This is a genomic window from Streptomyces sp. NPDC050658 (assembly GCF_044457025.1).
Classification (GTDB): Bacteria; Actinomycetota; Actinomycetes; order Streptomycetales; family Streptomycetaceae; genus Streptomyces.
This window is the reverse complement of the sequence record NZ_JBITGM010000004.1, coordinates 1-54,198: the sequence shown is the minus strand read 5'-3', so window position 1 is coordinate 54,198 and position 54,198 is coordinate 1. Positions and strand designations below refer to the sequence as shown.

General features: G+C 71.7%; 57 protein-coding genes and 1 pseudogene (1 of these 58 only partly in view). 32 read left to right on the top strand and 26 right to left on the bottom strand.

What is annotated here, in order from left to right:
• The 3 genes in view from ACIBKX_RS15845 to ACIBKX_RS15835 are tightly spaced (at most 52 nt apart) and all read right to left on the bottom strand, a layout consistent with a single transcriptional unit that may run on beyond the window.
• Positions 1-1,352, bottom strand: the 5' portion of a protein-coding gene (locus tag ACIBKX_RS15845; RefSeq protein WP_363274669.1) for an aldehyde dehydrogenase family protein. 181 nt of this gene lie to the left of the window's left edge; 1,352 of the gene's 1,533 nt are visible here — the first part of the coding sequence; the start codon lies at positions 1,350-1,352; the stop codon falls past the left edge of the window.
• 49 nt (positions 1,353-1,401) lie between these two features.
• Entirely contained in the window at positions 1,402-2,811 is a 1,410-nt protein-coding gene (locus ACIBKX_RS15840) for a VOC family protein (protein ID WP_363274671.1), read from the bottom strand.
• 52 nt (positions 2,812-2,863) lie between these two features.
• On the bottom strand, positions 2,864-4,024 hold the full coding sequence (locus tag ACIBKX_RS15835; RefSeq protein ID WP_363274747.1) for an FAD-binding oxidoreductase: 1,161 nt from the start codon (positions 4,022-4,024) through the stop codon (positions 2,864-2,866).
• A 327-nt stretch (positions 4,025-4,351) separates the two neighbouring features.
• On the opposite strand from ACIBKX_RS15835, the gene ACIBKX_RS15830 reads away from it, so the two are divergent.
• Positions 4,352-5,425: an LLM class flavin-dependent oxidoreductase gene (locus ACIBKX_RS15830; RefSeq protein WP_363274673.1), complete on the top strand. Its 1,074-nt coding sequence runs from the start codon at positions 4,352-4,354 to the stop codon at positions 5,423-5,425.
• 13 nt (positions 5,426-5,438) lie between these two features.
• On the opposite strand, the gene ACIBKX_RS15825 is transcribed toward ACIBKX_RS15830, so the two are convergent.
• Positions 5,439-6,491 (bottom strand): saccharopine dehydrogenase NADP-binding domain-containing protein, encoded by a 1,053-nt coding sequence (locus tag ACIBKX_RS15825; RefSeq protein WP_363274674.1) that lies wholly within the window; start codon positions 6,489-6,491, stop codon positions 5,439-5,441.
• 112 nt (positions 6,492-6,603) lie between these two features.
• Here ACIBKX_RS15825 and ACIBKX_RS15820 point away from each other — a divergent pair, with 112 nt between their 5' ends.
• The gene (locus ACIBKX_RS15820) at positions 6,604-7,569 is read left to right on the top strand and encodes a helix-turn-helix domain-containing protein (protein WP_363274675.1); all 966 of its coding nucleotides are present in this window, start codon (positions 6,604-6,606) and stop codon (positions 7,567-7,569) included.
• A 103-nt stretch (positions 7,570-7,672) separates the two neighbouring features.
• Here ACIBKX_RS15820 and ACIBKX_RS15815 read toward each other — a convergent pair whose 3' ends face one another.
• A complete protein-coding gene (locus ACIBKX_RS15815; protein ID WP_363274676.1) occupies positions 7,673-8,275 on the bottom strand; it encodes a TetR/AcrR family transcriptional regulator in 603 nt (200 codons plus the stop codon).
• A 109-nt stretch (positions 8,276-8,384) separates the two neighbouring features.
• Here ACIBKX_RS15815 and ACIBKX_RS15810 point away from each other — a divergent pair, with 109 nt between their 5' ends.
• From ACIBKX_RS15810 to ACIBKX_RS15795, 4 genes are all read left to right on the top strand, one after another.
• Positions 8,385-8,906, top strand: a complete 522-nt coding sequence (locus tag ACIBKX_RS15810; protein WP_363274677.1) for a hypothetical protein — start codon at positions 8,385-8,387, stop codon at positions 8,904-8,906.
• A gap of 171 nt (positions 8,907-9,077) precedes the next feature.
• Positions 9,078-9,470, top strand: a complete 393-nt coding sequence (locus tag ACIBKX_RS15805; RefSeq protein ID WP_363274678.1) for a metalloregulator ArsR/SmtB family transcription factor — start codon at positions 9,078-9,080, stop codon at positions 9,468-9,470.
• Between the two features lie 55 nt (positions 9,471-9,525).
• The gene (locus tag ACIBKX_RS15800) at positions 9,526-9,954 is read left to right on the top strand and encodes an ATP-binding protein (protein ID WP_363274680.1); all 429 of its coding nucleotides are present in this window, start codon (positions 9,526-9,528) and stop codon (positions 9,952-9,954) included.
• Between the two features lie 195 nt (positions 9,955-10,149).
• A complete protein-coding gene (locus ACIBKX_RS15795; protein WP_363274681.1) occupies positions 10,150-10,500 on the top strand; it encodes a metalloregulator ArsR/SmtB family transcription factor in 351 nt (116 codons plus the stop codon).
• A 7-nt stretch (positions 10,501-10,507) separates the two neighbouring features.
• On the opposite strand, the gene ACIBKX_RS15790 is transcribed toward ACIBKX_RS15795, so the two are convergent.
• Both ACIBKX_RS15790 and argG read right to left on the bottom strand, forming a co-directional pair.
• The gene (locus ACIBKX_RS15790) at positions 10,508-12,505 is read right to left on the bottom strand and encodes an AAA family ATPase (protein ID WP_363274682.1); all 1,998 of its coding nucleotides are present in this window, start codon (positions 12,503-12,505) and stop codon (positions 10,508-10,510) included.
• Positions 12,506-12,806: 301 nt separating this feature from the next.
• Positions 12,807-14,252 (bottom strand): argininosuccinate synthase, encoded by a 1,446-nt coding sequence (argG, locus tag ACIBKX_RS15785; RefSeq protein ID WP_363274683.1) that lies wholly within the window; start codon positions 14,250-14,252, stop codon positions 12,807-12,809.
• A 268-nt stretch (positions 14,253-14,520) separates the two neighbouring features.
• Between argG and ACIBKX_RS15780 the strand changes: the two genes are divergently transcribed.
• From ACIBKX_RS15780 to ACIBKX_RS15765, 4 genes and pseudogenes are all read left to right on the top strand, one after another.
• Positions 14,521-14,994 carry a hypothetical protein gene (locus tag ACIBKX_RS15780; RefSeq protein ID WP_363274684.1) on the top strand — a complete coding sequence of 158 codons (474 nt, stop codon included), beginning with the start codon at positions 14,521-14,523 and terminating at the stop codon, positions 14,992-14,994.
• A 79-nt stretch (positions 14,995-15,073) separates the two neighbouring features.
• Positions 15,074-16,789, top strand: a complete 1,716-nt coding sequence (locus tag ACIBKX_RS15775) for a helix-turn-helix domain-containing protein (RefSeq protein ID WP_363274685.1) — start codon at positions 15,074-15,076, stop codon at positions 16,787-16,789.
• A gap of 138 nt (positions 16,790-16,927) precedes the next feature.
• Positions 16,928-17,998, top strand: a pseudogene (locus tag ACIBKX_RS15770) (alpha/beta hydrolase family esterase); the annotation flags it as partial.
• Positions 17,999-18,015: 17 nt separating this feature from the next.
• On the top strand, positions 18,016-19,461 hold the full coding sequence (locus tag ACIBKX_RS15765) for a 3-hydroxybutyrate oligomer hydrolase family protein (RefSeq protein WP_363274687.1): 1,446 nt from the start codon (positions 18,016-18,018) through the stop codon (positions 19,459-19,461).
• A gap of 27 nt (positions 19,462-19,488) precedes the next feature.
• On the opposite strand, the gene ACIBKX_RS15760 is transcribed toward ACIBKX_RS15765, so the two are convergent.
• The gene (locus ACIBKX_RS15760) at positions 19,489-20,637 is read right to left on the bottom strand and encodes a serine hydrolase domain-containing protein (RefSeq protein ID WP_363274688.1); all 1,149 of its coding nucleotides are present in this window, start codon (positions 20,635-20,637) and stop codon (positions 19,489-19,491) included.
• A 142-nt stretch (positions 20,638-20,779) separates the two neighbouring features.
• Between ACIBKX_RS15760 and ACIBKX_RS15755 the strand changes: the two genes are divergently transcribed.
• The 3 genes from ACIBKX_RS15755 (at position 20,780) to map (ending at position 22,838) form a co-directional block, all read left to right on the top strand.
• Complete coding sequence (locus ACIBKX_RS15755; protein ID WP_363274690.1) at positions 20,780-21,220, top strand: OsmC family protein; 441 nt, start codon at positions 20,780-20,782, stop codon at positions 21,218-21,220.
• 441 nt (positions 21,221-21,661) lie between these two features.
• Positions 21,662-21,952, top strand: a complete 291-nt coding sequence (locus ACIBKX_RS15750) for a hypothetical protein (protein WP_363274691.1) — start codon at positions 21,662-21,664, stop codon at positions 21,950-21,952.
• Positions 21,953-22,055: 103 nt separating this feature from the next.
• On the top strand, positions 22,056-22,838 hold the full coding sequence (gene map, locus ACIBKX_RS15745; RefSeq protein WP_363274692.1) for a type I methionyl aminopeptidase: 783 nt from the start codon (positions 22,056-22,058) through the stop codon (positions 22,836-22,838).
• A 139-nt stretch (positions 22,839-22,977) separates the two neighbouring features.
• Here the strand turns inward: map and ACIBKX_RS15740 are convergent, their stop codons facing one another.
• From ACIBKX_RS15740 to ACIBKX_RS15725, 4 genes are all read right to left on the bottom strand, one after another.
• Complete coding sequence (locus tag ACIBKX_RS15740; RefSeq protein WP_363274693.1) at positions 22,978-23,493, bottom strand: lytic polysaccharide monooxygenase auxiliary activity family 9 protein; 516 nt, start codon at positions 23,491-23,493, stop codon at positions 22,978-22,980.
• A gap of 116 nt (positions 23,494-23,609) precedes the next feature.
• Positions 23,610-24,602, bottom strand: coding sequence for an MsnO8 family LLM class oxidoreductase (locus ACIBKX_RS15735; RefSeq protein WP_363274694.1), 993 nt, complete (start codon positions 24,600-24,602; stop codon positions 23,610-23,612).
• A 40-nt stretch (positions 24,603-24,642) separates the two neighbouring features.
• Positions 24,643-25,407 carry a DUF2071 domain-containing protein gene (locus ACIBKX_RS15730; RefSeq protein ID WP_363274748.1) on the bottom strand — a complete coding sequence of 255 codons (765 nt, stop codon included), beginning with the start codon at positions 25,405-25,407 and terminating at the stop codon, positions 24,643-24,645.
• A 220-nt stretch (positions 25,408-25,627) separates the two neighbouring features.
• Positions 25,628-26,044, bottom strand: coding sequence for a DUF5997 family protein (locus ACIBKX_RS15725; protein WP_363274695.1), 417 nt, complete (start codon positions 26,042-26,044; stop codon positions 25,628-25,630).
• Positions 26,045-26,102: 58 nt separating this feature from the next.
• On the opposite strand from ACIBKX_RS15725, the gene ACIBKX_RS15720 reads away from it, so the two are divergent.
• The 3 genes from ACIBKX_RS15720 (at position 26,103) to ACIBKX_RS15710 (ending at position 29,855) form a co-directional block, all read left to right on the top strand.
• Positions 26,103-26,855, top strand: a complete 753-nt coding sequence (locus tag ACIBKX_RS15720; RefSeq protein ID WP_363274696.1) for a LysR substrate-binding domain-containing protein — start codon at positions 26,103-26,105, stop codon at positions 26,853-26,855.
• A gap of 203 nt (positions 26,856-27,058) precedes the next feature.
• The gene (locus ACIBKX_RS15715) at positions 27,059-28,561 is read left to right on the top strand and encodes a hypothetical protein (protein WP_363274697.1); all 1,503 of its coding nucleotides are present in this window, start codon (positions 27,059-27,061) and stop codon (positions 28,559-28,561) included.
• A 142-nt stretch (positions 28,562-28,703) separates the two neighbouring features.
• Entirely contained in the window at positions 28,704-29,855 is a 1,152-nt protein-coding gene (locus ACIBKX_RS15710) for a hypothetical protein (protein ID WP_363274698.1), read from the top strand.
• Here the strand turns inward: ACIBKX_RS15710 and ACIBKX_RS15705 are convergent.
• From ACIBKX_RS15705 to ACIBKX_RS15695, 3 genes are read right to left on the bottom strand one after another with little or no spacing between them, the layout of a single operon-like run.
• A complete protein-coding gene (locus tag ACIBKX_RS15705; protein WP_363274699.1) occupies positions 29,815-30,438 on the bottom strand; it encodes a hypothetical protein in 624 nt (207 codons plus the stop codon). The two genes, ACIBKX_RS15710 and ACIBKX_RS15705, sit on opposite strands and share 41 nt — an antisense overlap.
• A complete protein-coding gene (locus ACIBKX_RS15700; protein WP_363274700.1) occupies positions 30,438-31,247 on the bottom strand; it encodes a PIG-L family deacetylase in 810 nt (269 codons plus the stop codon). Before ACIBKX_RS15700 ends, ACIBKX_RS15705 begins: the two co-directional genes overlap by 1 nt.
• 9 nt (positions 31,248-31,256) lie before the next feature.
• Positions 31,257-31,835, bottom strand: coding sequence for a TetR/AcrR family transcriptional regulator (locus ACIBKX_RS15695; RefSeq protein WP_363274702.1), 579 nt, complete (start codon positions 31,833-31,835; stop codon positions 31,257-31,259).
• Between the two features lie 167 nt (positions 31,836-32,002).
• Between ACIBKX_RS15695 and ACIBKX_RS15690 the strand changes: the two genes are divergently transcribed.
• On the top strand, positions 32,003-33,283 hold the full coding sequence (locus tag ACIBKX_RS15690; protein WP_363274703.1) for an erythromycin esterase family protein: 1,281 nt from the start codon (positions 32,003-32,005) through the stop codon (positions 33,281-33,283).
• Positions 33,280-33,702 (top strand): VOC family protein, encoded by a 423-nt coding sequence (locus ACIBKX_RS15685; RefSeq protein ID WP_363274704.1) that lies wholly within the window; start codon positions 33,280-33,282, stop codon positions 33,700-33,702. The genes ACIBKX_RS15690 and ACIBKX_RS15685 overlap by 4 nt, the downstream gene beginning before the upstream one ends.
• 76 nt (positions 33,703-33,778) lie before the next feature.
• Here ACIBKX_RS15685 and ACIBKX_RS15680 read toward each other — a convergent pair whose 3' ends face one another.
• Complete coding sequence (locus ACIBKX_RS15680) at positions 33,779-34,186, bottom strand: RidA family protein (RefSeq protein ID WP_363274705.1); 408 nt, start codon at positions 34,184-34,186, stop codon at positions 33,779-33,781.
• Between the two features lie 151 nt (positions 34,187-34,337).
• Between ACIBKX_RS15680 and ACIBKX_RS15675 the strand changes: the two genes are divergently transcribed.
• Both ACIBKX_RS15675 and ACIBKX_RS15670 read left to right on the top strand, forming a co-directional pair.
• Positions 34,338-34,718, top strand: a complete 381-nt coding sequence (locus ACIBKX_RS15675; protein ID WP_363274706.1) for a helix-turn-helix domain-containing protein — start codon at positions 34,338-34,340, stop codon at positions 34,716-34,718.
• A gap of 138 nt (positions 34,719-34,856) precedes the next feature.
• A complete protein-coding gene (locus tag ACIBKX_RS15670) occupies positions 34,857-35,543 on the top strand; it encodes a DUF899 family protein (RefSeq protein ID WP_363274707.1) in 687 nt (228 codons plus the stop codon).
• A gap of 20 nt (positions 35,544-35,563) precedes the next feature.
• Here ACIBKX_RS15670 and ACIBKX_RS15665 read toward each other — a convergent pair whose 3' ends face one another.
• Positions 35,564-36,478: an SDR family NAD(P)-dependent oxidoreductase gene (locus tag ACIBKX_RS15665; protein ID WP_363274709.1), complete on the bottom strand. Its 915-nt coding sequence runs from the start codon at positions 36,476-36,478 to the stop codon at positions 35,564-35,566.
• Positions 36,479-36,548: 70 nt separating this feature from the next.
• Positions 36,549-37,316 (bottom strand): SDR family oxidoreductase, encoded by a 768-nt coding sequence (locus tag ACIBKX_RS15660; protein WP_363274710.1) that lies wholly within the window; start codon positions 37,314-37,316, stop codon positions 36,549-36,551.
• 193 nt (positions 37,317-37,509) lie between these two features.
• Between ACIBKX_RS15660 and ACIBKX_RS15655 the strand changes: the two genes are divergently transcribed.
• Positions 37,510-38,079 carry an HAD domain-containing protein gene (locus tag ACIBKX_RS15655; RefSeq protein WP_363274712.1) on the top strand — a complete coding sequence of 190 codons (570 nt, stop codon included), beginning with the start codon at positions 37,510-37,512 and terminating at the stop codon, positions 38,077-38,079.
• A gap of 36 nt (positions 38,080-38,115) precedes the next feature.
• Here ACIBKX_RS15655 and sigJ read toward each other — a convergent pair whose 3' ends face one another.
• On the bottom strand, positions 38,116-39,051 hold the full coding sequence (gene sigJ / locus ACIBKX_RS15650; protein ID WP_363274713.1) for an RNA polymerase sigma factor SigJ: 936 nt from the start codon (positions 39,049-39,051) through the stop codon (positions 38,116-38,118).
• Positions 39,052-39,261: 210 nt separating this feature from the next.
• Between sigJ and ACIBKX_RS15645 the strand changes: the two genes are divergently transcribed.
• Complete coding sequence (locus ACIBKX_RS15645; RefSeq protein WP_363274714.1) at positions 39,262-39,735, top strand: carboxymuconolactone decarboxylase family protein; 474 nt, start codon at positions 39,262-39,264, stop codon at positions 39,733-39,735.
• A gap of 102 nt (positions 39,736-39,837) precedes the next feature.
• On the opposite strand, the gene ACIBKX_RS15640 is transcribed toward ACIBKX_RS15645, so the two are convergent.
• Together ACIBKX_RS15640 and ACIBKX_RS15635 are read right to left on the bottom strand one after the other, a co-directional pair.
• On the bottom strand, positions 39,838-40,383 hold the full coding sequence (locus tag ACIBKX_RS15640) for a dihydrofolate reductase family protein (RefSeq protein ID WP_399375793.1): 546 nt from the start codon (positions 40,381-40,383) through the stop codon (positions 39,838-39,840).
• On the bottom strand, positions 40,383-41,747 hold the full coding sequence (locus ACIBKX_RS15635; protein ID WP_399375827.1) for an MFS transporter: 1,365 nt from the start codon (positions 41,745-41,747) through the stop codon (positions 40,383-40,385). Before ACIBKX_RS15635 ends, ACIBKX_RS15640 begins: the two co-directional genes overlap by 1 nt.
• 184 nt (positions 41,748-41,931) lie before the next feature.
• On the opposite strand from ACIBKX_RS15635, the gene ACIBKX_RS15630 reads away from it, so the two are divergent.
• The 8 genes from ACIBKX_RS15630 to ACIBKX_RS15595 all read left to right on the top strand — a co-directional run bounded on the left by ACIBKX_RS15630 (position 41,932) and on the right by ACIBKX_RS15595 (position 50,380).
• Complete coding sequence (locus ACIBKX_RS15630) at positions 41,932-42,528, top strand: TetR/AcrR family transcriptional regulator (protein ID WP_363274717.1); 597 nt, start codon at positions 41,932-41,934, stop codon at positions 42,526-42,528.
• A complete protein-coding gene (locus ACIBKX_RS15625; RefSeq protein WP_363274718.1) occupies positions 42,525-42,992 on the top strand; it encodes a GNAT family N-acetyltransferase in 468 nt (155 codons plus the stop codon). The genes ACIBKX_RS15630 and ACIBKX_RS15625 overlap by 4 nt, the downstream gene beginning before the upstream one ends.
• Before the next feature lie 97 nt (positions 42,993-43,089).
• Entirely contained in the window at positions 43,090-43,701 is a 612-nt protein-coding gene (locus tag ACIBKX_RS15620; protein WP_363274719.1) for a dihydrofolate reductase family protein, read from the top strand.
• Between the two features lie 123 nt (positions 43,702-43,824).
• Positions 43,825-44,238 (top strand): peptidase inhibitor family I36 protein, encoded by a 414-nt coding sequence (locus tag ACIBKX_RS15615; RefSeq protein WP_363274720.1) that lies wholly within the window; start codon positions 43,825-43,827, stop codon positions 44,236-44,238.
• Positions 44,239-44,395: 157 nt separating this feature from the next.
• Positions 44,396-47,137, top strand: a complete 2,742-nt coding sequence (locus tag ACIBKX_RS15610) for a discoidin domain-containing protein (protein WP_363274721.1) — start codon at positions 44,396-44,398, stop codon at positions 47,135-47,137.
• Positions 47,138-47,267: 130 nt separating this feature from the next.
• Positions 47,268-48,008: an FHA domain-containing protein gene (locus ACIBKX_RS15605; RefSeq protein ID WP_363274722.1), complete on the top strand. Its 741-nt coding sequence runs from the start codon at positions 47,268-47,270 to the stop codon at positions 48,006-48,008.
• Positions 48,005-49,597: a protein kinase gene (locus ACIBKX_RS15600; protein ID WP_363274723.1), complete on the top strand. Its 1,593-nt coding sequence runs from the start codon at positions 48,005-48,007 to the stop codon at positions 49,595-49,597. Before ACIBKX_RS15605 ends, ACIBKX_RS15600 begins: the two co-directional genes overlap by 4 nt.
• A 75-nt stretch (positions 49,598-49,672) precedes the next feature.
• Positions 49,673-50,380, top strand: a complete 708-nt coding sequence (locus ACIBKX_RS15595) for a DJ-1/PfpI family protein (RefSeq protein WP_363274725.1) — start codon at positions 49,673-49,675, stop codon at positions 50,378-50,380.
• On the opposite strand, the gene ACIBKX_RS15590 is transcribed toward ACIBKX_RS15595, so the two are convergent.
• Positions 50,377-50,997, bottom strand: a complete 621-nt coding sequence (locus ACIBKX_RS15590) for a dihydrofolate reductase family protein (protein ID WP_363274726.1) — start codon at positions 50,995-50,997, stop codon at positions 50,377-50,379. The two genes, ACIBKX_RS15595 and ACIBKX_RS15590, sit on opposite strands and share 4 nt — an antisense overlap.
• Positions 50,998-51,234: 237 nt before the next feature.
• Between ACIBKX_RS15590 and ACIBKX_RS15585 the strand changes: the two genes are divergently transcribed.
• A complete protein-coding gene (locus ACIBKX_RS15585) occupies positions 51,235-51,537 on the top strand; it encodes a metalloregulator ArsR/SmtB family transcription factor (RefSeq protein ID WP_363274727.1) in 303 nt (100 codons plus the stop codon).
• Positions 51,534-51,926, top strand: coding sequence for a VOC family protein (locus ACIBKX_RS15580; protein ID WP_363274728.1), 393 nt, complete (start codon positions 51,534-51,536; stop codon positions 51,924-51,926). Before ACIBKX_RS15585 ends, ACIBKX_RS15580 begins: the two co-directional genes overlap by 4 nt.
• A gap of 36 nt (positions 51,927-51,962) precedes the next feature.
• Here ACIBKX_RS15580 and ACIBKX_RS15575 read toward each other — a convergent pair whose 3' ends face one another.
• The 4 genes from ACIBKX_RS15575 to ACIBKX_RS15560 all read right to left on the bottom strand — a co-directional run bounded on the left by ACIBKX_RS15575 (position 51,963) and on the right by ACIBKX_RS15560 (position 54,051).
• Complete coding sequence (locus tag ACIBKX_RS15575; RefSeq protein ID WP_363274729.1) at positions 51,963-52,421, bottom strand: pyridoxamine 5'-phosphate oxidase family protein; 459 nt, start codon at positions 52,419-52,421, stop codon at positions 51,963-51,965.
• Between the two features lie 64 nt (positions 52,422-52,485).
• Positions 52,486-53,112, bottom strand: coding sequence for a glyoxalase (locus tag ACIBKX_RS15570; RefSeq protein WP_363274730.1), 627 nt, complete (start codon positions 53,110-53,112; stop codon positions 52,486-52,488).
• Between the two features lie 2 nt (positions 53,113-53,114).
• Complete coding sequence (locus tag ACIBKX_RS15565) at positions 53,115-53,498, bottom strand: AraC family transcriptional regulator (protein ID WP_363274731.1); 384 nt, start codon at positions 53,496-53,498, stop codon at positions 53,115-53,117.
• A gap of 142 nt (positions 53,499-53,640) precedes the next feature.
• On the bottom strand, positions 53,641-54,051 hold the full coding sequence (locus ACIBKX_RS15560) for a VOC family protein (RefSeq protein WP_363274732.1): 411 nt from the start codon (positions 54,049-54,051) through the stop codon (positions 53,641-53,643).
• Between the last annotated feature and the right edge of the window lie 147 nt (positions 54,052-54,198).

The following is a 54,198-nucleotide window of genomic DNA, read 5'->3' as shown; positions in this document are numbered from 1 at the left end:
ATGCCGCAGTCCGAGCCCTCGGCGGACAGGAACACCTCGGCCTCCCGCTGGTCGCGGGTGAAGATGCTGGACGACAGGCCCTGCGGGACGTCGTTGTGCAGGGCGATCGCCTCCTCGAGGGTGTCGTAGGTCAGGACGTACAGCAGGGGCGCGAAGGTCTCCCGGCGTACGACGTCGGTCTGCTCGTCGACACGGACGACGGCCGGTTCGACGTACGCGGCCCCCGGCGCCACGTCCGCGAGCCGCCGGTTCCCGCCGGCGAGCAGCTTGCCGCCCTGCGCCTGCACCTGCCGGAGCGCGTCCTGCATGGTGTCGAGCGCGGCGGGGGAGACCAGCGGCCCGACGAGGGTCGACTCGTCGAACGGGTCGCCGATGGGCAGCTTGCCGTAGGCCGCGGTCAGCCGGGCGACGAGCGTGTCGGCGATGTCGCGGTGCGCGATGAGCCGGCGCAGCGTGGTGCAGCGCTGGCCGGCCGTGCCCGCCGCCGCGAAGACGATGCCCTGTACGGCGAGTTCGAGGTCCGCCGACGGCGCGACGACCGCCGCGTTGTTGCCGCCGAGTTCGAGCAGGCTCCGTCCGAAGCGGGCCGCGACGCGCGGGCCGACCTCGCGGCCCATGCGGGTGGACCCGGTGGCACTGATCAGCGCGACGCGGGCATCGTCCACGAGCCGCTCGCCGACAGTGCGGTCACCGAGGAGCAGCCGGTGCACGTCACGGGGAGCGCCGACCTCGTCGGCGGCACGGGCCAGCAGGTGGTCGCAGGCCAGCGAGATCAGCGGGGTCAGCTCGGACGGCTTCCAGACCACGGTGTCGCCGCAGGCGAGCGCCACCGCCGTGTTCCACGACCACACGGCGGCAGGGAAGTTGAACGCGGAGATCACCCCGACCACGCCCAGCGGATGCCAGGTCTCGGCGAGCCGGTGCCCCGGCCGCTCGGAGGCGATGGTGCGGCCGTAGAGCTGCCGGGAGAGACCCACCGCGAAATCGCAGATGTCGATCATCTCCTGGACCTCGCCGAGCGCCTCGGAACGGATCTTCCCCGCCTCGACGGTGATGAGCTCGGCCAGATCGCTCTTGTGGTCGCGGAGCAACTCACCCAGGCGGCGCACGAGTTCACCCCGGCGCGGGGCCGGGGTCGTACGCCATGTGAGGAACGCCTCGCGGGCGGCGGCGATCGCGGCCTCCGTGCCGGCGGCGGTCGTCGCCGCGAGCCCGAAGAGGTCCTCGCCGGTGACGGGCGTCCGGGCTGCGAGACCGGTGCCGTCCGGGACGGTGGCGCCGACGCGCTCCAGGCTCGCACGGGCGCGGGCACGCAGCTCGTCGGTGCTGGGCAGGGTGGTGGTGCCGGTCATGATGCTCCCTGGGTGAGGTGTGCGGGTGGGTTCGCGCTGGGCGGAGAGGTCAACCGAGGTCGGGCGTGCGGCCGAACTCGCCGTTCAGGCCCAGCGCGTCGGCGACCCCGGCGAGCGAATCCCGCTGCTGCCGCGCGTACAGCGCGTACGGATCGACGACCTCGCGGTCGACGGCCCCGGAGAGCCAGTCGCTGTCGTACGCGGCGCCCTCCTCGGCTGTGTTCCGGGAGCCCTCGCCGCTGAGGTTGGACTGGAAGATGCCGGCGGCGGAGCGCGGCAGGAAGTCCTCGTAGACGACGGGTTCGGCACGCACCCAGCCCAGGCGGAGCAACTCCCCGATGGTGGTGGGCGGTTGGGTGCCGTCGCGCGGACGATCGGGTACGAGACGGTAGGTGAAGCAGGCCAGTCGCCGCTCGGCGAGTTCGGTCTCGGTGCCGGGTATGTGCTCGGCCCACAGCGCGCGGGCGAGCTCCCCGCGGTCCGCCGTGGGGTGACGGGCGGCCTCTTCGTCGACGCGGGCGAGCAGGCGGTCGTAGAGGGCGCGGCCGGCGGGGGTGAGGGCGATGCCGCGCGCCTCGACCTCCCCGAAGCGCACGCGCAGCGCGCCGCGGGTGACGGTGCCGTCGGCCAGTCGCAGGACGCGGGGTTCGGCGAGGGCGCGGAACGACGTCTGGCGGAGCAGCAGGTCGGGGCCCTTCCAGCGGGGCGGGCCCTGGATGGTGTCGATCATCTCGACGCCGCGTTCCGTCATCTGCCGGTACAGCTCGTCGATGTCCAGGACGCGCGGGGTGAGGTGGTTGATGTGGGTGGAGCGGACGCCGCCGATGTCCGCGGCGACCGCCGAGACCCGCTCCAGCTCCTCGTACCAGACCTTGTCGATGGGATCGGCGGACAACTCGAAGGCCTCGACGGCGAGTTCGAGGAACCGCTCGGCCTCGGCGTCGGGCAGCCCGCCCTCGGCCCCGGCCCGGTCGGCGAGGGCGAGCAGCTCCGGCGGGAACAGCTCACGCCCGGCGAGGAACGCCTCCAGCCGGGAGCGCAGTTCTGCGTCGAAGAAACGCGGGTCCGCGGTCGTCAGCAGGGAGGTGAAGACACGGAAGGGATTGCGCGCCAACTCCCCGGCGTCGACCGGCCGGAAGGCGGTCGACACCACCGGAACCGCGCTCGCGGCGGCCTCCCGCAGGTCGTAGAAGCCGACGGGGTGCATGCCCAACGCCCCAAAGATCCGGGCGACTTGGCGCAGCTCGGCGGGCGTGCCGACGCGGATGGCGCCGTGCCGTTCCGCGGTGACGCGGTCGATCGAGCCGAGCCGCTCGGCGTCGGCGCCCCGCGCGCGCAGGACGTCCTCGTTCACCGCGTGCGAGACGTCCACGAGCGTCGTGTACGCGGGGACCTCCTGCCCGTACATCCTCGAGAGCCGCAGGGCGAAGGCGGCCCGCAGCCGCCATTGGCTGATCACGGCAAGGTCTTCCTCTCAGGTGGCGAGTGCAGGTCGGGGGAGTTCGTGGGGTTCACACGACATGGGCCTCGGGGCGGATCACCGCCCCCGCCCGGAAGCGATCGGCGCTCAGCGGCGCGATGCCGACGCACGGCTCGCGCTCCAGGCACAGATCGCGCACGATCTCGCCGACGGCCGGGGCCTGGAGGAACCCATGCCCCGAAAACCCGGTGGCGTAAAGGAAGTTGGGCCGCTCTCCGGAGCGGCCGATGAGCGCGTTGTGGTCCGGGGTGATCTCATAGAGTCCGGCCCAGCCGCCGGTGACCGGCATCGTGGCGAGCGCGGGGGCGCGACGGCGTACGACTTCGCGGAACAGGCCCAGCCACTGCGTGGTCCACGTCGTGTCGAAGCCGTCGGGCTGTGCGGGGTCCGCGAGGCCGAACAGCAGCCCGTCGTCGCTGTTGTGGAAGTACGCCGACGACGTGAAGTCGATGGTGAAGGGAATGCGCGGGGCGGCGGGCGAAAGCCGCTGCGTGAAGGCGAGTTGGCGCCGCACGGGCCGCACCGGCAGGACGACACCGGCCATGGCGCCGATCCGCGCGGACCACGCGCCCGCCGCACAGATCACGATGGTGCAGGAGACGGCGCCCCGGTCGGTGTGCACGGCGGTGACACGGTCGCCGCAGGTGTCCATGCCGGTCACGCGCGTATGCGTGGCGAACCGCACGCCCGCCCGCGCGGCGGCGTCCGCGTACCCGTGCACGACCAGACCGGGGCGGGCGTGGCCGTCGGTGGGGGAGTGCACGGCGGCGACGAGACCGTCGGTGCTCACATAGGGGCACAGGCGGCGCGCCTCGGCGGCGTCGATCATCCGGCTCGGCACGCCCAGGCCGTTCTGCAGCCGGACGCTCTCCGCGAAGTCGGCGGCCTGCCGGTCGCACGTGAGCAGGAAGAGATAGCCCACGGTGTCCAGGCGGATGTCGGCGCCGGGCCGGCGCGGGAAGTCCCGGAAGGCGTGCAGGCTCCGGCGGCCGAGCTCGATGTTGAGCGGGTCGGAGAAGTGGGCGCGGACACCGCCGATCGGCTTGCCGGAACTGCCGCAGGCGAGTTCGCCGCGCTCGACGACGAGGATGTCGCGCACCCCCGCCTCGGCGAGATGGAACGCGATGGAGGCGCCCATCACGCCACCACCGACGATCACGACATCGACGGCCGGTGGGAGGGAGCGGAACACGCTCGGCGGGGTCGAGCGGAACACGGTCGGTGCGGTGGGCGTACGTGACGACGAGGACAAGAGGCCGATCCCTTCCAGCGGCCTGCGCCCGGAAGGTGAGCCCGAAGAGGCGTCGGTTCGCGGGTGCGGCATGGTCCGTCAGTGACGTGCGGGACATCGAGCAACCAGCTGTCCGTCATCGTGACGCACCCCGACCGCCGGCGTCCATGAACCGTTCCCGGATCGGATCCGCTCGTGTACGCCTTCTGCGGCCCCCGGGGGACGCGTACGGTGACTCCGACGCGACGACGGCCCCGAAACCGTCGATGGCAGCGCCCTGGAGGTCCGATGCGAGCAGGCGTCGTGGTGGCCGCGCGACCCGGTGTCGAGGAACTCGCGGTACACGCAGAGGAGTTGGGGCTGCACAGCTTCTGGGTCCAGGACACCCCGATGGTCCACGGCGACCCCTTCGTCGCCCTGAGCCTGTGCGCGAAGGCCACCCGCCGCATCAGACTCGGCATCGGCGTGACCTCGGCGGCGCTGCGCTCGGCCCCGGCCGCGGCGAGCGGGTTCGCCAGCCTCAACGCCCTCGCGCCGGGCCGGATCATCTGCGGGATCGGCACCGGCAACACCGCCCGGCGCACCCTGGGCATGACGCCGACGACGGTGGCCGCGATGGAGCACTTCACCGCGGCGGTGCAGGATCTGTGCGCCGGACGTGGGACCGAGTACCGGGAGGGCGACCGGGTGCGCGATGTCCGGTTCCTGCACACCGGGGCGCAGGTGAACACGGCCGATCCGATCGAGTTCGTCGTGGCCGCCCTGCACGGGCCCAAGTCCGCCGAGGCAGCGGGGCGCAGGGCCGCCGGCCTCATCTCCTACGGACTGCTCGAACCCACCGCCTGGCGCGCCCTGCACGACGCCCGTCGGGCCGCCGCCCACGGCAGCACGTCCGGCTCCGGCCACCGCGCGGACTCCTACCTGGTCACCGCGCTCCACCTGCTGCACGAGAACGAGTCGCCCACCGGTGACGCGGCCCGGGACGCTACAGGGCACATCGTCCTGTCGCTCCTGGCCTTCGCCGCCGACATCCCCGCCGTCGCCGAGCGACTCGGCCCCGACGAACGCGAGGCGGTGCGCCGGTTCCTCGACCGACGGGGAACCACCGCCACCGCGCCGGACCGGTACACCAAGCTCTATCCCGGCTACCTCGGCCGCATCGCACCGCAGGACCGTGACCTGGTGCTGCCCTCACTGATGAACGCCGTGGCCCTGGTCGGCACCCGCGACGAGCTCCTCACCCGCGTCTCTGCCCTGGAACGGGCGGGCGTCGACGAACTCGTCGTCCAGCCGGTGGTCGACCCGCCCGCGGAGCTGGCCCGCGTCGCGGAACTCCTGAAAGAGTCGCCGACCATGACCTAGACGACCTGCCCGGCTATCGGCGCACGTCGACGGAGATGTGCGGGGCGAGGGCACGCAGGAAGTCGGCCGCGTCGAACAGCGCACCGGCCGATGTGACGCCGACCGCTCCCGTGGTGACGCCGACCGTTCCCGTCCGCCCGTCGAGGATCCGGTCCACCGCCTCCACCGCGAGCGGCGCCGTGACCGCGTAGATGTCCTGGCCCCGTGCCACGGCCCGCCGTTCGGAGCCGCCGGACCGTACGACGACGTCCACCAGGAACGTCTGCGCGGACCGACCGTTCGCGTCGACCGGTGTCGGCGCCGGAGTGTCCGGGGCGGCCAGGTCGCCCGCCGCCTCGGCCGTCATGTACGTGGTCACCTCGGGGACGGAGAGATGGCTGGGGATGGTCACCACATCGGCCATGGTGAACTCGCCGAGGACGGCCCGGCTGCCCAGCGGTTCGGGGAAGGGCCACTCCAGGGCGGGCAACGCGTCGTCGTGGTACTCCAGTTGCCCCTTCGTGAAGCGGACCCGCCGTCCGCCGCGGCGCTGCCCCGACACCCTGCCCGCGGCGCGCGTGCCGTCCGTGGGGTGCCAGCTGTTCAGTCCGTACGCGATGTGCGCCTCGTCGGCCTCCGTCCAGTCGCCCATCGCCGCCGTGGCAAGGAGATCGCCGAGGGCGCCGAAGAACGCCATCGCCGGCAGGACCACCGCTCCGGCGGCGCGGGCACGCTCGCCGAAGTGCGCGAACGTGTCGACGTTGGCCTCGACTTCGGCCGCCACGTCCACATACGGGATACCGGCCCGCAGCGCGGCCTCGATCACGGGGGCCGCCGTCACGGCGAACGGACCCGCGCAGTTGATCACCGCCGCCGTACCGGCGAGCGCCCGGTCGAGGGACTCCGGGTCGTCGACCGAGGCCGGTCTGACGTCGGGACCGGCGTACGACCGCGCCAGCGCCCCCAGTTTGGCCGCGTCCCGCCCCGAGAGCACCGGGACGAACCCGCGCTCCCTCAGGTGCGCCACCACGAACCGCCCGGTGTGCCCGTACGCGCCGTACACCGCCACCTTGTGCCCCGCTGCCATGACTTGTCTCCCCACGCCCGACGTTCCCGAACTGATCGACTCCGGGAATCATGGCGCGGCCGGGCGCCCCGCGGTGAGTGTCCGGAACGACATGCCCCGTACAGTTCCGGACATGAGAACTGTCGCGCTGGCCGTCGCCGACGGGATGCTGCACTTCGAACTCTCCGTGGCCCACGAGGTGTTCGGGCCCGCACCGGCCGCCGTGCCGGGGCCCTGGTACGACCTGGAGGTCTGCGGCACGGACGCCGTGCGGTTCGGGCGGTTCCGTCTGGAGCCGGACCACGGGCTCGACCGGCTCCGGCACGCGGACACCGTGATCGTGCCCGGCTGGACGGACGTCGACGTGGAGCCGCCCGCCGCCCTCGTCGACGCGGTGCGCGCGGCCCACGAGGCGGGCGCGCGCGTGGCCTCGCTCTGCACGGGCGCCTTCGTCCTCGCCGCGGCCGGACTGCTCGACGGGCGGCGCGCGACCACGCACTGGGCCCACACGGACGCACTGGCCGCCCGCTTCCCGGCGACGGAGGTCGACCCGGACGTGCTGTACGTGGACAACGGCAGCGTGCTCACCTCGGCGGGCAAGGCCGCGGCCATGGACCTGTGTCTGCACCTCGTCCGCCTCGACCACGGCTCGGCGGTGGCCAACTCCGTGGCCCGCCGGCTCGTCGTACCGCCCCACCGGGCAGGCGGCCAGGCCCAGTTCGTCACCGCCCCGGTACCCGCCCGCGACGACCATCCGCTCGCCGCGCTGTTCCCCTGGGTGATCGAGCGGCTCGACCGGCCGCTGGCCGTGGAGGACCTGGCGCGCCGGGCGGGGATGAGCTCACGCCAGCTGACCCGGCACTTCCGGGCGACGACCGGCACGACGCCCCTGCAGTGGCTGCTCACCCAACGCATCCGCAGGGCCCAGGAGTTGCTGGAGCGGACCGACGACGGAGTCGACGCCATCGCGAGGGCCACCGGCATGGGCACCGCCACGACACTGCGCCGCCACTTCAACCGTACGGTCGGCGTGCCCCCGGACAGCTACCGCCGCACCTTCCGCACGCGGTCCCGGACACCCGCCGGGGCGCGCGGCTAGGGCCTGTCCGGCGGATCTGGCCGACTGCTGTGGGCGGTGCCTTGTCTCTGCAGATGCCCGTGCCAGGCCGCCGCGGCCCCAGGCAAGATCCGCCGGACAGGCCCTAGGCGCCGCCGTCCCCCGGCGTGCGGTCGAGCAGCAGGTCGGCGGCGCGGGCGAGGACCTGGGCGCGGGTGCGCTCGCCATGGTCGGCGGCGAGGAAGTGCCCGCCGATCGCCGCGCAGAAGGCGAGCAGGCTGCGGGCCTCGACCTCGTCCGGGTCGGCGCAGAAGGTGCCGATCATCTCGCGCAGCAGCTCCATGCGCCGGTTGTCGACCCGGCGCAGCCGCTCGGCCACCGACGCGTCGTTCCGCGCCCAGGCCCGGACCGCGAGGTCGATGGGGAGCAGCCGGTCGTCGGAGAAGGTCAGCATGCCCGCCCGGTGGATCTTGGTCTTCGGGTCGCCGCCCTCTTCCTCGACGCGGTCGATCACGTCGTCCGTGCTCTCCCGCTCCCACGCGTCCAGGATCGCCTCGAGGAGCGCGCCCCGGTCGGCGAAGTAGCCGTAGAAGCCGCCCTTGGTGACGCCGAGCCGCTTCGCGAGTGCCTCGACGCGTACGGCGTCGGGACCGCCCTCGGCCAGTGCCCGCAGGCCCTCCTCGATCCAGCGGTCACGCGGCGTGCGGACGGCGCCCACGATGTGCCTCACCTCACTTCTCGACCTCATATACGTCACCGTATAGAAGAGCTAACGTTGATCTATACGCTACCGTATACGTGAACGGAGACAACGAGATGACCATCGGCTTTGTCACCTTCCACCACCTCCCGTCCCGATGAGCGGGGCGAAGGGGTCCGCGGGGGCGGCGCGCGTACAGGGAACGGTGGGGCTGCGTCCGCTCCCGGAGTCGTATCGCGCCCTCAGCTCACTGGGGACGATCCACTACGTCGACCGCTTCACCTGCGCCACGGACATCGAGGCGACGCCGGAGGAGTGGGCCCGGGCGATGTTCGGCGACGTGCCCAGCGCCGCCGAGACGTTCATCTGGCGCGGACTGCTGGGCATCCGGCTCAGCCGGGGGCGCTCGGCGCAGACCGTCGCCGGCTGGCGGATCACCGGACGCGGCGCCGACTGGATCCGGCTCGAGGCCGCCTCCTGGTTCCTGACCGGCAACCTCGTCGTGCGGGCCGCGGACGGCGAGCTGTCGCTCGGCACGTTCCTGCGCTACGACCGGCGCCTGGCCCACTGGGTGTGGCCCCCGCTGTCCGCGATCCACCGCCGGCTGGCGCCCGGGCTGTTCCAGGAGGCGCAGGCCAGGGTCCGCGAGCGTCGGCGCGGGGCGGCCACGCCTTCCTGACCACGCTCGACCTGAGCTGCGTCGGGCGGAGCTCGGTGCCCGGCCCGATGCCGGCGGGGCGGTCCTTCGTCTCCGCCGGCATCGGGCTTCTCGCTGAATTGCGAAATTTTGCAATTCATTAGATGGTGTGGAGCCTGTGCTCGTCTGCGTGAAGGCCGGGGGAGAAGGTTCGTGTCGGTTCCGCTGTATCAGGCCAAGGCCGAGTTCTTCCGGATGCTCGGTCATCCCGTGCGGATACGAGTCCTCGAGCTGCTGCAGGACGGGCCCGCCCCGGTCCGCGAACTCCTCGCCGAGATCGCCGTCGAGCCCTCCGCACTCTCCCAGCAGCTGGCCGTGTTGCGCCGCTCCGGCATCGTGACCTCGCGGCGGGAGGGCTCGACGGTCGTCTACGCGCTCGCGGGCGGCGACGTCGCCGATCTGATGCGGGCCGCGCGGCGGATCCTCACCGAGATGCTGGCGGGACGGAACGAGATCCTGGCCGAGCTGCGCGGGGCGGAAGACGGGGCCGAGGTCGGGGCGGAAGACGGGGCCGAGCGCGGCGTCATGGCGGTGGCGGCCAGTTGAGCACCGCGAGTCCCACTCCCGTGCGCGGCTTCCGGCTCTCCCGCGCGGAGGCCTGATGCCGTTGACCGAGATGCCGGCGCTGCCCTACCGGCACGTGCTGACCCTGCCGACCATGCCCTCCGCCGTACGCCTGGCGCGCGAGACCGCCGAACAGGCGCTCGCCGAATGGGGCGTGAACCACAGCCACCCGACCGTCGATCCGGCGCTGCTGATACTCGCCGAGCTGGTCACCAACAGCGTCCGGCACGCCGCCGAGGTCTCCCCGCAGGTCACCGTGGTCTTCGCGGCGAGCCCGGACACCTTCGCCTTCGGGGTCCACGACCGCCACCCCTACCAGCCCGCCCTCTACGGCACCCGCGCCCACAGCGGGGGCGGTGGACTCGGCACGGTCGTCGAACTCGTCCTCGGACTCGGCGGCACCGCCGTCGTACGGGGCGACGCGGACGGCGGCGGCAAGAGCATCTGGATCACCCTGCCGCTGTAGCGGGCCCGCCTCCCGAACGGCGGCCGACGCGGGCGTTCGCAGGCGCAGGGGCGAAGATGGGCCCATGCAGATTTCTGGGCGGATGCGACGGGCGGCGCGGCGGGCGGAGCGACGGCCGATTCGACGGGCCGGGCACACGCGGCGGCCGGCCGGGTGGCTGCCGGGCCCCGACGGGGTCGGCGGGAGGCCGCTGCGGTGAGCACGCCCCTGTACCAACTCAAGGCCGAGTTCTTCAAGACGCTGGGCCACCCCGCACGCATCCGGGTGCTCGAACTGCTCAGCGTGCGCGAGCACGCCGTGGCGGAGATGCTGCCCGAGGTCGGCATCGAACCCGCGCACCTGTCCCAGCAACTGGCCGTGCTGCGCCGCGCCAACCTGGTGGTGACCCGCAAGGAGGGCTCCAACGTCTACTACTCGCTGACCACCCCGCACGTGGCGGAGCTGCTGCGGGTGGCCCGCACCATCCTGTCCGGCGTCCTCACCAACCAGGCCGAACTCCTCGCCGACCTGCGGGCCGCGTCCAGCGAACCGAAACCACCCGCCTGACCCGACGTCACCCGGTCACACCCGCCGGGAGAGGAGCGGCCACGGCGTTCGCCGCGTGCGGCAGCGGAATGAGCGGCGGATGGACGCGCGGGGGCAGGCCGGCCTCGATGTCGGCGACCAACTGCCGCAGCGCGGCCCGGACATGGGGCATGGGAACCCCGTACGCGAGCGCGGCGAGAGTGCGCTGCGCGCGGCGCCGGGCGCGACCGGGGCGGCCGGCGCTGTAGTCGACGTACGCGGCGGCATAACGGGCCACGGCGCAGGCCCAGGCGTCGCCCTGGATGCCGGGCCGGGCCAGGGCGCGCCGTGCGGTGCGGCGCGCGGCGCGGGGCGCGTGGGCGGCCTGGGCCACCGCGAGGGCGGCCAGGCTCAGGGCGGGGGAGGGGCCGCCGGGCGCGTGGGCCGGGATGACGCGGGCCGCCTCGTGGAAGAACTCGACCGCCGTGCGCGGCTCGTCGGCGTACAGACAGAGCATGCCCTGGACATGGGCGATCCGGCCGACGGTCGCGTCGTCGCCCGCGAGCACGGCCGCCGTCCAGGCCGCGCCGAGCAGCGTACGGCCGGCCTCGGGATCGCCGGGCGCGCAGAGCCAGGCCGCGAGCCACCGGGCACGCGTCACCAGAGGGCTGTCCGAGGCGCAGTGCGGCAGCAGGTGCAGCAGCAGATCGCGGCCCTCCTCGGTACGGCCGTGTACCGCCCACCAGAACCAGAGGTTGACGACCGTCTCCAGGGCCATTTCGTCGTCGTCGGCTGCGGACAGCGCATGGCGCAGCGCCGCGTCGATCTCCTCCTGCTCCTCCTGGACCAGCTCGAAGGCCTGGGCCTGGCAGCCGGAGGTCCACAAGTTCTCGGCGACCAGGGCCACTTGACGGCAGTGCGCCGCACGCCGCCGCACCGCCGCCGCGAACTCGCCCGCCGCCTGCAGCCGTTCGGCGCCGAAGTCGCGGGCCGCCCGCACCATCCGGTAGCGGGGCTGCCGCACCCCGCCCGGGTCCCGGACCGTCTCCAGGACGCCCGTCGCGGCGAGTTCGGCCAGACAGGCGGGGACGTCCTGTGCCCGGACGTCCCCGCCCGAGCACAGGAACACCGCAGACGCCTCGTTGAAGGCGCCGGCGAACGTGCTGGCGCGGGCCCACACGGTCCGCGTCTCCCGCGTGCACAGCTCCAGGCCCGCGTCCAGCGCGTCCCGCAGCGACCGGTGCCGCCGCTCCGGCGTCGGCCCACCGGTCAGCCAGCACTGGTCGTGCCGCAGCATCGTGGCCAGCACGCCCACCGGAAGGTGCGCCAACTGCCGTGCGGCCAGCTCGATCGCGAGGGGCAGCCCCTCCAGCGTGCGGCAGATCTCCTGTACGGCACGCAACTCGTCCTCGGCCGCGCCGAAACCGTCCACCACGGCCCGGGCCCGGCCGAGGAACAGCTCGACCGCCGGAGAGTGGGCCCGCGCTCCGGGCACCGCACCCGCGCCCAGCGGCTCCAGACGCAGCACCTGCTCCTCGCCGAGCCCCAGCGCCCGCCGGGACGTCACCAGGACGCGCAGTTCCGGCAGGGCCATCAGGAGCAGCTGCACCAGGCCCGCGCACTGCGCATGGGCCGGGTCGATGTCGTCGAGGAAGAGCAGTGTGTCCGCGACGGGCCGGCGGCGCAGCGCGGCGACGACATCGGCCGCCGTCCGGCTCCGCGCCGACCGGCCGCTCACCGCGCGGCGACGCGTCCGGGGCGCGGCCGCAGCCTGGCACACGGCCTCGGCGAGCGTCCCGGGTGCGGCGGGCCCGAGGCCCCGCCAGCGCACATGGATCACACGCCGCCAGGGCCCCGCCGCCGACTGGGCCGTCACACCGGCGAGCAGGCTCTTGCCGACCCCCGCGCGACCGGTCACCGTCACCAGGCGATGCCGTGCCGTCAGCTCGGCGAGGGCGGCCAGTTCCCCGTCCCGGCCGACCGGGTCGTACGGGCTCCCGCTGGGCTGCGCGGCGGGCGCGGGGGCCTTGCCGACGTGCTTGGACACGTTCACTACCTTCCACGTCTCGGTGCGGCGGGCGGATTGCAGAACCGTCACTGCTGCGCCGTCACGGCAACCCCAACGCCCGCACGGGCCCCTGGTGCCGCCGGGCCGACGCGGATCACACGGGGCGACGACATGTCGAACGTACGACCGTTGGATTCTTGTACCGAATTGCGCCGAGATGGCCGCTGTCCTGCACGGACGGCCGATGGAGCGGGCCAGGAGCGACGCACACGGCAGAGGCCGGCCCGACGCCATCGGCGTCGGGCCGGCCTCTGCCGGTGGAGCGTGCCCGCGGAGGGGGTCAGTCCGTGCCGGACTCCATCGCGGCGCGGTCGAGCAGCTCGTCGTCCTCGGAGACCTCGCCGCGCGAGGCGATGGCCTCGGCGCCGCCCTCCGGCATCGCGCCGATCAGCCCGGTCGCGGCGGCCTGCGCGGCACCGACGGACGAGTCGGCGCTGCCGATGAGGCCGAGACCGGCGTACTGCTCAAGGCGGGCGCGCGAGTCGGCGATGTCGAGGTTGCGCATGGTCAGCTGGCCGATCCGGTCCACCGGGCCGAACGCCGAGTCCTCGGTGCGCTCCATGGAGAGCTTGTCCGGGTGGTAGCTGAACGCCGGGCCCGTGGTGTCGAGGATCGAGTAGTCCTCGCCGCGCCGCAGCCGCAGCGTGACCTCACCGGTGACCGCCGAGCCGACCCAGCGCTGCAGCGACTCGCGGATCATCAGCGCCTGCGGGTCCAGCCAGCGGCCCTCGTACATCAGCCGGCCGAGGCGCCGGCCCTCGTTGTGGTACTGGGCGAGGGTGTCCTCGTTGTGGATCGCGTTGACGAGCCGCTCGTACGCGGCGTGCAGCAGGGCCATGCCCGGCGCCTCGTAGATGCCGCGGCTCTTGGCCTCGATGATCCGGTTCTCGATCTGGTCCGACATGCCCATGCCGTGCCGGCCGCCGATGGCGTTGGCCTCCATCACCAGGTCGACGGCGGAGGCGAACTGCTTGCCGTTGATGGTGACCGGGCGGCCCTGCTCGAAGCCGATCGTCACGTCCTCGGTGTCGATCTCGACCGACGGGTCCCAGAACTTCACGCCCATGATCGGCTCGACGGTCTCGACACCCGTGTCCAGGTGCTCCAGCGTCTTGGCCTCGTGGGTGGCGCCCCAGATGTTGGCGTCGGTCGAGTACGCCTTCTCCGTGCTGTCCCGGTAGGGGAGGTCGTGGGCGACGAGCCACTCCGACATCTCCTTGCGGCCGCCGAGCTCCGTCACGAAGTCCGCGTCCAGCCAGGGCTTGTAGATCCGCAGGTGCGGGTTGGCGAGCAGTCCGTAGCGGTAGAACCGCTCGATGTCGTTGCCCTTGAAGGTGGAGCCGTCGCCCCAGATCTGCACGTTGTCCTCGAGCATCGCCCGGACCAGCAGGGTGCCCGTCACGGCGCGGCCGAGCGGCGTGGTGTTGAAGTAGGCACGCCCGCCCGAGCGGATGTGGAACGCACCGCAGGTGAGTGCGGCAAGGCCCTCCTCGACCAGCGCGGCACGGCAGTCGACGAGTCGCGCGATCTCGGCACCGTAGGTCTTCGCGCGGCCGGGGACCGAGGCGATGTCGGGCTCGTCGTACTGACCGATGTCGGCGGTGTAGGTGCACGGGACGGCACCCTTGTCGCGCATCCACGCGACCGCGACCGAGGTGTCGAGGCCGCCCGAGAAGGCGATGCCGACGCGCTCGCCGGCGGGAAGGGAGGTGAGGACCTTAGACATAGGAAGAGTATGCATCATCGCGCATGGTCATGCAAAGGCATGTGGTGGCCCGATGTGCTCCCGCCGCTGCGAGCGTCCCATGAAGTGCGGAACGGCGCAGGTCACGGCCGTGCGCCCGTCCCACGGGGAAATGAGACGCGGTACGCCTTGAGGGCCGGGGAGCGGGCCCGCAGGATGGCGTCGCGGCCGGCCGAGCCAACGACCACAGGCCGGGAAAATCGAAGGATCATCGAAGGATCATCGAAGGATCAAGGAAATCGGGGGAGTCATGCGTCTGCGCACGCGACTGCTGGGCGTCACCGCGGGATGTCTGGGGATGGTCGCCGCGACCGTCCTGAGCGCCGCACCGGCACAGGCCACGGTCTGTACCGGCCTCAACTGCGGAAAGGTGAAGAACAAGTCGACCGCCGGGATGCATTTCACGGTCGACCTGGGCAGCGGCGGCGACCGCTGCGACGTCTGGAACTACGACGGAGGCAACAAGGAGAAGTGGAAGTACGCGAAGTGCGGCCAGACCTTCCTGGGGGCCGGGAAGTCCAAGGGCGGCGCCGGGTCGGGGGTCGACGTGGACGCCTTCACCTTCAACGGCACGTCGTACGGCCTGCGGATGTACAGCGACACCGCGCCGGTGCAGACCCGCAAGAAGGGCATCTGGACGAAGATCAGGGGCGATGAGGTGGCGACCTGCAAACAGAAGTACGGGCGCCCGGAGTGCGTAGTGATCGACACGTCTCCCCTGTAGCCCCTTTCGCAGGCCCCTCCCCGGGGTTCCGCAGCTGTGGAATCCTGAGCGCCGGGTCACCGCGCGGGGGAGAGGTGTCTTGGACGGAGCGGGGGGAGCTCAGGAGTTCTCGGCTGCCCTGAGGCGGCTGAAGCAGCGCAGCGAGTTGAGCTATCAGGAGCTCGCGCGGCGCGCCTTCCTGAGCCGTTCGACACTGCACCGGTACTGCAGCGGCAAGGGAGTTCCGGGGGATTACGGGGTGATCGCCAGGATCGCCCAGGAGTGCGGTGCCGGACCGGACGAGCTGAATCATCTGCTGCGCTGCTGGCGGGTCGCCACCGGGGAGGCGTCCGCCGACGAGGGGGAAGCGCGGCCGGGTGAGGCGGAATCGCGGGCCGGCGAGGGGGAGGCCGCAGCGCGTTCCGCGGTCGCCCCCGCCCTTGCGGGCGGGGGCGACACTCCTGTTTCCCCTCCAGGATCCGCAAGCCCCGCACGGCCACCACTCGCCCGCCGGAGCATCGCGCTCGCCCTCGCGTTCGTGGCCCTGGTGCTCGCGACCGTGGTGGCGAGCGGCCCGCCGACCGGGGCCGTGCGCCCCTCGCAGCGACCTGCGCAGATCGCGTCCGGCACCAGCTGGGCCGACGCCCCGACGCCCGTGCCCCGCACGGGATTCGGCGTCACGCTCAACAGCAGCAGCGGTGTCATGCCGGCGTTCCGCGTCGGCGCGGTACGGCTGTGGGACAGCGAGACGCGCTGGGCCCAACTGGCGCCCCGGCGCGGGGAGTACGACTGGTCCACCCTCGACCGCATGCTGGACGGCGCGGAACGGCAGGGCCTGCCCGCCCTGTTCGTGTTCGGCGGCACTCCCTCCTGGGCGGCGCCCGAAGCGCGCCGCGCCGCCTACCCGGACGGCTCCCGCGCGGCGCCCCCGGACGACCTCGACGACTGGGACGCCTTCGTCCGCGCCCTCGTCCGGCACACCCATGGCCGTATCGAGGCGTACGAACTGTGGGTGATGGCCAACCACCCCGACCACTTCAACGGCAGCGCGCAGACCCTGGTCGAGATGGTGCGGCGGGCGAGCCGCATCATCCGGGCCCACGACCGGGACGCGGTCGTCGTCTGCCCGTCCATCAGCCGGCTCTGGGAGCCCGATGCACACGCGTTTCTGCGGCGGTTCGCCGAACTCGGCGGCTACCAGCACTGCGACGCGGCCGGCATCAAGCTCTACCAGCGCAGCGTCCAGGACCCTCCGGAGACGATGCTCGACGCCGCGCAGTCCGTCTACCGCACCTTCCACCGGGCCGGAGTCCACCTGCCGATCTGGAGCACCGGAACGACCCAGAGCCTCCCCCTGGCCGACCCGCTCGACTCACGGCAGGGCGCGAGCCACGCCGCCCGCTTCTATCTGACCGGTCTGTACGCCCGCCGGTTCGGCGTGGAGCGGATGTACTTCTACGCATGGGGCAACAGCACGCTGCCCATCGTGCTGCAGGCCGAGGGCGAGCCGCCGACGAAGGCGGGCCTGTACGTGGAGGGCCTGCAGCGCTGGCTGGCCGGCGCGGAACTGCGCGGCTGCGGCCACGGCCCGCAGATCTCGCTGCCGGACAACGTGTGGCAGTGCGCGTTCCGCCTCCCCGAAGAGCGCGGACGGCAGCGCACGGCCCTGATCCGCTGGACCCACGACGGCACGGCGCGGACGCGGGTCGGGCCCGGCGAGGTGCGGGCGCGTGATCTCGACGGCCTGGAGCGGACCGTGGGGCCGTCCGGCATGCTGCGGATCACGCAGGTGCCCGTGCTGATCTCGCCGCGCTGAACCATCGCCGACAGCGCGCGCAACAGGGCGTACGGCCGTGACCCGTGCCGCAGTTGTGGCGGTCGCCGCCATGTCGCCGTGGCCGCGGGCGCTCCTAGGGTGACCGGCACTTCAGCCGCCGCCCCACAGGAGGCCCTCATGCCGTACGCAGAAGCATCGCCGCCCCCGGCTCGAGCCGTGACCCGACGGGTCGGTGTCGCGGTGGTCGCCCTCGCGCTCGCCGCCGGGGCGACGCTGTTCGCGCCGGCGGCCCCGCGGGCGGAGGCACGGACGGCCGCCGTGGCGCTGGAGCGCGTGACGGACTTCGGGGCCAATCCGGGCGCCCTGAACATGTACGTGTACCGGCCGCAGTCGCTGCCCGAGCAGCCGGCCGTGGTCGTGGCGCTGCACGGCTGCACCCAGAACGCGCAGACGTACGCCGACAATTCGGGGCTCGCGCACTACGCCGACCAGTACGGATTCCTGCTGGTCTTCGCCGAGACCACGACATCGAACAACATCAACAAGTGCTTCAACTGGTTCCAGACCGGGGACACCACGCGCGGTCAGGGCGAGGCCGCCTCAATCCGGCAGATGGTCGCCGAGGCCGGTTCCGCCTACGGCGGCGACCCCGCCCGCACCTATGTCACCGGCCTGTCGGCGGGCGGCGCGATGACCTCCGTCATGCTCGCCGCCTACCCGGACGTCTTCCGGGCCGGAGCGGTCGTCGCGGGCCTGCCCTACCGTTGCGCGACCGACGTCCTCTCCGCGTACACCTGCATGAACCCCGGAGTGACGCGGACCCCGGCCGCCTGGGCGAAGAGCGTGACCGACGCCGTACCCGGCCACACCGGGCCCTGGCCGAAGGTGGCGATCTGGCAGGGCGACCGTGACACCACCGTCGTGCCGAAGAACGCGGACGCCCTGCGCGACCAGTGGACGGCCGTGCACGGCCTGGACCAGACGCCGGACCGCACGTCGACGATCGGACCCGACAACACACGCCGGGAGCAGTACCTGGCCGGCGACGGCAGTGTCGCCGTCGAGGTCGACCGGGTGCCGGACATCGGCCACGGCACACCGGTGGACCCCGGCACCGGGGCCCAGCAGTGCGGGGCCACCGGCACGGCGCACTTCATCGACTCGATCTGCTCCAGCCACTGGATCACCGAGTTCTTCGGCCTGCACGGCCCGAACCCCGCCTCCGGCACGCCTTCGGGCCCGGCGGCCTGACCGAGGTGGAAGCGATGCGCCAGGCGAGACAGGACGACATCAACAGCGGTCGGCGGCACGGCGGTGCACGCCGGGTCGCCGCCGCGGCGGCGCTGCTGCTGACGTTCACGGCAGCCGCCCCGTCGGGTGCTGCCACGCAAGGGGCGGACCGAGACCACTGCGCCCGCACGGACCGGCTTCGGGTCCCCGGCGCCGAACACCAACAGACGGCCTGCGTCGGAGACTTGACGACATCGGGGACCGTCGACTCGGGCCACACCGACCCGGCCGACTGGGCGGGACTGACCCCCAAGGACCTGCCCGCGCCCACCGCGGTCCCCGGCATCCAGATCGACGGCTACTTCCCCGACACGTCCACCACGAACACCCACCACGGCTGGAACCACGACTCCCAGTTCGTCGTCCGGCTGCCCGACCGCTGGAACGGCGGCCTGGTGATCGCCGGAACACCGGGCAACCGGGCGCAGTACGCCAACGACCGCGCCATCGCCGACTGGGTGCTCGCCCGCGGCTACGCCTACGCCGCCACCGACAAGGGCAACACAGGACCGCACTTCCACCGCGACGGCCGCAGGCCGGGCGACGCCGTCGCCGAATGGAACCGCCGGGTCACCCAACTGACCAGGGCCGCCCGCGAGGTGACCGCCCAGCGCTACGGCAGACTCCCCGCCCGCACCCTGGCCACGGGCATCTCCAACGGCGGCTATCTCGTGCGCTGGCAGCTGGAGAACCACCCCGAGCTGTACGACGCGGGCGTGGACTGGGAGGGCACCCTGTGGCGCGCGGACGGACCGAACCTCCTGACCTCCCTGCCGACGGCGCTGAGCGCGTACCCCACCTACGCGGCGGGCGGAGCAGGAGCGGCCCGTGCCCACCGCCGGATGCTCGACGCCGGTTTCCCCGCGGGCTCGGAGTTCCTGTGGCCCTACCACCACAGCACCTACTGGGACTTGACGCAGCGCGTCTACCGCGAGGAGTTCGACCCGGAGTACGACGGCGCCACCGAGGCGGGCACCCCGTACTGCACACCCGGCACGCCCGCCTGCGACGCGGACTACGACTACGCGACCCGCCCGGCAAGGGTGCACCGCGCGGTGGAGCGGACGGCACTGACGGGCAGGATCGGGAAACCCCTGATCACGGTCCAGGGCACATTGGACGTACTGCTGCCCATCACCCGTGACGCGGACGTCTACGCCCGCATGGTGCGCGAGGCGGGCCGCGGCGACCTCTTCCGCGCGTACCGCATAGAGGACGGTACGCACACCGACGCCCTGTACGACACGTTCCCCGACAAGCTGCGCCCCCTGGTGCCCTGCCACCGCTCGGCCTTCAGGGCGACGGAGGCCTGGCTCACCACGGGCCAGGCCCCACCCCCTTCACACACCGTCCCCCGCCCCACAGCGGCAAGCCCCCAGACCCTGCTGACGAACTGCCCCCTGACCGGGCGCCACCCCTAGCCCGCATGGCGGAGAGCGCACCGCCGGTCAGGCGGTGGCCGCGTACGCCCAGAAGTCCCGCATCAGGTCCGGGAAGCTGGGACCGCCCATCTGGAGCTGGCTCATCATGACGGTGACCGTGCCGGTGGCGGGGACGACGTGTGCCGTCGTGCCCGTCCCGCCGACCCAGCCGTACCGCCCCGGCACACTCCACGGCTCGACCCGGTCGACGTCGACCGCGCCGCCGAAGCCCCAGCCCATCCCCTCGAGGAACAGACCGCCGGACTGCCGCTCCGACACGGTCAGATGATTGGTCGTCATCTGCAGCACCGACTCGGCGGAGAGCAGCCGGAGCCCGCCCGCGGTGCCCTCGGCGAGCAGCATCCGGCCGAAGGCGAGCCAGTCGTCGACGGTGGAGACCAGGCCGCCGGCGCCGGACGGGAACACGGGCGGGACGCTCCACTCGCCGTCGGCGGCGTCGAGCAGTTCGAGGCCGCCCTCGGGGCGGGAGCCGTAGAAGGAGGTGAACCGATCGAGCTTCCCCGGCGGCACCGAGAAGGCCGTGTCGGTCATCCCCAGCGGTTCGAAGATCCGCTCGGTGAGGAAGTCCGGCAGCGACATGCCCGTGACGCGGGAGATCAGCAGGCCCTGCAGATCGGAACTGAGGTTGTAGAGCCAGCCGTCGCCCGGCTGGTGCAGCAGCGGGATCCGCGCGAGGGCGGCCAGCCACGCGTCGGGCTCCGGCACGCCCTGCGGCTGCGGGCGCCCCTGCTTCAACTCGGTGAACAGCGCCTCGACCGCGGGCAGCGAGAAATCGGACGCGAAGCCGTACCCCGTACACGAGGAGAGCACGTGGAAGACGGTGATGGGCCGCACGGCGGGCACCACGTCGTCCAGGGGCGACTCGGGTGTACGGACCACGCTCGGCGCCGCCAGCTCCGGCAGCCACCGCCGGACCGGATCGGCCAACGCGATCCGCCCGTCCTCGACGAGCGTCATCACGGCCGCGGCGACGATCGGCTTGGTGATCGACGCGATCCGGAAGATCGAGTCCCTGGCCATCGGCGCACTGCCCTCGACGTCGACCGCCCCGACGGCCGCCACGTCGACCCGGTCGCCGCGCGCCACGAGACCCACGGCTCCGGGCACGGATCCCTTGCTGACGTGTGCTTGCAGGGTGTCGTGCAGATCGGCCATGAGTCCACCTTCTCAGCCTGTGCGTTCCTGCGGTCGAAGGTGGGACTCCCGCGGGGCGCCGGACTCATCGGTCGCGAGCGGCGGCACGGTCCGGGCAGCCCGCTTCCCGGGCCGGGCCCGGCGCTTCGGTTACGGTTCGGCCATGGCCGACTACCGCATCGAGACCGTACGCAACGGCGAACGCGACTGGACCGCCCGTAACGACCGCGGCGCCGAGGTCCGCATCGCAGCCGCCGACAACCCCGACGCCCAGCCCTCCTTCACCCCGGTCGAACTGCTCCTCGCCGCGCTCGGCGGCTGCGGCGGCCTCGTCGTGGACCGCATCGCCCGCACCGTCGAGCGCGACGGCTTGCGGATCGTCGTCGACTCGATGTCCAGGCCCGAGGACGACGGACGCGTCGGCGTCGTCAGGGTCGCCTACGAGTTCGAGCTGCCCGAGGGCGACGACCGCGCGGCGGTGACGCTGGAGCGCGCCATCAGGCTGACCCACGAGAAGTACTGCACGGTCAGCCGCACCGTCGAACACGGGGCGCGCGTCGAGGCGTTGGGGCCCGACGGGGCCACTCTCTTCGCGGCGGGATGAGCCGGGGGCGGCCACGGAAGCCTCCCCGGCATCACCGGTCGACGACCGGCCCGCCCTCCGCCGGTGCCATGCTCCGGCCCCCGGGAGTCGCTGCCCCGCCTCCCCGAGGCCCGCGACCACGGGGCGCGGCCGTCGTCGGCGGCGCCCTCTACGTCCTCGGCGGCGGCCGTCGGCCGGACCCCTCGCGCCGATGCCGGTACCCCGCCACGCCCCAGGGCGGCGCCCCGACCGCTGTCCGCGACGCCTTCCGTCCGTGACGTCCGGCACCCCCACGGGCAAACGGTGGGGAAACCTCCGGCTGACGGGTTGTGCGGGAGGGGTGGGTCCAGTCGACAATGGAGGTGGGATGACACCTGGTGCGCCGTCGTCGGCCGGCGTCCGAAAGCCGCGTCACATGGGGGTTTGGAGATGCACGACGCATCGTTCGATTCCTTTGATTCCTTGGCAGCGCCAACGGTCCAGGCGGCCGCGGGCGGCCCGGCCCTGGTCGTGCGTGTCGAGCCGTACGCCGGCATGAGCGCGGGGGACGAGGTCCAACTGCGCTGGGACACCGGGGTGTTGCGTACGTCGCTGATCGACTGTCAGGTCATCGGGGACGCCGAGGTCGGCGAGGCAAGGCTGTTCACCATCGAGCGGCCCGTCCCGTGCACGGCCAGGGTCAGCTATCTGGTGGGCCGGGACCACGCCGACTGGCGGGCCTCGCCCCGGCTGACCGTCACGATCCAGGCCTGACAACACGACGGCTCCGGGCGGAGCCATGCGCAGGCTCTCTCCGACTGCTCCGTACCGGTATAGTAATCCCGGTATTGTTATTGGTGACGGAGAAAGGCGCCGCATGATCGAGATCCTCAACCCCGCCCTGCTGGCCCGGGCGAGAGGTACCGGAACCTTGGTCGCCGACATCCTGCGGACCCTGAGGGGCCGCAGTGTGATCGGCACAAACCTGCTGGACATCGACCAGTGGGCCAAGGACATGATCACCGAGGCGGGAGCGCAGTCCTGTTACGTCGACTACGCGCCGTCCTTCGGGCGCGGCGCCTTCGGTCACTACATCTGTACGGCCGTCAACGACGCCGTGCTCCATGGCCGGCCCCACGACTACCGGCTGGCCGACGGCGATCTGCTGACGCTCGACCTCGCCGTTATCCGGGGCGGCGTCGCGGCGGACTCCGCCATCAGCTTCATCGTGGGCGACACGAAGCCCGCGGAGAGCGTCGCGATGATCGATGCGACCGAGCGCGCGCTGGCCGCGGGGATCGCCGTCGCGGGGCCGGGGGCTCGTGTCGGGGACATCTCCCATGCCATCGGAACGGTGCTCGGCGAGGCGGGGTATCCGATCAACACCGAGTTCGGCGGGCACGGCATCGGGTCGACGATGCACCAGGACCCGCACGTCGCGAACGCCGGGCGCCCCGGCCGTGGATACAAGCTGCGCCCCGGACTGCTGCTGGCGCTGGAGCCGTGGGTCATGGCGGACACCGCCAAGTTCTTCACGGACGCCGACGGGTGGACGCTGCGCAGTGCGACAGGCTGCCGTGCGGCACATAGCGAGCACACGATCGCCATCACCGACGACGGGGCCGAGATCCTCACGCTGCCGAGCTCGGAGCGGCCGTGAGGGAGGCCTTCGACGCCGGGCGGTCCGGGCGGTCCGGGCGGTCCGGGCGGTCCGGGCGGTCCGAGGGGTCCGAGGGGTCCGGGCGGGGCGGCATGGAGGGAAGCGCCCCGCCCGGAGTCGGTCGGTCGGGCCGGCCGGCTCAGCCCGTGATGTTCACGTCGATGCAGGCGTAGAACGCGTTGGAGGTGTCCGCGATGTTCCACACCGCGAGCACCTTCTGGCGGCCGGTGAGGCCGCCGAAGTCGACGGTGTGGGTGACGGTGTCACCCGGCTTGGCACCGCCGTCGTCGACCTCGGCGATCTTGTTGCCGCCCACGAAGTACTGCCAGGTGCTGGTGGCGTGAGCCGCCGTCAGCTTCCAGCTGAACTCCTGGGACGAGCCGACATCCGTGACCTGCCAGCCCTTGCCGTCGTCGTCCAGCTCGGCGAACCGGGAGTTGCCGCCGCTGCACGTCGTCTGGCCCTTGGCGCCCTCGACGCTCTGCGGCTCGTGGGTGATCTCGCCGCAGCTCACCGTGCCCGCCGCGCACTGCGCCTGGCGGCTCGGCGGTGCGTTGACGTAGCCGTGCGCACTGGCCGGTGTGACGGAGGCCAGTACGAGCACGGGCGCGAACGCCGCGCCCAGGGCGGCCGCCAGCTTCTGCTTCCTGTTCATCTCTGCTCCCTCGAAGGTGGGGGGATGAGGGGGACGGAGACAACCGGGCGCCTCGGTCGACTCATTGGCCTAGACCATACTGGTTGTCAGGCCCTCGTCAACCCTTCAATATCCCTTCAGTCGCTCGCCGTTGCCCCCTGCGCGGCGCTCAGCGTGCTCACCAGCTCGAAGGAGCGGACCCGGTCGGCGATGTCGTACACCGGCGTGACCAGCATCAGCTCGTCGGCGTCGGTCGCCTTGGCGACCTGTGCGAGCCGGGACTCCACCAACTCCGGCGTTCCATGGGCCTGTTGGGCGGCGAACGCGGCCAGCGCCGCCTCCTCCCGGGCGTCGAAGCGATGCTCCGCCGCGTCGGCCGGACTCGGGAACGCCCTGTCGCCGCGCCCCTGCAGCAGACTCGCCTTCACCACCGCCATGGGCCGCGCCAGCTCCTCGGCCCGCCGCTGGGTCTCCGCGCACACCACCTCGACGCAGACCAGGACGCGCGGCGCCGCGCACCACGGCGAAGGACGGAACACCTCGCGGTAGTGGGTGACGGCCTCCACGGTGTTCTCCGGGCGGATGTGGTGCGCGACCGCGATCGGCAGCCCCAGCCCGGCGGCGAGCGCGGCACCCGCGCGGCTCGACGCGAGCAGCCAGGGCTCGGGCAGCTCGCCCAGGCCGACCTCGGTGAGGAACTCCAGCGTCGCGGCCACGTCACGGCCGTACTCCTCGTCGGTGGCCGGATCCGCGCCCCGGCGCATCGCCCGCGCCGTCTCCTCGTGGAACGTACCGGGACCGCGACCGATGCCGAGATCGATCCGGCCGGGATGCAGCGCGGCGAGCGTCGCGAACTGCTCGGCCAGGTTGAACGGCGCGTGATTGGGGGCGAGTACGCCGCCGGAGCCGACCCGCAGACGCGACGTCGCGGCGGCGATGCGCGCCGTCATGATCGGCGGCGGGAAGGCGCCGATGGCGGGGGAGCGGTGGTGCTCGGCGAACCACAGCCGGTGGTAGCCGAGCCGGTCCAGTTCCTGGGCCGCACGGTCGCAGTTGCGCAGCGCGTCGGAGGTCGGCGTACCCGCCTCGACGATGGCGACTTCCAGTGCGGAGAGCGGCAGTTCGATCATGCGGCCAGCATAGGACGGCCCGTCGAACTCCGGTGCGGGCTCAGGGAGTCGGGATACCGCCGGGCCGCGCAGGACGGCCGAAGCGCACCGGTACGCCCGGCGAATACAGGACGCTCACCGGGTCGCCCACCGGCGCGGGCAGGCCCGCCGCCACCACCAGATCCTCGTCGCAGTCGAGCAGCTCCGCGCGGTGCAGCGGCCAGCGCGGGTGGACGTTCGGCAGGTACATCGGTCGCCCGAAGAACGTGTTGTGCATGCCCCAGCGCGCGGTCAGGAAGTGCTCGAACTCCGTCGGCTCCTCGACGCGCCCGCCGACCCGGACCGAGATCCGGCTGTGCGCACCGCGCGGCCCCGGCCACCTTCTGCTGCTCGTGTACGTCACGATGTCGCCGTCGCGCCGGATGCGCATCCGGGACCACTGGTACGGCAGCCGGAAAGCACCGCGCGCGACGGCCACGGGGATCAGGCGCGAGGCGTCCAGGGAACGGAAGACGACACCCCGGCGGCCGTGGGCGTCCACGGAGTAGAGCCGGACATTGGTCTCGGGGAACGTGCCCAGATACGGCACACCCGGCAGCCGGAACCAGCCGACCCGGTGCATGCGGAACGCGACGAGCCCCGCATACGTCGCCCCCTCATGTACATCGGGCACCGTCCCGGCGGGCAGCAGCGGCGCCACGTCGGCCGGATCCACGGCCCAGTGCAGGAACGCCAGGTCCAGCCACGACTGCGTGAGCAGCGGGTTCACGGTGGGGACGGGCGGATCGGCGGTGATGGGTTCCGGGGCGGACGAGGTGAGGGCCACGGCATCCAGGGTCGCAGGGCCGCCGAGGGCGCAGACCAGCGGGTCGTAGCTGAAGGCGACCGGCCGCCGGGCCTGCGGGTTGTACGTGAAGGCGACCGGCCGCCGGGCCTGCCGCCGAGCCACATCAGATCGAGCGGCTCGACGACACACGGTGCGCGGTCCGCGGTGTACCGCGCGCGGTCCGCTGTCCGGGGACCACGGACCGCGTCGCCAGGTCGGATCAGGAACGCGGGCGGCCCGGCTCGGCAGCTCGCCGGGCTTCCTTCTCCTTGTTCTTCTCCTTGATCCGCACCGTTTCCTTGCGGACCTCGGCCTGGGTGGCGCGCTCCTTCTGCAGCCACTCCGGGTTGTCCGCCTTCAGTGCCTCGATCTGGTCGGTCGTGAGCGCCTCGGTGACCCCGCCGCGGGCGAGGCCCGCGATGGAGACGCCCAGCTTGGCGGCGACCACCGGACGGGGGTGCGGGCCGGTACGACGCAGCTCCTGCAGCCACTCGGGCGGGTCGGCCTGCAGGGCGTTCAGCTCGGTGCGCGAGACGACACCCTCCTGGAACTCGGCGGGGGTGGCCTCGAGGTACACACCCAGCTTCTTCGCCGCGGTCGCGGGCTTCATGGTCTGGGTGGTCTGGTGCGACGTCATGGTGTCAAGGGTATCGAGCGTGTGAGCTACCTCCGACCACGACCGGTAACCTGGCGGGGTGACAGACTCGCAAGTAACCCCTTCGTTCAGGCTCGCCTATGTCCCTGGGGTGACGCCCGCCAAGTGGGTGCGGATCTGGAACGAGCGGCTGCCGGACATCCCGCTGACGCTCGTCGCGGTAACGGCGGCGGAGGCGTTCGGCCTCCTGCGGGGCCCTGACGCGGACGCCGGTTTCGTACGTCTGCCGGTCGACGGCCCGGACTTGAGCGCAATCCCGCTCTACACCGAGACGACCGTGGTCGTGGTCCCCAAGGATCATGTGGTGGCGGCCGTCGACGAGGCGTCGCTGGAGGACCTCGCCGACGAGATCGTGCTGCACCCGCTCGACGACACGCTGGACTGGGAGCGGCCGCCGGGACAGCCCGCGCTGGAGCGCCCCGCCACCACCGCCGACGCGATCGAACTGGTCGCGGCGGGAGTGGGCGTACTGGTCGTCCCGCAGTCCCTGGCCCGCCTGCACCACCGCAAGGACCTCACCTACCGCCCGCTCACCGGGGCGCCGGAGTCCCGCGTCGCGCTGTCGTGGCCGGCGGACGAGACCACGGACATGGTGGAGGACTTCATCGGCATCGTCCGCGGCCGCACGGTCAACAGCTCCCGCGGCCGCACGCAGCAGCCCCCGGCGAAGCAACAGAAGTCCAAGCGCCCCGACCAGCCCAAGCCCCACCGCAAGCCGACCCCGTCCAAATCCTCCCGAGGCAACACCCCCACAAAGGGCCCCAAGCGAGGAAAGCCCCGCCGGAGGTCGTAGTTCCGGGGCACGGGGCTGCTCCAACGGCCGGAATCGCGCAGCCCAGGCGCCCGGCGACGCACCCCCTGTCGCCCACAACCTTTGTCGCCCCCGAGCGGTCAAATGACGGATCGACATGGACAGGCCATGAACTGTGCCGGTCGACAGCTCCACTTGATCGTGAATCAAGGCACCCAGGGACCAAGGGAACAAAGGGAAGTCGTATGTCGGTAGCCGTTCGCATTCGCCGGGCACGGGTCACCATGCCCCTCATCGCCGCCTCCCTGCTCGTCGGCAGTGGACTCTCCGCCTGGGCCCTCGGGCAGGGCAGTGCCTATGCCGCCACACCCGCCGCCGCCGAGGCAGCGGACGACGACTTCAATGGGGACGGGTTCGGGGACCTCGTCGTCGGGGCTCCCGGCGGTACCGTCTCCGGGCAGGCCAAGGCCGGGTACGTGGCGGTGACGTACGGATCGCAGAGCGGACTCGACCCCGCCCGGAAGAAGATCATCAGCCGTTCCACCAGCGGCGTGCCCGGCGCGGCCACCGCCAAGCAGGAGTTCGGCAGGACGTTCACCAAGGGCGACCTGGACAAGGACGGGTACGCGGATCTCGTCGTCGGCGCCGACGGCAGGGGCGCGACGGGCGGCGCGGTCATCCTGTGGGGTTCCGCCTCCGGCCTCACCGGCGGCACCAAGATCGACACCTATGGATTCGCCCCGCAGGCCGGGGACTTCGACGGCGACGGCACCACCGACCTCGCCCTCTTCGCGGGCGCCGGCGTCTACGGAGACGACCCCGTCACCCAGAAGGCGACCCTCTGGAAGGGCCCCGTCGCACGCACCGGTACGCCCGCCGACACGCTCGACTTCATGGACAAGTCGCAGTGGTGGAGCTACGAGAGGGAAGAGCGCCCCGACCCCGCGTGCGCCGAGCAGCCCGAGACCTGCGTCGACGGCCCCCTCTCCGTGGCGGGTCCCGTCGTCCCGGAGGCCGTGGGCGACATCAACGGCGACGGCCGAGCCGACATCGCCATGAACGACTATTCCGGTGACGGCGAATGGGGCAACGGCGTCCTGTACGGCAGCGCCACCGGCTTCAAGCGGGCCTCGGCCCCCGGCTCCGGCGGCGCCCTGGGCGTCGGTGACATCAACGGCGACCACTACGACGACCTGGTCGTCGGCGACGGAGACTACGAGTCCAGGGTCGCGGTCGCCTACGGTTCGGCGGACGGCCTCAAGGAAGGCACGCAGAAGTTCGACCAGAACCTGCCCGGCGTCCCCGGATCCGAGGAGGCGGGCGACGCCTTCGGCGCTTCGGTCGCCGTAGGCGATGTGACGGGCGACGGGTACGCCGATGTCGCGCTCGGCGTGATCGGCGAGGACGTCCGAGACGTCGCCGACGCGGGCGCGGTCGTCCTCGTGCGCGGCAGCGCGAACGGCGTGACCGGCACCGGCGCCCAGGCCTTCCACCAGGACACGGCCGGTATTCCCGGAGTCGCCGAGAAGGGCGACAGCTTCGGCGCCGCCGCCGCGCTCCTCGACGTCACCGGCGACGGACACAGCGACCTCGCGGTGTCCTCCGTGGCGGAGAACGCACAGGCCGGCGCGCTCTGGTCACTGCGCGGCACCGCCAACGGCCTGACGGCCACCGGCTCCGTCGCCTTCGGCCCGAAGGACGTCGCGGCGCCGAACACGGCCGCGCTCTTCGGGAGCACGTTGCGCTGAGTGCCGCGAGGCCGACGCGGATTCCGGGCGGGAGCGACGGCGTGTCGCACCCGCCCGGAAGTGTGATGACGCGGGGTGCCGCCCACATCGACAGGTCTACGCCCCATACTGGTCGGGCCCCGATCACCCACAGAACGATTCCATGGCCAAGAACAGCACTTCATCGAACACCGTCCCCGGCACTGTGTGGCTGGGGCGCGGGCGCCACCTCGGGACCGAGCCCGAGCAGGACGTCCGGCGCAACCTGATCGCCCTCAAGGCGGCCGGGGTGCTCGACGACTTCCTGGACCTCGACCCCGTCGAGGCGGCCCGCCCCACCGTCCTGCACCCGAGAGACGAATCCGCCGACCCCGGCCCCTCGGCCCGCCGCCTCTTCGAGGCCCGCTGGCGGGTGGCCGACGACGTCACCGTGCGCGCACAGCTGACGACGTACGAACCCGAGTCCCGACGCAAGGAAGGCGAGGGCGTCACCTGGATCCTCGCCGCCGAGGCGGAACAGACCTGGGACGCGCACTGGCCCTCGCCCGCCACCATGTTCTGGCCCGACAGCGACCGCGTCGCCTGGGACCACGACACGGTGCCCGGCGTGCGCCTGCGGACGACGAACCACCTCCCGAAGGACGACGACGAGCTGCGCCACCGGCTGCGGGACTGCACCAGGCAGAGCTGGTACGTCCATGTCGTGGTGCACGAGGCGATGACGCCGGACGCGAAGGGGCAGCAGCCGGTCACGGCGTTCCTGCCGCCGAGCCTGCGGCACCAGGTGATCGAGCACCGGGGTACCCCGGAGCAGGCGCAGATCGCCGACTTCGCGATGAAGCGGGAGCTGAGCGTACGGATGCCGCGCGGCGGCGCCGTCGTCCTGCCCTCGGCACCGCAGGGCCCGGACTACGACGCGGAGCGCTTCACGGTGCGCAGCGTTTTCCTCGACGGCAAGGAACCGACCGAACTCCTCGACAGGATCAAGGAGTTCGCCGTGCTCCCGCGGCCGCTGCCGGCCGAGGCCGAGCGCGCGCTGGCCCGGCTGCGCCAGGGCTGGCACCTGCTCACCCCGGACGAGGAACTGGTGCACGCCCAGGGCATGGTCACCAAGTACGCCGAGGCACTCGAGGCCATGACGAACTCACGTGACCGGTACCGGGAGGCGGCCGAGGCGGCGCAGGCCGCGCTGGCCGAGGTGACCGGCGGCGACGGTGTGCCCCGCCCGCCCGCGGCCGGGACGGCCAAGCCGGACGGCTCACCGCTGAGCGCCTTCACCAAGGCGTTCGGCCGCTTCCGGGATCCGAACAAGTAGCCGGAGCCACGCCGAGGAACTCCGCGACCAACTCGGGAGGGTTGGCCGCCTCGGTCAGCGCGAACGTCTCGTCGGGGTCGAACATGTCGTACAGGATCACGGGGAGGGGACGCCCGAGCGCGTCCACGATCCGGCCCTCCTCGTGCAACTCCCGCGCGATGTCGACGCAGAGTTCGTGGAACTGCCCCGCGAGTCGCTCGTCGCGCTCGTCCCGTTCCTCCTCAAAGAGCGGTTCGCCGTCCGTGTACCAGAGTCCCTGGCCCGCCGCTTCCCGCCGGTGCAGTTCGGCGCCGGCCGGATCGTGCTCGGGGTCATGACCGATGACGCGTACGCCTTCGAGGCCGGAGGGCGGGAAGTACGCGTAGTTCCAGCGGGCCTCCCACGCCTCCGGCGGGGTCGGCGTGGCCAGCAGCCGGGCGGGCTCGGCCTCGGTGACGTAGCCGATCGCCAGATACGGGAATCGGGGGTCCTGGCCGACGCTGTCGATCCGGAAGGTGACGGCATAGATGTCGGACGTGAGGTCTCGGGGAAAATCGCCCAGCGTACGCGCGGCGAGCTGCCCCAGGTGCAGCCGGAAGGTCATCAGCAGCGCTTCTCCTCGGTGGTGTGGCAAGGGGTGGGGTGCCCGGATTCTAGGAGGCCGTCGCCTTCGAGGAAGCCGTCGGTGGAGGCAGGGGAGTGGCGGGCGTACCACTCGGTCCCGAAGAGCCTGCGCCGGGCGTCGGGCGGAAGTGAGGCGACGATCCCCGGCACGGCACCGCGCTCCACCTCCGACCGGTGGGCGAGCACGGCGGCGGTCTTCTGCTGTAGCCAGGGGCCGACGTCGACCGTCACGGCGACCTGCTCGTCCGGAACGGAGTGCACGGCCTTGCGCGCGCCGATCACGTCGCGGAGCGCGGGCACGGCCGAGTGCGGGTGCGTGGCGAGGTAGAGGGCGCGCGGCCGCCAGGGCTCACCGGCCTCCGGGCAGCGCCGTTCGAGCCCCGCGGCCCGCGCCGCGAGCACCGTCACCTGGTGGGTCCGCACGTGGTCGGGATGGCCCGTCAGCCCTCCGAGGGCGTCGTGAGTGACCATCACCTCCGGGCGGAACTCCCGGACATGCGCCACGAGCCGCCGCACGGCCTCGTCGAGGGGCGCGTCGCAGAGCCGGGCACGGCCGGGTGCCGACGCCGGTACGCGCGCGTCGGCGTAGCCGAGCATCCGGGGCCGGCCCGCGCCGAGGATCCGCAACGCCTCGGCCAACTCCGCGCCGCGCGGGGTGTCCGGGACCCACGTCGCCGTGACGACGCCGGTCCGCGCGCCGGCTGCGGACTGCCGGGCGAGGAGCCCGCCCGCGGAGAGCGACTCGTCGTCGGGATGGGCGAACACGGCCAGCAGGCTGGGTGCGGGCATCGGCCGGCGTCACTTTCCGGGGCTTCCGGGGGTTCCAGGGCTTCCGGAGGTTCCGGTGAGAGGTGATCCCAGCCCGGTGAACAACGCGTCGAGAATCCTGTCGGCGTACGCGTGGGTCAGTGGTTCCTGGGTGATCAGGAGGCGGAAGTACAGCGGTCCGGAGAGGATCGCCATCGCCAGGTCCAGGTCGAAGTCCGGGGAGAGCTGGCCCTGCTCCCGCGCCGCCTTCAGCCGTGCGACGGTCTTGTCCGCCTGCGGGGTGATGAATCGCTCGTTGAGCGCGGCGGCGACGCCGGGGTCGTGCTGGGCCTCGCCGACCAGGGCCTTGAAGAGGGGGCGGAGCGGCTCCCCGGCCAAGAGGTCGACGGCCGTGTGGATCTGCTCGCGCAGGTCCGCGACGACATCGCCCGTGTCGGGATAGTCCAGGTCCGAGCCACCCAGCGAGAGCATCGAGTCGAGCATGAGGGCGCCCTTGGAGGGCCAGCGGCGGTAGACGGTGTGCTTGCCGACACCGGCGCGGGTGGCGATCGCCTCGATGCTGAGCTTGGCGTAGCCGACTTCCTGCCCGAGTTCCAGCGTGGTTCGCATGATGGCTTGGGTCAGGTCGGGGCCGCTACGACGGGCGTTGGTCATGCCCTCACAGTAGCGGCACGGCACGTGCCGTTCTTGACAGGAGTCCATGATCCGGGCACGCTTCCGCGATAACGGCACGGCACGTGCCGTTCCATTCAGACTCTCGCGGAAGAGCCGCCACCATGCCCACTGCACCCGGACGAACGCCCTTCACCGACTGGCTCCACGGCCATGCCACCCCGCTCAGCCACCTCGACCCGGCAGCACCCCTGGACGACCTGGAGCCGCTGCGCGACCTCTTCGGCGGCGCCCGCGTGGTGGCGCTGGGCGAGCACTCCCACTTCATCGACGAGTTCGCCGCCATGCGCCTGCGCATCCTGCGGTTCCTCGTCGAACGCTGCGGATTCACCGCCCTGGCCTTCGAGTACGGCTTCGGCGAAGGCCTCCCCCTCGACGACTGGGCCAACGGCCGGGGAGCGGACGACGACCTCACCGCACTCCTGGCTTCAGCGGTCCCCATCGGACTCCCGGACCCCCTGCGCTTCATCCGCGGTCACAACCGCACCGCCTCAACTCCCGTCCGCTTCGCGGGAATCGACATCCCGGCGGCCGGCGGGTCGCTGCTCCCCGCCCTGTCGCCCGTCGCCGACTACCTCGGCCGGATCGACCCGGAAACCCTGCCGGCGGTCCGGAGCGCGATCACGATCGCCGCGTCCTTCGCCGGTGACTCCGCGGCCGTGGCCGCACCCGCGTGGGCCCGCCTGGCCACCACCGAACAGGACACCCTCACCGCGCTCCTGGCACGACTGCTCGTCCGATTCCGTGCCCTGCAGCCGCTGTACGTCTCCCGCGGCGACCGGCACAGCTACGACACCGCCCTGCGATGCCTCGAAGCCGCCTGCCACACCGACTACACCTTCCGCGCCATGGCGGCCCTCTTCACCGGAGACGGCCTCACCGCCGACACCTCGGCCCGCGACCTCTTCATGGCCGAATCGCTCCTGTGGCACCTGGACCGACTCGAACCCACGGCCCGCGTCGTCCTGGTGGCCCACAACGCCCACATCCAGAGGACGCCGGTAGCCTTCGACGGCCGGCTCACCGGGCTCCCCATGGGACAGCACCTGCACCACGCCCTCGGCGACGCGTACTTCGCCCTCGGCCTGACGAGCGTCGCCGGGTCCACGGCCGAGATGCGCCGAGACGAGACGGCTCCTTACGGATTCACCGTCCACGACGCCCCGTTGGAGGCGCCCGTGTCCGGAAGCGTCGAAGCGGCCTTCGCCGGCAGCGGCCTCGGACTCGCCGTCGCCGATCTGCGTCAGGCCAGGGCGGAGGGCATCGGCGGTCCGGACCGCATCCGTACGCAGAGCGTCTACCTGGACACCCCGGTCCTCGACGCGTTCGACGGCATCCTCAGCACCCCCACGTCCACCACCACCACCGACCTGGAGAAGTCATGACCAGCAGGTTCACCGAACTCGTCGTCGACTGCCACGATCCGGAGCGACTCGCGGCCTTCTGGTGCGCGGTCCTGGACTTCACGGTGATCGACCGGAGCGAGGGCAAAGTCGAGATCGCCTCCTGGGAGCCGACCGTCGAGGCGGTCCGGGCCGGCCAGATGCCGCCCACCCTGGTGTTCATACGGGTGCCCGAGGGCAAGGCCGTGAAGAACCGGCTCCACCTCGACGTGAGCCCGATCGACACCGGCACCGAGGACGAGGCGGCCAGGCTGCTCGGACTCGGCGCCACCAGAGTGGACGTGGGCCAGGGCCCCGCCCGGAGCTGGGTGGTCATGGCCGACCCCGAGGGCAACGAGTTCGACGTCCTGCGGAGCCTGGCACCGACCGCACCTGTCACGCCGACCGGATCGCCGGAGTAACCGGCTCGCCGGACTAGGGCGGGGAGCCGAAACGCCCGCTGCCCAACACCTCAGTCCAACACTTCAGTCCAACACCTCAGTCGATCACCGCAGTTGCCTCGACCTCGACCAGATGGCCGCTGATCGCCAGCGCGGCCACCCCGATCAGTGTCGCGGGCGGCACCGGAGTGCTCCCCAGCTTCGCCGCCGCGCGGGCGACGCCTTCCAGGAACAGCGGCATCTTGTCCGGGGTCCAGTCCACGACGTACGCGGTCAGCTTCGCCACGTCGTCGAAGGAGGCGCCGACCTCGGCCAGGGCGGTCGCGACGTTGAGGTAACACCGTTCGATCTGGGCGGCGAGATCGCCCTCGCCGACCGTGACCCCGTCCGCGTCCCAGGAGACCTGTCCCGAGACGAAGACGAGCCGGGAGCCGGTGGCGACGGACACCTGCCGGTAGGAGTCGATCGCGGGCAGTCCCTCGGGGTTCACCAGGGTGATGGCCATGCTGTGTCCTTCTCCTCGGGAGCGGGCACGGGTCGGCCGTGCCGAAACCGCGGACGACCGGCCCGCCCGTGCTCTCTTGTGGTTACTCGAGAACCGTAGGAGAGTGAGGCCCGACCTGGAAGAACGCACTTTTCGGTGACTGAGGAACCTCATGGTGACCAAGCAGTTCAGCGGCTCGCCCGACGAAGCGGATCTACGGCGCGCGGACTCGCTGGCACGGGAGATCTTCTCCGACGTCGCCAACAAATGGGCGCTCCTGATCATCGCCGCGCTCGGCGAAGGCACCCTGCGCTTCGGCGAGCTGCGGGGCGAGATCGAGGGCATCAGCCACAAGATGCTGACCCAGAACCTGCGGATGATGGAACGCAACGGTCTGGTCGACCGCGAGGTGCACGCCACCGTGCCGCCACGGGTCGAGTACACGCTCACCGAGGCGGGCCGTGCGCTGCAGCAGACGGTCCACCACATGTGCGACTGGACGCACCGCTACCTCGGCGACATCGAGGATTCGCGCCGGCGGTTCGAGAGCTGAGCCGGTATCTCGTGCTTGCCCCCCTCACCGGCATCACCGCCCTCCACTTGCGCGGCGGGACGGGCGACCGATGAATTGGAGGAACGGGCGGGGTCTACACCTGCAGACCGCAATCCGCAGAGGAATGTGTGAGGGGCCATGAGCGACAACGCACTACCACCCGTCGTCGACACCGACACCTGGCAGCGTGAGATCGACGCGCTGCTCGCCCGGGAGAAGGCCGCGACCAGGGAACTCGACGCGATCGCCGCGCAGCGCCGCCGCCTGCCGATGGTCAGGATGCCCGACTACACCCTCGAAGGGGAGGACGGCCCCGTGCGTCTGGCCGACCTCTTCGACGGCAAGAGCCAGCTGATCGTCTACAACCACATGTGGTTCGAGGGCGAGGAATGGCAGTGCTCGGGCTGCACGGGGTTCACCTCGCAGTTCGCACGGCTGGGCTTCCTGGACAACTACGACGCCCGCTTCGTCATCGTCACCCAGGGCCCGATCGACGAGGCACTCGAGTACAGGCGCCGGGTCGGCAACAAGATGACCTGGTACTCCACGGCGAACAGCCCGTTCGGCACCGACGTCGGCGCACCGCCCGGCGGAGGGTTCGCCGTCAACGTGTTCCTGCGCGACGGCGACACCGTCTACCGCACCTGGACCACCAGCGGCCGCGGCGTCGAGCAGCTCGGCTACTCCTTCGCGCTGACGGACGTGCTGCCGTACGGGCGGCAGGAGGAGTGGCAGAACGTGCCCGACGGCTGGCCGCAGTCACCGACGTACAGCGGTTGGCCGTCCTCGAAGGACATCGCGGCGCTGTACGGCCCAGAGAGCTAGCCGCGCCGGCCAGGGGGCCGTCAGGGGGCCATCCCCACGAGCCGCGCACTGTCGGTCCACAGCGCCTGCGCCACCGTCTCGCTGCGGGCCAGTTCGGACGGCTCGGGCCAGGTGAGCCGTGAGCGCCGCAGGGAGGCGTGGGTGCGGCCGTCGGGCGGTTTCACCGTCCCGAGGGCGATGTCGGCCAGGGTGTTTCCGGCGGCGGTACGGGTGTTGAAGGACGGGTTGAGCCGGCGCAGGAGGCGCCCGAGGACCGGCGAGCCGAGCAGCGACCAGGCCGTCCGCAGGGGGAGCGACAGGTTCTGGGCCAGCCCGGTGCCGAAGACCTGGCCGGGGTCGTAGGCGACCGCGGTCAGGTGCCGCGCCTTGGCCTCGGGCTGCCCGGACAGCGAACGGATCGTGAGTACGGCGCACAACTTCGAGGCGGTGTAGGCGTGTTGGCCCGCCGTGCGCGGCCGGGAATCGAGGGCGGGGTCGCGGTCGGGGTGCGCCAGGAGATCGGCGTCGGCGTGCCGCGGCGTCGCGAGCCCCGCGCGGTTGGCGGGGTCGTGCGTGCCGCTGGTGGTGAGCAGGACGGTGGCGCCGTCGGCCAGGGCGGGCAGCAGGAGGCGCAGCAGCAAGTAGTGCGCGAGGTGGTTGACGGCGAAGGCGGTCTCGTAGCCGTCGACGGTCCGTCCCGCGGTGTCGGGGCGGATCACACCGGCGTTGAGCACCAGCGCGTCGACGGGAGCGCCGCGCAGCCGTTCACGGACGGAGGTCGCGAAGTCACGGACCGAGTCGAGTTCCGTCAGATCGAGCGGAACCGCCTCGCCGCTCCTGGGCGCTGTCGCGCGCCGCGCGCCCAGAATCAGCCGGGTGCCGCCCGCCCGCGCCAGCCGCTCGGCGGCAATCGCTCCGAACCCTGAAGTGCCGCCCGTCATCACGATCGTCGACACGTCGCCGCCTCCTCGGAACCGGCCGGACCGAGACGCCGTCAAGCGTAGGCCAGCCGCTGAAGTTCTCGCATCAAGTACGCAGATGTGACGCGCCGTTGAGGTCAAGGACGGTCCCGGAAGCCCATTCCGCCTCCGGCGAGGCGAGCCACACGACGGCCGCGGCGATCTCGGCGGGTTCGGCGACGCGGCCGAAGGGGCTCTGCTCCCGGATGGCCTCGCCCTCGGCACCGGTGAGCCGCCCGGCGACGCGCTCGGTGGCGAAGAAGCCGGGGGCGACGGAGGCGACGCCGATGCCGTAAGGGGCCAGTGACACGGCAAGGGACTGCCCCAGCGCGTGCACCGCCGCCTTGGTGGCTCCATACGCCGGGTGATCCGGCTCGCCGCGGAAGGCCCCGCGGGAGCCGACGTTGACGATCCGGCCGCCCCCGCCCTGGTCGATCATGCGCCGTGCCGCGAGATGACTCAGGTTCGCCGTGCCCAGCAGGTTCACGGCGACGTGCTGCTGCCAGAGGGCGACCCAGTCCTCGTACGACGTCTCGGGCAGCGGGTGGCGGATGTTGACGGCGGCGTTGTTCACCAGGACGTCGACGCCGCCGAGCACGTCGGCCACGGAGTCCATCACACAGGCCGCGCCCGCGGGATCCGAGAGATCGCCGCCGACCAGGGCGTGCCCCGTACCGTCGAGGGAATCGAACGTCTCGCGGGCGGCGTCGGCACGGGAACCGTAGTGCACGGCGACACGATCGCCCCGAGCGGCGAACGCCTGCGCCACGGCCCGCCCGAGGCCACGCGCGGCACCACTGACAAGGACACGTCGCCCCGATGCGGGCAGAGTCATGAGGGTCGGCCTCTCGATCGGCGGGCGCGGATGAGCGCGGGTACACCGCACGGTAACGGCAAGAAGATCATGAACGGAACTCCGGGCGTGCCGTGCGGGAGCGGATTAATGGGCGGTCGGGGCCGGAGGCCGAGGCTAGGCTCAGCGGCCCGTAGGGCCAATCGGCCGACGCCATCGGGAAAGGAGCGCGCGCATGCGTCAACGCCCCCTTCTCTACCTCGACGTCGACGGCCCGCTGAATCCGTACGCGGCGAAGCCGCACCGCCGTCCGGAGGGGTACACGACCCACCGTATGAAGCCCGAGGGCTGGATCGCCCGGCACCCCGGTGAGCCGCGGAACCGTGTGAAGCCGCTGCGGGTGTGGCTCAACCCGGAGCACGGTCCCCGGCTCCTCGCCCTGGCGGAGCTGTACGACCTGGTGTGGGCGACGACGTGGGTGGCGGAGGCGAACGTCTTCATAGCGCCCGTCATCGGACTCCCCGAACTGCCCGTGGTGGAGTGGCCGATGAGCACCGGCACGCCCCCGGACGATCCGCCCTCGGACGGCACCTTCTGGAAGACCCGCCACCTCGTCGCGCACGCCACCGGCAGACCGTTTGCCTGGATCGACGACGAACTCGGGGGCGCCGACCGCGCTTTCGTCGCGGCGCACCATGACCGTCCGGCGTTGCTGCACCATGTGGACGCGCGACTCGGCCTGCGTGACACCGACTTCACCGCGCTCACCGCATTCGCGCACCAACTGCGAACCGCAGCAGCCTGAGAGTGGCGGCCACCCGCCGCCACTCCGCCCCGCGCATCAGCACCCCGTCCAGGGCCGAAGCTTCTCCGGATTCCGTACCGCCCAGAAGTGCTTGATCCGGCCGTTCGTGACGTCGAACGACATCACCGTCATCGTCACGCCGTACAGCTGGACGACCAGTCCGGGCTGGCCGTTCACCGTGCGTTCGAGGAGCTTCATCTCGGGTGCCCGGCTCATCAGGAAGACCAGGTGGCGTGCGATCTGCTCGCCGCCGCCGGTGGGAGGCGCGGCGCTGGCGAGGCCGCCGCCGTCGCTGATGCCCGTGGCGTCCGGATCGAGCAGGCCGATGAGGGCGTCGATGTCCTTCGCTTCCCACGCCTGCTTGAAGTTCCGGATGACGGCGGTGTGCTGGGCGGACGGTGCGGGCGCCGTCCGCAGGGCGCGGAGGCGGCGCCGGGCCGAGGTGGCGAGCTGTCGGCAGGCGGCCGGCGTGCGGCCGACGATGTCGGCGACCTCGGGGAAGGGGTAGCGGAAGACGTCGTGCAGGACGAACGCCACTCGTTCCGCCGGAGTCATGGACTCGAGTACGACGAGGAAGGCCATGTTGATCGACTCGTCGAGGGTGATGTGGTCGGCGGGGTCGCCCACTGCGGGATGCGACCGGCCGCCGATCCAGTCGGAGTGCCCCGGCAGCGGCTCCGGGAGCCACTCGCCGACGTACTGCTCGCGCCGGGCCCGCGCCGAGCCGAGCTGGTCGAGACATATGCGGCTCGCGACCTTGGTGAGCCAGGCCGCGGGGGTCTCGATGGCACGCTGCCGGGCCGGCGTCATGGCGTACCAACGGGTGTACGTCTCCTGGACGACGTCCTCCGCGTCCGCCAGGGAGCCGAGGAGGCGGTAGGCGAGCCCGAGCAACTGCCGCCGCTCGTTCATGATCACGCCAAGCCCCGGATCGAGCGCTCCGTCTGCTCCTGCCTCGGACGAGATGGTCATCGTTGTCGCCGCTCCTTCTGCCGTACGCGTATACGCCTTCATCGCCTTGAACGCCTGAACGCCTTGCCGCCTTCAACGCCTTCATCCGTACGACGAAGCAGGACCCCGAAATGTGATGGGGCCTTCGCCGCCTCACACTCCGCCGCGCTGTCTCGTCGAACTGCCGGGACGGACGAACACCGTCCCGGCACACCGGCAAAGGAGAACCACATGGACGCCCGATTCAACTTCCACGGCAACCCGGTCGCGGCCAGGGCCATGAAGCACCTCGTCTCGACGGGCAAGGCGATAGCGGAGAGCAACGTGCCGCGCTCGACGCTGGAGCTGACGATGCTCCGCGCCAGCCAGATCAACGGCTGCGGCTTCTGCGTGGACATGCACACCAAGGACGCCGCGGAGGCGGGCGAGACCGCTCAGCGGCTCCACCTGGTCGCGGTCTGGCGCGAGGCCAAGGTCTTCACCGACGCCGAGCGGGCCGCGATGGAGCTCGCGGAGGAGGGCACCCGCATCGCCGACGCGGCGGGCGGCGTCTCCGACGAGGTCTGGGCGAACGCGGCCAAGCACTACGACGAGGACCAGCTCGCCGGTCTGGTGACGGTCATCGCCCTCATCAACGCCCTGAACCGGGTCAACGTCATCACCCAGCAGCCCGCGGGCGACTACCAGCCGGGCCAGTTCGGCTGATCGGCGCCGCACGCCGAAGCGACGGCGGCCGGACACCGAATCCCCGGTGCCCGGCCGCCGTTGTGGCACGGTGACGTGCGGCCCTGCCCATGCACCGCCGCTTCACGCCGAGTAGATCAACGCGACCGTGCCGGACGAGAACGTTCTCGCGCTGCGCAGGGTCAGCTGCCTCGGTTCGGCCACATCGGCGAACATCGAGCCGCCACGCCCGACGACCGCCGGATTCAGCTTCAGCCAGTACTCGTCGACAAGGCCCGCCGCCACCAGCGAACGCACGGTCCGGACACCGCCGAACACGACCAGGCCGCCACCTTGACCGGCCTTCAGCCGCCGGACCTGTTCCACTCCGTCGCCTGCGGCCAGGGCCGAGTTCTCCCAGGCGCTGACATCGGCGTCGCCGCCCGTCGAAAGCACCACCTTCGGAGTGGTGTTCAGCCAGTCGGCCAACTCGCCCTTCTGGGCCGTCCAGTGAGCGGCCATCACGGGGAACGACTTGCGCCCCACGACGATGGTGTCCGTCACGGCCCGCAGCTCCGCCGTCAGTTCGGCGTCGAGCTCGGGGTCGTCGACCATGAAGTCGAGGTCGTTCTCCGGCCCCGCCATGAATCCGTCGACGGTGACGGAGCTGAAGACGATCAGTGATCTCATCATGTCTCCCGGTGTGTCGGAGTTGCCCGGTCGGACGTCTGCCGAGGTCGCCGCGCCAGCGCCACCTGCGCCACCAGCGCCGCCCCGAGCGCCGTCGCCGTCGCGAACGTGAGGCCGCGGGTGATGCCCTGACCGCTGGTGCCCGAGATGCTCGCCGCGGCCAGACTCGAGGTGAGGGCCACCCCGAGGGCGGCCCCGAACTCATGGAACGTACTGAGGATTCCGGAGGCGATGCCCGCCTCGTGGTGTGCCGCGTCCGCCAGCGTCGTGGTGGACGCGCCGACGTACACCGCGCCGAGCCCGACCGCCGCGACGCTCATACCGGCCACCATCGCGGCCGTGCCGTCCAGCAGTGCCGGTACGGCCGTTCCGAGCGCCGTCACGGCCAGCGCCACGACCGAGACGGGGCGCGCGCCCAGCTGCCCGATGACGCGGCCCGCCACTTGGGCGCCGATCATCGTGCCGACGGCGACGGGGAGGAACAGCAGCCCGGTGGCGAGCGCGCCGTACCCGTGGAGGTGCTGGAGGTAGAACGTGCCGAGGAAGAACACGGAGATCATCAGCGCCGTACCGACGAAGATGAGGAACGTCCCGGAGGCGACCGAACGGCGGGCCAGCAGGGCCGGGTCGATGAGCGGGTTCCGCGCGGTGCGCTGGCGCAGGGCGAACAGCCCGCACAGCAGCACGGCCACACCGATCGGCAGCAGCGTCGACGCGGTGGTCCAGCCGTACGTCCCCGCGTTGATCAGCCCGTAGACCAGGCTGCCGGTGCCGCCCGTCACGAGGGCCGCGCCGAGTGCGTCGATCCGCCCGGCCGGCTGCGCGGACGGCTCGTCGGCCGGGCCGCGGGCCAGCACCACGAGGACGAGCACACCGATCGGTACGTTGATGTAGAAGGCCCAGGGCCAGCCCGGCCCGGCGGTCAGCACGCCGCCGAGCAGCACGCCGAGCGCGGCGCCCGCGCCGCCGAGCGCGGACCAGATGCCCAGGGCCTTGTTGCGTTCCTCGCCGTCGAAGAGCTTCACGACGAGGGAGAGGGCCGCGGGGGAGAGCAGGGCGGCGCCGAGGCCCTGCGCCACCCGGCCGCCGAGCAGGACGCCCGCGTTCCCCGCGAGGCCGGTGACCAGGGACGCCACCGTGAAGAGGGACAGCCCCGCGATGACGACCGCCCGGCTGCCGAAGAGGTCGGCGCTTCTGCCGCCCAGCAGCAGGAAGCCGCCGAAGGCGAGCGTGTACGCGCTCACCACCCAGGTCAGCGAGGTGCGCGTCAGGCCGAGGTCCTCGCCCATGTGGGGCAGCGCGATCGCCACGACGGTCACGTCCAGGATCAGCATCAGCTGGGCGACACCGAGCAGGGCGAGCATCAGCCAGCGCCCCGGTGCCGCCGAATCGCTTCGGGGACCGGCGGGCCGCGAGCCGGAGGGCCGGGGTCCAGAGGCCTGGGAGTCCATCTCCGCCTCCACTAACTTGAACATCACTGTTCGAGTAATTACGGCTAGACTAACTCGAACAGCGGTGTTCAACAAGCAGCGGCCCTCAGGAGAACCGATGACCGACTCGGCAGTCCGTCCCGAGAACCAACGCGCCGACGCTCGCCGCAATCGGGCGACGATCGTGGACGCCGCGGTGAAGTGCCTGAGCCAGGACCCGGACACGAGCGTCGGGGAGATCGCGCGAGTGGCCGGCGTCGGCAGAGTCACCCTCTACGGTCACTACCCGACACGCGCGGACCTCGTGGACGCCGCCTGCGTCCATGCCATGGAGCAGGGGGAGGCGGTGCTCGCCGAAGTCGACCTCGACGGCGGCCCCGAGCAGGCGCTGACCCGGCTGATCGCATCGACCTGGATGCTCGTCGAGCGCTCCCGCTCGCTCCTGGCCGCCGCACAGAAGGCCCTGCCCCCCGACCGGATCCAGACCCTGCACGCCGAGCCGATGCGCCGCGTCCTGCACCTGCTGGAGCGCGGCCAGGGCGAAGGCGTCTTCCGTACCGACCTCCCCGCCTCCTGGCTGGTCAGCGTCATGCACAACGTGATGCACGGCGCGGCACAGGAGGTGAACGCCGGCCGGCTGCGGCCCGACGACGCGGCCGGGTTCATCGCCGCGACGCTCATCGGTGCGTTCCGCGCCGGGGGAGCGGCCCGATGAGCGGCACCGGGGAGGTCCGCATCCGCCGGGCCGGCCCCGAGGACGCCGAGACGGTGCTGACGCTCGTACGCGAGATCGCCGCCCACCAGAACCAGTCCGAGCACGTCACCACCACCGCGGCACGCTGGCGCACGGCACTCGCCCGCCCGGACGTCACGGTCCTCCTGGCCGAGCGCGACGGAGCACCCCTCGGATACGTGTCGGCCCTGCGCCGCCCGCATCTGTGGGGCGGATCGGACGTCCTCGCCCTCGACGACCTCTACGTACGCCCCGACTCCCGTGACGCGGGCATCGGCCGGACCCTGATGACCGCGCTGTCCCGGACCGCGGCCCCCGAGCGCCTCACCATCACCTGGGGAGTGCAGCCGGACAACGAAGCCGCCCTCCGCTTCTACGACCGCCTCGGCGCCACGCTGCGCACGAAGGTCGTCGCCAGCTGGCCGCGGGACCGCCAGCCGGAGTGAGGGCGCGAGCCGCCGCGCAACTCGGCCCGGCAGCGGGCAGAATCGGGAGACGGGGTCGCAGAGTCAGTCACCGGGGCCGAAGAGAGAGCGGTGCGTGATGAAGCTCGTCGTACAGGAGTTCCTGACGCTCGACGGTGTCTCCCAGGGCCCGGGAGCCCCGGACGAGGACACCAGCGACGGATTCACGCGGGGCGGCTGGTTCGTGCCGTACCTCGACGAGGAGTTCGAGCGGCTGGCCGGCGGCTGGCTCGGCGAGGCGGACGCGTTCCTGTTCGGCCGCCGCACGTACCAGAACTTCGCGCGGGACTGGCCGGAGATGACCGGCCACCCCTTCGCCCGCATCCTGAACGGCCTGCCCAAGTACGTGGCCTCCCACGGCCTGACCCAGGCCGACTGGAACCCGACGACGATCCTGTCCGGCGACGTCCCCGCCCAGGTCGCCGACCTGAAGCGGCAACCCGGCCGGGAACTCCAGATCCACGGCAGTGCCCGCCTCGCCCAGTCCCTGCTGGCCGCGGGCCTGGTCGACACACTGCGCCTCGCCGTCGCCCCGGTGATCCTGGGCCAGGGCCGACGCCTGTTCCCGCTCGACGGCACCCCGACCGGTCTCCGCCTGACCGGCCATCAGACGACACCGGGCGGCCTCTCGGTGCACGTCTTCGAGTCGACGGGGGTTCCGGAGTACGGGACCTATGGGGCAGACGCGTAGGGCTCATCGAGTCACGGCTCAACCTCAAGTTCAGGGTGAGAGTTTCCTCGGTGTGCGCGACGCGGTCGCCGAAGACCGTCGAAGAACAGCCGCCGAGGACCGTCAAAGAACAAAGGAGTGTCGATGGGGAAGAAGCTCTCTGCGCGGCTGCTGCTGGTGGCGGCCGCCTCCGTGGCCGCCGGTGCGCTGCCGATGTCGGCGGCGCACGCGGCCGACGGGTACGACCGGTGTCCCGACGGGCACTACTGCATGTTCTCGGGGCTCGACGGCACCGGCGACATGATCGCCCTCACGGGGAACACGCCGGATCTCGCGGCGCTCGGCATGGGCGACCGGGCGAAGTCGGACTGGAACCGCACGCCCTCGACGATCCACCTCTGGTCCGACGCGAACTACACCGGCTGCACGGTCGTCACCTCCGCGGGACCGACCGGCAAGGGCAACTTCTTCCCCGCCTACCGGGACTTCCTGAGCTCGGTCCAGTTCGACGGCCCGGGCGGGGCGAGCTGCGGCACGCCGCCCGGAGAGGGCGGCTGACGCCCCGCCGGCCGCCCGGTACGAGAGCGCGGCCGCGCACCGAAACCCACTCGCACGCCTTCGGGACTTGACCGATCTCGCGTAACTATTGACGCGACTTGTTCAGGAAATTTATGGTCCCTGGACCCTCGCAGGCGAACCAGAGTGACGGAGAACAATGACGTACTCCCTCGGTACGCGGCCGCGTGCCGCCCGAATGACCGCGGTCCTGCTGGCCGGAGCCCTGGTCGCCTGGGTGCCGCCCGCGGCCTCCCAGCCGGCAGAGCCGGGCGCCACAGGTACCACTCCAGGAGCCACCGGCACGAGCTGCCGCGAGAGCGACGGCTGGACGCTCGGCACCACCAGGCCCGACGCGGCCGACACCCACCACGCCTTCGTCGGCAACGGCTACCTGGGCCAGCGCGTGCCGCCCAACGGCGCCGGATACGCCGACAGCGAGGCCAAGACCGGCTGGCCGCTCTTCACCCCGCGCTACGACGGCTCCTTCGTGTCCGGCCTGTACGCGCACAACAAGCGGACCGCCGGGGACCGGCAGGCCGTCGCGGCGCTGCCCACCTGGACCTCACTGAACGTCAGTACCGGCGGGGCACAAGGCGATACGTTCAACTCTTCGACACCGACCGGCCGGATCTCCCACTACCGGCAGTCGCTCCTGCTCCACTGCGGTGTGGTGCGTACGTCGCTGACCTGGACCGCCGTCGACGGCCGCCGCACCGACCTCGTCTACGAGGTGCTCGCCTCCCGCACCGACCCGCACGTCGGCGCCGTACGCATGAGCATGACGCCGCACTGGAGCGGCGAGGCGACCGTCACCGACCTGCTCGACGGCCGTGGCGCCCGGCGCATCCAGCAGACCGGCGGCGGGCACAGGGCGGGCGGCCACCGGACCTCGCCCACCATGGACGTGGCCTTCCGCACGGACGGCACCAAGGTCGACGGAGCCGTGGCCTCCACACTCCGCGCCGGACACGGAGTGCACGAGGCTTCGCAAACCCAACAGGCCGAGCGGGCAGAGGACATGAGCACACGTCAGGCCCTCGCCCTGCCGGTCCGGCGCGGTCAGTCGTACGACTTCACCAAGTACGTCGGCGTCGACACGGCCCTGACCTCCCACGCTCCCCGCCAAGACGCCACCGTCGCCTCCCGGCGAGCCGCCGACCGAGGCTGGCACGCCCTCCTCCGCTCGCACACCGCCGCCTGGTCGCGGCTGTGGCGCAGCGACATCGAGGTGCCCGGACAGCGCGACATGCAGGCCTGGGTACGGTCCGCGCAGTACGGACTGCTCGCCAACACACGTCAGGGCGCCGCCAACAGCATCGCCCCGGCGGGCCTGACCAGCGACAACTACGCGGGCCTCGTCTTCTGGGACGCCGAGACCTGGATGTACCCGAGCCTGCTCGCCACCCGGCCCGAACTCGCCAAATCGGTGGTCGACTACCGCTACCGGACCCGCACCCAGGCCCGGGAGAACGCCCGCGAACTCGGCTACCGAGGTCTCTTCTACCCCTGGAACAGCGGAAGTTCGGGCGATCTGACCAAGGAGTGCCACAGCGTCGACCCACCGCACTGCCGCACCCAGGTCCACCTCCAGTCCGACATCTCCCTCGCCACCTGGCAGTACTACCTGGCCACCAAGGACACCCGGTGGCTGCGCGAACGCGGCTGGCCCGTGATGAAGGGCATCGCCGAGTTCTGGACGAGCCGCGTCACCCGCAACAAGGACGGCAGCTACTCGATCAAGGACACGGCCGGACCCGACGAGTACAGCAACGGAGTCGACGACGCGGTCTTCACCAATGCCGGCGCCGCCACCGCCCTGCGCCACGCCACCCGCGCCGCCGAACTCCTCGGCGAGCGGGCCCCCGCCGACTGGAAGAAGATCGCCGACGGCATCCGGATCCCGTACGACGAGAAGCGCAAGGTCTTCCAGCAGTACGACGGCTACGACGGCAGCACCATCAAGCAGGCCGACACCGTCCTCCTGATGTACCCGCTGGAGTGGCCCATGCCCAAGGGCGCCGCGGCCGGCACCCTCGACTACTACGCCCAGCGCACCGACCCGGACGGCCCGGCCATGACGGACTCCGTGCACGCCATCGACGCCGCCGGAATCGGCGAACCCGGCTGCTCCACGTACACGTACCTGGAGCGTTCCATCAAGCCCTTCGTCCGCGGCCCCTTCGCGCAGTTCTCGGAGGCCCGCGGCGACAAGGCGGGCGCCGAGGACCCCCTGGCCGGGTCACCCGCGCACGACTTCCTCACCGGCAAGGGCGGCTTCCTGCAGACCTTCACCAACGGCCTGACCGGCATGCGGATGCGCGAGAACCGCCTCCGCCTCGACCCGATGCTGCCCCCGCAGCTCGAAAGCGGAGTCACCCTGCGCGGCCTGACCTGGCAAGGACGTACGTACGACATCGAACTCGGCGCCCACCGCACCACCGTGCGCCTCACGGGCGGCGCGCCGATGACACTCGACACCCCGCAGGGCGAGCAGATCGTCAGCAAGGACGCCCCGGCGGTCCTGAAGACCCGCCGCCCCGACCTCACCCCCACCACCAACGCGGCCCGCTGCACCACCGCCACCGCCTCGTCCGAACAGCCCGGCATGTACGCGGGCGCCGCCGTCGACGGCAACACCGCCACGGCATGGGTGCCCGACGGCGCGAAGGGCCGCCTGACGGCCGACCTCACCAAGCCGGTCCGGATCAACAAGGTCACCCCGACCTGGACCGACACCAAGCCCGCCGCCCACACCGTCGAACTCTCCCTCGACGGGCGCCACTGGCATCGCGCTCAGGCGGGCGAAACACGGCTCGCGCGATACGTGCGCGTCACGGTGCGCGGCGACGCGGACGGCGAAAAGCACGCGGGCATCACGGAGTTGACGGTGAATCAATAGCTGCCCTCCGGTGAACCCGGCGGAACCGGGGCCGGTCGGAGTTCCGTCGAAGTCGATGGAGCGGGGTGGGCGGGGTGCTGATGCGACAGCACCCCCACCCCCTCCGGAAGCATCGGGGGAAGGAAGACGCATGTACAGCCTCATCGTCGTGCCCGGACACGACAGCGACTCGTCCGCGCAGATCCGCCTGGAACCCGGCGAGACCCTGGAGTTCGGCCGGACGCCGCCGCCCCGGGACGCCCGCCATCTGACCATCGAGCACGCCGGGGTCTCCCGCGATGCGGGCGTCCTCACGGCATCCGCCGCGTTCTGGACGCTGAGCAACCACAGCGGTCACCAGACGTACGTCGTGGAGAACCCGGAAGGCGCGGGCGAACACATCAAGGTCGGACCGGGGCGGCTCGACGCCCCCGTGCCCTTCGAGTTCTCCCGCGTCGTCCTGCCCGCCGCCGACGAACTGGTCAGCTTCGACGTCTGGGCACCCCGGCACGACTACCTGGACGCCAACTCCCGTACCGGACACGGAGAACCGACCGCCATGGCGTTCCCGCTCGACCGCGGCAAGCGCTACTTCCTCGTCCTGGCCGCACTCTGTGAACCCAGGCTGCGCACCGCCCCGCACGCACCGCTGCCCACCACGGACCAGCTCATCGAACGCCTGCGCCCCGTGTGGCCCGCGGCAGGACGCGCCTCGGTGCAGTGGAACATCGACTACCTGGCGGTGAAACTCCGCCTGAAGCAGCCCCCCACCGCCGCCGACAGCGGACCGCGCCTCAACGGCAAGAAGGAGTCACTCGTCTCCCTCGCCCTCCGCTTCGACCTCGTACGCGAGGACGACCTCGCCGTGCTGCGAGAGGCGGTGGCCGCATGACGCAGGATCACTTCGCCTTCGCCGACCAGCCGTTCGCCGTGGAGGTGCCCTACGGCTACCGGGTCGGGAACTGGGAGGTGCGCGAGCCGATCGCCTCCGGCGCCTTCGGCTCCGTCTACGCGGCCCGCCGCACGGAACCCGACACGGACGGACTGCCCGCCGAAGCCGCCCTGAAATTCCTGCCCACCGGCAGCCGCACCCCGCGCCAACTCCGCCACCTCCAGGAACTGGCCGACCGCGAACTGAAGTTGCTGAGCAAACTGCGACGCCCCCGGCTGATCCGGATGTACGAGGCGCTGACCGTCGACGACCCGGAGAACCCCGCCCTCGACGGCGCGACGGTCATGGCCCTGGAGCGCGCCGAAGGCTCCCTGGACACCCTGATCGCCCGCTCGGACCCCGGCCCGCTGCCCTCCGGGGGCCCGATCCTCGCCCAGATCTGCGAGGGGCTGTCCCAACTGCACCGCGCGGGCTGGGTACACGGCGACCTCAAACCCGGCAACGTACTGCTGCTGCGCGAGGCCCAGGTCAGGCTCGCCGACTTCAACCTCGCCGCCGAGATGGAGGGCACCCACGCCTACTCCCTCGCCTTCGCCACCCCCGACTACACACCGCCGGAACTGCTGTGGGCCGAGATCGGCGAGCGCGGACAGCTGATCCGCCCCACCGCCGACATCTGGGCCTTCGGCGTCGTCGCCCACCTCGTCCTCACCGGCACGCTGCCCTTCCCGGGCACCACGTCCGCCGCCCGCAAGGACGCCCTCCTGCGGTACGCCCGAGGCGCCGAAGAGCTCCGCCTCTCACCCGAACTCCCCGCCCCCTGGCGGGAGATCGTCACCGACTGCCTCGCGCCCACCCACGAGCGGCGCGCCCCGCACTCCTCGGAATCCCTGCTGCGCCGCGTCGAAGAAGCCGCGGGAACGGACCCCGCACCCCGGCTGCCCCGACTGCGCCCGTGGCCGCTCCGCCCGCGCCGCCGCCGCACCGCGGTGGCCGCCGCACTCGCCGTGGCGGCGGTCCTCGGCGGCACGGGCTACGGCATGGCCACGCTGACGACGGGCACCGGCTCGCCGAACCCGCCGGCACCCAAGCCGGTCGCCCCCGCCTCCTACGGCGCGAGCGAGCTGACCATGTCCGCGGGCGTCCCCGTGAAGTACCGCAAGCTCATCGTGGACGCCGCCCACGACTGCCGCGAGAAGACCGTCACACCGGCGCTGGTCGCCGCCCTCCTCAAGGTCGAGTCCGACTTCGACCCGGACCTGAAGGACACCGCCACCAACGAGTACGGCATCGCCCGCTGGTCCCCGGACGTCCTGCGCTACTACCTGCCGGACACACAACGCCCCGAACATGGCGACCCCAAGCCGCCCTTCCCGCCCAAGACGTCCATCCCCGCGGTCGGCCGCTACCTGTGCCAGATCGCCCCACGCCTGTGGAGCACCGTCCCCGGCGACCGACGCGTACTGACCGCCGTGGCCTACCGCACCTCGTTCGGCACGGTGAACAAGGAGGGCGGAGTACCGGAACGGCACCGCGAGTACGCCGAACGGATCGCGCACTACTTGAAGAAGTACACGCCCGAGGCGTGAAGTCGAGTTGGGTGCACGGGAACTGACGGTGTGTTCTCCCCGACCTCTGAGACGAACCGGATCTCGGAGGTCATCATGGAACGCCGTACGTTTCTGCGCGCCTCGGCGCTGTCTGCCGGCACGGCCGGTGGGCTGGGCGCCCTGGCGGCAGGCGCGCCCGCCGCTTCGGCGGCGAACCCGCTGCGGGTACAGGTGCTGATGTTCGACGGGGTGGAGGAGCAGGACTTCGTCGCCCCGGTGGAACTGCTGGGCATGGCCGAGAAGTTGAGCCGCTGGGCGGTGAAGACGACCATGGTCACGACCGGCCGTCCGGGGACGGTCACCTGCACCTACGGCACACGGGTCGAGGTGCCGGGGGCCTGGTCGCCCAGAGAGGCGGACGTGCTCGTCATACCCGGCGGGGGCTACGCCGACAAGACGGGCCCGGGATTCCACCGGCTCATCGCCGACCAGGGCTTCCTGAGCGGACTGGCCGCGGCGGACCTGCTCCACGCGGGCATCTGCACCGGCACGATGGTGCTGTCGGCCGCCGGCCTGACCAAGGGCCGCAACGCCACCACGCACTCCCGCGCGAAGGCCGACCTGGCGGCTCAGGGCGCGACGGTGATCGACGCCCGAGTCGTCGACGACGGCGACCTGATCACCGGGGGAGGCGTGACCTCCGGCCTGGACGTGTCGCTGTGGCTGCTCGAGCGTTTCCTCGGCGCGCAACTGGCCCAGCGGGTGGAGACGGTCCTCGAGTACGAGCGGCGCGGCACCGTGTGGCGCCGAGCGGACTCCTAGGCCCGCACCCGGTAGGTCACGTGCGTGACCAGGCCGGCCGCCCGCGACCTCACCTGCTCCAGCTGCAACGGCGGGACACCGTCGAACAGCCGCGTACCGGCACCGAGCGTGAGCGGCGCGATGTGCAGCCGCAGCTCGTCGACGAGACCGGCGGCGAGGTACTGGTTGATGGTGGTCGCACCGCCGAGGACCGACACCTCGCCTTTACCGGCGGCCGCGCGGGCCTGCTCCAGCGCCGACGCGATGCCGTCGGTCACGAAGTGGTAGGTGGTGCCGCCCTCCATGGGCTGCGGCTCGCGGGCGTGGTGGGTGAGTACGTACACGGGCGCGTGGAACGGCGGATCGTCGCCCCACCAGCCGTTCCACCGCCGGCTCCACGGGCCGCGCACCGGCCCGAACATGTTGCGCCCCATGACGAAGGCCCCGGCGGCGAGTACCTGCTCGACCTCGGCGCGGTTCTCGTCGGGGGTGTCGAACATCCAGGCGTGCAACTCACCCCCCGAGCCGTCACCACCGTCGTCCCCGAACGGCCGCTCCTCGGTCTGATGAAGCCCGGCGGAGTACCCGTCGACGGAAACGGTGATGTCACAGACCACGTTGCCGGCGCCCTCGCCCATGCCCCGCACCTCCTCACAGCACGATGTCCACCGCGTCCGCGGATGGGCCCACTGCCCAGCATCGGCATGAACACCGGGGATGGCCACACGGTGGGACGGCCTTAGGGAGGGATGGCCGTACGGCGGGTCGGCCACGCGCCGGGTCGGCCACACGGTTGGTCGGACGCATGGCGAGTCGGCCACACGGCGGCCGGGCTCGACTTGATAGGCAAGTGGATGTTTGCCTATGGTGGAGATGTGGCCGACGACGTCTTCAAAGCCTTGGCCGACCCCACCCGTCGCATCATCCTCGACGAGCTGACGGAGAAATCCGGGCAGACACTGTTCGAGATCTGCTCACGGCTGAGCATGAAACATCAGCTCGGCATCTCGCGTCAGGGCGTCTCCCAGCACCTCTCGGTGCTGGAGGCCGCCGGGCTCGTCGAGACCAGGCGGGAGGGCCGCTACAAGTTCCACGACCTGAACACGGACCCGCTGCGGCAGATAGCCGAGCGATGGCTCGTACCCGACACCCCCAGACCCGAGAAGAGCACTCCATGAAGATCCATCTGACCAGCGTCTTCGTCGACGACCAGGCCGAGGCCCTGCGCTTCTACACCGAGATCCTCGGCTTCGTGAAGAAGCACGACGTACCGGTGGGCGAGAAGGACCGGTGGCTGACCGTCGTCTCGCCCGACGAGCCCGGCGGCACGCAGCTCCTCCTGGAGCCCAGCGGCCACCCGGCCGCCAAGACCTACCGCGACACGCTCGTCCTGGACGGCATCCCGCTCGCCCAGTTCGCCGTGGACGACGTGAAGGCCGAGTACGAGCGGCTGAGCGGCCTCGGCGTCCGCTTCACCCAGGAGCCCGTGGAGATGGGCCCCGTCACCACCGCCGTCTTCGACGACACCTGCGGCAACCTGATCCAGATCGCGACCCAGCCCGAATAGGTCGCATCCAGCAGCCTGCACTGCGGAGGGACTGGCTCAGCCGAGCCAGTCGCCGTCGCGCATCAGGGTCCGTCCCCGCAGTTCATTCGCCTCACGCCAGGCCTGGATGCGCTGCGGGCGGACCCTGAAGTACTGGTAGGGCTCGTCGAGTTCACGCGGATCGAACCCGGTCTTGGCCGCGAACGCGTCGCCCGCCTTGGCGCCGAGACCGGCGATGTCCACCGGCTCGGCGGTTCCGTCGACGATGACGACATCACGGGTCGGCCCGAGACTGAGCCGTACCTGCCCGTCCGCGATCAGGTTGCGGCCGGTGATCGAGGCGCGGGGTGTCGAGATGAGGAACGCGGTCCCGTCCCAGAGATAGGAGAGCGGGACGAGATGGACGCCGCCGGGGGAGCCGGAGGTGGCGACCCAGAGGTCGACGTCGCTCTCCAGCCTCGCGCGGGTGTCCCGCAGCCTCTCCTCGAGGCCACGCGGTGGAACGCCGCCTGTCATGATTCCTGTCTCCTGCCTTCCTGGGGTGATGTCGAGCGGTGGCGCGGTCGTGGTGGCCGGAGGTTCAGGGCGCGGTGGTCGCCGCGGCGGCCTGCCACGCGAACCCGTCCGGGTCGGTGAACGTCCCGGCATCACCACCGAGCACGATCCGGTGCGACCCGGTGCCGTCGGGCGAGACACCGGCGTCCTTGGCGAGGGCACGCCGCCGGTAGAGCGCCAGCTTGACGGGACCGGCCCCGGCGGCGAACTCGACGTACCTGCTGCCGAAGCTCCTTGCCACGGCCAGCCCTTGATCGACGTAGAACTGCTTGCTCGCGGCCACATCCGAGACACCCAGCAGGAGCACGATCTCGTCGAACCGCCGGGTGGCGGGCCCGGAGTCCTTCTTCGCCGAGGTCGCGACCTTCCAGATCGTCCCGTCCGGGGCCTGTACGACACCGCCGTAACCCCACATCGACTTCGTGACGGGCTTGAGCGGCGTGGCCCCGGCGCTGACGGCGGAGTCGATGAGGCCGTTGACGTCGGCCGGCTGGGCCACGGTGAGCGAGAGCGTGAACCCGCGGAAGCCGGTCGTGGGTGCTTCGGAGGCCCGCAGACGGATCTGCGAGTCGAGACCGAAGGCGGTCGTGTAGAAGTGGTGCGCGGCTGCGGTGTCGGCCACGTCGAGGGTGACGGTTTCGATGAATGCCATGCTCAGCAAGCTAGTTGGGACTCCATGGCTGGCGCTTCTCGAATCCTGATCGGTGTGGTTGCCGGTGTGGTTGCCGGTGCCGGTGCCGGTGCCGGTTCCGGTTCCGTCAGGGAAGGCGCCGATGCAGCCGAGGCGGCATGGTGCAGCAGCGTGTTCGCCCGCTCGTTCCGACGGGCTGTCAGGTACGCGTACGGAGACTGGCCGTAGGCCTGTTGGAACGCGCGGCCGAGGTGCGCGGCGGGCATGTTCGCGTCGCGGGCGAGCGCTGCGACGTCCAAGGGCCGCATGTACTCCCGGTCGATGCGGTCGCGGACGCGGCGCAGTCGCGCGAGGTCGGTCAGCCGTTGTGCGGTGATGCGTGCGTGTGCCCATGCCGGGTGGCACATGAGGGCAACTCCTTCATCGTGGGCGGCGGGTGCATACCTGGCTGCGGCGGCCACCATCGCGAACTGGTCCGCGATGCCGGCCGCCGTGTGATGCGCAGTTGGTCGGGACACAGGCGTGGTGGCCGGTTCGGCACCGGAGGGCTCAGCGGAGTTCCTGGATGCGGATGAGGTTGCCGGCGGGGTCGCGGAAGGCGCAGTCGCGGATCCCGTAGGGCTGCTCGGTGGGCTCTTGGACGACTTCGGCGTCGGCTCCCCGAACCTTCTGGAAGGTGCTGTCGAGGTCCCGTGTGGCGAGCAGGATCCAGCCGTAAGTGCCTTTGGCCATCATCTCGGTGATGGTGCGGCGCTCGTCCTCGGTGATGCCGGGGTCGGCGGCGGGCGGTGCCAGAAGGATGGAGGTGCCGGGCTGGTCGGCGGGGCCGACGGTGATCCAGCGCATCTTGCCCTGCCCGATGTCGCTGCGGACTTCGAAGCCGAGTGCGTCGCGGTAGAAGGCGAGGGACGCGTCCGGGTCGTCGTGCGGGAGGAAGCTCGTATGAATGCTGATGTCCATGAAGGTCAGGCTAAGCGCGCTTCGTTGACCTGCGCTTCTTGAATCATGACCAGTCGTGGTGGTTGGGGTGGGGGGTGGTGTGGTGGAGGTGGTGGTTGAGGTTGTGGGTGGTGTGGGTGGGGTGTTGGTGGGCGTGGGTGAGGGTGG

What these genes read in the sequence shown, in the direction of transcription:
- ACIBKX_RS15830 (WP_363274673.1), top strand. Translation starts at nt 4,352, where the DNA reads ATGCGAGCAGGCGTCGTGGTGGCCGCGCGACCCGGTGTCGAGGAACTC.
- ACIBKX_RS15825 (WP_363274674.1), bottom strand. Translation starts at nt 6,491, where the DNA reads ATGGCAGCGGGGCACAAGGTGGCGGTGTACGGCGCGTACGGGCACACC.
- ACIBKX_RS15820 (WP_363274675.1), top strand. Translation starts at nt 6,604, where the DNA reads ATGAGAACTGTCGCGCTGGCCGTCGCCGACGGGATGCTGCACTTCGAA.
- ACIBKX_RS15815 (WP_363274676.1), bottom strand. Translation starts at nt 8,275, where the DNA reads ATGAGGTCGAGAAGTGAGGTGAGGCACATCGTGGGCGCCGTCCGCACG.
- ACIBKX_RS15810 (WP_363274677.1), top strand. Translation starts at nt 8,385, where the DNA reads ATGAGCGGGGCGAAGGGGTCCGCGGGGGCGGCGCGCGTACAGGGAACG.
- ACIBKX_RS15800 (WP_363274680.1), top strand. Translation starts at nt 9,526, where the DNA reads ATGCCGTTGACCGAGATGCCGGCGCTGCCCTACCGGCACGTGCTGACC.
- argG (WP_363274683.1), bottom strand. Translation starts at nt 14,252, where the DNA reads ATGTCTAAGGTCCTCACCTCCCTTCCCGCCGGCGAGCGCGTCGGCATC.
- ACIBKX_RS15780 (WP_363274684.1), top strand. Translation starts at nt 14,521, where the DNA reads ATGCGTCTGCGCACGCGACTGCTGGGCGTCACCGCGGGATGTCTGGGG.
- ACIBKX_RS15765 (WP_363274687.1), top strand. Translation starts at nt 18,016, where the DNA reads ATGCGCCAGGCGAGACAGGACGACATCAACAGCGGTCGGCGGCACGGC.
- ACIBKX_RS15760 (WP_363274688.1), bottom strand. Translation starts at nt 20,637, where the DNA reads ATGGCCGATCTGCACGACACCCTGCAAGCACACGTCAGCAAGGGATCC.
- ACIBKX_RS15755 (WP_363274690.1), top strand. Translation starts at nt 20,780, where the DNA reads ATGGCCGACTACCGCATCGAGACCGTACGCAACGGCGAACGCGACTGG.
- map (WP_363274692.1), top strand. Translation starts at nt 22,056, where the DNA reads ATGATCGAGATCCTCAACCCCGCCCTGCTGGCCCGGGCGAGAGGTACC.
- ACIBKX_RS15740 (WP_363274693.1), bottom strand. Translation starts at nt 23,493, where the DNA reads ATGAACAGGAAGCAGAAGCTGGCGGCCGCCCTGGGCGCGGCGTTCGCG.
- ACIBKX_RS15735 (WP_363274694.1), bottom strand. Translation starts at nt 24,602, where the DNA reads ATGATCGAACTGCCGCTCTCCGCACTGGAAGTCGCCATCGTCGAGGCG.
- ACIBKX_RS15725 (WP_363274695.1), bottom strand. Translation starts at nt 26,044, where the DNA reads ATGACGTCGCACCAGACCACCCAGACCATGAAGCCCGCGACCGCGGCG.
- ACIBKX_RS15715 (WP_363274697.1), top strand. Translation starts at nt 27,059, where the DNA reads ATGTCGGTAGCCGTTCGCATTCGCCGGGCACGGGTCACCATGCCCCTC.
- ACIBKX_RS15710 (WP_363274698.1), top strand. Translation starts at nt 28,704, where the DNA reads ATGGCCAAGAACAGCACTTCATCGAACACCGTCCCCGGCACTGTGTGG.
- ACIBKX_RS15705 (WP_363274699.1), bottom strand. Translation starts at nt 30,438, where the DNA reads ATGACCTTCCGGCTGCACCTGGGGCAGCTCGCCGCGCGTACGCTGGGC.
- ACIBKX_RS15700 (WP_363274700.1), bottom strand. Translation starts at nt 31,247, where the DNA reads ATGCCCGCACCCAGCCTGCTGGCCGTGTTCGCCCATCCCGACGACGAG.
- ACIBKX_RS15695 (WP_363274702.1), bottom strand. Translation starts at nt 31,835, where the DNA reads ATGCGAACCACGCTGGAACTCGGGCAGGAAGTCGGCTACGCCAAGCTC.
- ACIBKX_RS15690 (WP_363274703.1), top strand. Translation starts at nt 32,003, where the DNA reads ATGCCCACTGCACCCGGACGAACGCCCTTCACCGACTGGCTCCACGGC.
- ACIBKX_RS15685 (WP_363274704.1), top strand. Translation starts at nt 33,280, where the DNA reads ATGACCAGCAGGTTCACCGAACTCGTCGTCGACTGCCACGATCCGGAG.
- ACIBKX_RS15680 (WP_363274705.1), bottom strand. Translation starts at nt 34,186, where the DNA reads ATGGCCATCACCCTGGTGAACCCCGAGGGACTGCCCGCGATCGACTCC.
- ACIBKX_RS15675 (WP_363274706.1), top strand. Translation starts at nt 34,338, where the DNA reads ATGGTGACCAAGCAGTTCAGCGGCTCGCCCGACGAAGCGGATCTACGG.
- ACIBKX_RS15670 (WP_363274707.1), top strand. Translation starts at nt 34,857, where the DNA reads ATGAGCGACAACGCACTACCACCCGTCGTCGACACCGACACCTGGCAG.
- ACIBKX_RS15660 (WP_363274710.1), bottom strand. Translation starts at nt 37,316, where the DNA reads ATGACTCTGCCCGCATCGGGGCGACGTGTCCTTGTCAGTGGTGCCGCG.
- ACIBKX_RS15655 (WP_363274712.1), top strand. Translation starts at nt 37,510, where the DNA reads ATGCGTCAACGCCCCCTTCTCTACCTCGACGTCGACGGCCCGCTGAAT.
- sigJ (WP_363274713.1), bottom strand. Translation starts at nt 39,051, where the DNA reads ATGACCATCTCGTCCGAGGCAGGAGCAGACGGAGCGCTCGATCCGGGG.
- ACIBKX_RS15645 (WP_363274714.1), top strand. Translation starts at nt 39,262, where the DNA reads ATGGACGCCCGATTCAACTTCCACGGCAACCCGGTCGCGGCCAGGGCC.
- ACIBKX_RS15640 (WP_399375793.1), bottom strand. Translation starts at nt 40,383, where the DNA reads ATGAGATCACTGATCGTCTTCAGCTCCGTCACCGTCGACGGATTCATG.
- ACIBKX_RS15635 (WP_399375827.1), bottom strand. Translation starts at nt 41,747, where the DNA reads ATGCTCGCCCTGCTCGGTGTCGCCCAGCTGATGCTGATCCTGGACGTG.
- ACIBKX_RS15630 (WP_363274717.1), top strand. Translation starts at nt 41,932, where the DNA reads ATGACCGACTCGGCAGTCCGTCCCGAGAACCAACGCGCCGACGCTCGC.
- ACIBKX_RS15625 (WP_363274718.1), top strand. Translation starts at nt 42,525, where the DNA reads ATGAGCGGCACCGGGGAGGTCCGCATCCGCCGGGCCGGCCCCGAGGAC.
- ACIBKX_RS15620 (WP_363274719.1), top strand. Translation starts at nt 43,090, where the DNA reads ATGAAGCTCGTCGTACAGGAGTTCCTGACGCTCGACGGTGTCTCCCAG.
- ACIBKX_RS15615 (WP_363274720.1), top strand. Translation starts at nt 43,825, where the DNA reads ATGGGGAAGAAGCTCTCTGCGCGGCTGCTGCTGGTGGCGGCCGCCTCC.
- ACIBKX_RS15610 (WP_363274721.1), top strand. Translation starts at nt 44,396, where the DNA reads ATGACGTACTCCCTCGGTACGCGGCCGCGTGCCGCCCGAATGACCGCG.
- ACIBKX_RS15605 (WP_363274722.1), top strand. Translation starts at nt 47,268, where the DNA reads ATGTACAGCCTCATCGTCGTGCCCGGACACGACAGCGACTCGTCCGCG.
- ACIBKX_RS15600 (WP_363274723.1), top strand. Translation starts at nt 48,005, where the DNA reads ATGACGCAGGATCACTTCGCCTTCGCCGACCAGCCGTTCGCCGTGGAG.
- ACIBKX_RS15595 (WP_363274725.1), top strand. Translation starts at nt 49,673, where the DNA reads ATGGAACGCCGTACGTTTCTGCGCGCCTCGGCGCTGTCTGCCGGCACG.
- ACIBKX_RS15590 (WP_363274726.1), bottom strand. Translation starts at nt 50,997, where the DNA reads ATGGGCGAGGGCGCCGGCAACGTGGTCTGTGACATCACCGTTTCCGTC.
- ACIBKX_RS15580 (WP_363274728.1), top strand. Translation starts at nt 51,534, where the DNA reads ATGAAGATCCATCTGACCAGCGTCTTCGTCGACGACCAGGCCGAGGCC.
- ACIBKX_RS15575 (WP_363274729.1), bottom strand. Translation starts at nt 52,421, where the DNA reads ATGACAGGCGGCGTTCCACCGCGTGGCCTCGAGGAGAGGCTGCGGGAC.
- ACIBKX_RS15570 (WP_363274730.1), bottom strand. Translation starts at nt 53,112, where the DNA reads ATGGCATTCATCGAAACCGTCACCCTCGACGTGGCCGACACCGCAGCC.
- ACIBKX_RS15565 (WP_363274731.1), bottom strand. Translation starts at nt 53,498, where the DNA reads ATGTGCCACCCGGCATGGGCACACGCACGCATCACCGCACAACGGCTG.
- ACIBKX_RS15560 (WP_363274732.1), bottom strand. Translation starts at nt 54,051, where the DNA reads ATGGACATCAGCATTCATACGAGCTTCCTCCCGCACGACGACCCGGAC.